The following is a 56,030-nucleotide window of genomic DNA, read 5'->3' on the forward strand; positions in this document are numbered from 1 at the left end:
AGTGTGTCACAAGCGCCTCAGCAGCGCCGGTGAAGGGGGTTCTAAGCATTACAAACATACACCGCAAGCAGAAAATCCCCGAAACTCGCGAAAATCTTCAGAACTATTATTTAATGAAATAAAACAAATACTTACAAATAGTACCAGGCCCAAATACGGCGACCAACCGCCAAGATGCGTACGGAAAATTGTGTTTCGCACAGGCTTACCGGCAGACTCAGGCCGAGTCGGGCGGAATCGCACCCCGGAATCGGCTCATCAGGGTCGAGATCGGTAGGCGCAAAGCAAGCAAAGCCAAAATCACGGACAAATAGATCAAGGGTTCGATCTGAAATCCTTTGGCCTGCATTACATAATGCACGCCCCCCAGAACTGCTGCCGGATAGACCAAACGCTGAAGCGCGCGCCAGCCCGGGCCAAGCTGCCGTACTGAAAAGTTGTTCGACGTCACGGCCAGTGGCAGCGTCAGAACAAATGCCGCCATACCTACAGTTATATAGGGGCGCTTCAGGATGTCCGCCCAGATCTGCCCGGGGGCCTGCACATCCAATACCAGCCAAACCAAAAGATGCAGACTGATATATATAAATGTCAAAACGCCCAGCGCCCGCCTGAACTTGATCAGGTTCACGCCGACAAACCTGCGCAGGGGCGATATAGCCAGAACAACAATCAAAAACTGCAATGCCAGTTTGCCGTACTTATGCTCAAGAGCCTCAATCGGGTCGGCACCCAAACCTCCGGTCAGCCCTTGATAGAACAGCCAGGGTGCCGGCAGGATCCCCAGCAAATAGACGGCCCAAACAGGGATCCGACGGAATATCTGGTTCAGCGCGCTCATACTCTCAATAATGCTTGGACAGATCCATGCCTTCGTAAAGCCCGGCGACCTCGTCCTCGTAGCCATTGAACATGAGCGTCGGGATGCGCTTGGCAAACAGCCCACCGCCGATTTGGCGCTCCGAGGCCTGCGACCAGCGCGGGTGATCCACATTGGGGTTCACGTTACTATAGAAACCATATTCGCGCGGACCGGCCATGTTCCAGCTTGTCGGTGGCTCAACATCTGACACCGTAATGCGAACGATCGACTTGATGGATTTGAACCCGTATTTCCACGGAACCACCAGACGCAACGGTGCGCCGTTCTGGTTCGGGATCGGCCGGCCATAAATACCAGTGGCCATCAGGGTCAGTGGGTGCATTGCTTCGTCCAGCCGCAGACCTTCACGGTACGGCCAGTCCAGAACCGGATACTGAACACCCGGCATTTCATCTGGACGATAAGCGGTTTCAAAGGCAACGTATTTGGCGCCTTCCTGAACACCGGCCATGTTCAGCAGGTCGGCCAGTTCAAACCCGTTCCAAGGGATCACCATCGACCATGCCTCGACACAGCGAAACCGGTATATCCGTTCTTCGACGGTCATTTCGGACAGGATGTCCTTGAAATTGTAATCGCCGGGCTTGTCCACCAGACCGTCAATCTTGATGCTCCACGGCTCAGTAACAAGAGTATAGGCGTATTTTGCAGGATCTTCTTTCCGCGTTCCAAACTCGTAATAATTGTTATAGCCGGTGATCTCTTCCCAGGTATTCGGCTCCAGCACCTCTTGCGCGGCTGCCCCCTGCGCCAGCCCTGCCAATCCGACACCCGCCATCCCGGCCATCATCTGGCGCCGGTTCAGAAACGCCGCCCGGGGGGTGACGTCGGCATGTGTCAATGTGTTGGTCCAGCGATGCGCCATCTAAGTCTCCGTCTTCATGCAACCTCAGAAGTGAGGTAGTCTGCTGATAGCACAGGGCCAAGGAAACAAGCGTCACGATTGAGCGACCGGATTGTAACGTATCCGCGTGCAGCGGCGCTTGCTTGGGTCACCACCTTTACAACGTAGGCCTCAAAAATGCAGGCTGGGCCGCAGGTATTACCAACAAGGGAAAAGATGGACGACCCATCCAACGATTGAAATCCACCAGTGGGAGAAGAAGAATGTGTGACATCTGCGTTATGAATGCCGTCAAAGACAGAATGCTGTCGCGGCGGAGTTTCTTCAAAGCTGCTGCCGCCACGAGCGTTGCGGCTGCGACCACCGGAGCGATTGCACCAGCAGCGCTGGCCGCAGGTCATGGCGGGGTCGAGGACATGACCCATACGCTCAGCCCCGACTTTCCGACCTGGGGAGGCGAACCCGGCATTTCCGCCGAACAGGCGTTCAACTTCGCGGATCACGGCTTTAACCTGTTCAATCTGTCGATCAACGAACATACCGGCACGCATATAGATGCGCCTCTGCATTTTTCCGCGGATGGTATGTCGGTCGATGAGATACCGGTGACTGATCTGGTTGCACCGCTTTGTGTCGTCAATATCGCCGCCCGCGCGGCCGAAGACGCCGACACCCGCGTTACCCCGGACGATCTGAAGGCGTGGATTGCGGCCAACGGAGACATCCCCGACGGCGCTTGCGTAGCGATGCATTCCGGTTGGTCCGGCAAGACCGCCACGGACGGGTTCCGCAATTTCGACGGTGAGGCGCAGCACTATCCCGGATTTCACGTCGAAGCGGCGCAGATGTTGATGGAAGACACCGGCGCGCGGTCGATTGCGGTGGATACACTGTCACTTGATCACGGTATGTCCGCCGACTTCGCGACGCATTACGCCTGGCTGCCCTCGGGCCGGTTTGGCATCGAATGCCTTGCGGGTCTGGATCGGGTTCCGGCGGCGGGTGCCACGCTGGTCATCGGCGCACCCAAACATGCGGGCGGCACCGGCGGTCCGGCACGTATTTTCGCGTTGGTCTAAAGCCACGATGCACTAGTGATACAGCATACCTTCAAAGCACGGACCGATGACCAAACCCATTGCCGAAATCACGCATCGTTATGATACAGCCGCGCCCCGGTGGCGGGACAAGATGCGCGCGCTTGGGTACTATGATGGCTACCTAGAATTCCTGACCTCGGGATTGCCTGTCGCTGACGACGTGACACATGTGGTCGATATTGGGGCTGGCACTGCGTCCTTCGCCGAGGCCTGGGTAGCGGTCCACGGAAAACCGGCCAGGATAACCTTACTTGAACCCAGCGCGGGGATGATCAGGCAAGGCCAAAAGGCTCTGAGGGCGCGGGGGGTCGAACCAGAACTAGCCCAAGGGGGGCTAGGCAATGTCAATCTAGACCCCGTAGGCGTAGCTCTTGCGGCCCATGTGATTGAACATTGTGCAGATCCGTCCCAAGCATTGCAAGACATTCACAGACTGCTACGCCCGGGTGGTCGCCTGTTTTTGGTAGTATCAAAGCCACATTGGTGTAACGCCATCATCTGGTTGCAATGGCGACATAGAACGTTTCAGCGCGCGGAAATCCTAAAGCTGCTGGATGAAGCAGGTTTTGATTGCGAAACGGTCTATTCTTTCCCATCTGGTCCACCCTCTCGGACAAGCCGGGGGTTAGTCGCGAAAAAACGCGGGTAAAATTCAAGAATGGACCCACCAGTCTAGCGGGTCCATTCAACAATCAGTTTAGGTTCAATGCACCACAGCGTCATCTGGGCGCGGGCGCTGGGATGTGCCCAGCCGGTCGCCTATGATCAGGCCTTCAGGTCCGGCGGTGACCGGTACAGTCTCGCCGTCCTTGATCTCACCGGCCAGCAGCGCCTCGGCCAACGGGTTCTGCAAGGCGCGTTGGATCACGCGTTTCAGCGGGCGGGCGCCAAAGACCGGGTCGTAGCCTTCGTTGGCCAACCATTCCTTGGCACCGTCGTCCAACACCAGCTCGATCTTCCGCGCGGCCAGACGTTTCTGCAGACGCGCCATCTGGATATCGACGATGCCATCCATATCGGCCCGCTTGAGCCGGTCAAAGATGATGGTCTCGTCCAGACGGTTAAGGAACTCGGGCCGGAAATGCGCCCGGACCGCATCCATCACATCCCGCCGCGCCTGCGCACCATCGGCGCCGTCGGGCAGTTGGCTGAGCGCTTGGGAGCCAAGGTTCGAGGTCAGGATGATCAGCGTCTGCTTGAAGTCCACGGTGCGACCCTGACCATCGGTCAGCACACCGTCATCCAGAACCTGCAGCAGCACGTTGAACACATCCGGATGCGCCTTTTCGACCTCGTCAAACAGCACGACCTGATAGGGCCTGCGCCGCACGGCCTCGGTCAGCACACCGCCTTCGTCATAGCCGACATAGCCCGGAGGGGCACCGATCAGACGGGCGACCGCGTGTTTCTCCATGAACTCGGACATGTCGATGCGCACCATCGCGTTGTCGTCGTCGAACAGGAAGTTCGCCACCGCCTTGGTCAGCTCGGTTTTCCCCACGCCGGTCGGCCCGAGGAACAGGAACGAGCCCAGCGGGCGGCCTTCGTCATTCAGACCGGCGCGCGCCCGGCGCACGGCGTTGGACACGGCGGTCACCGCAGCATCCTGACCGATCACGCGGGAATGCAGATCGTCTTCCATCCGCAGCAGCTTTTCACGCTCACCTTCCAGCATTTTCGAGGTCGGGATACCCGTCCAACGTTCGACCACCGAAGCGATCTGTTCCGGGCGCACCGTTTCCTCGGCCATCATCTGGCTGCTTTCGGCGTTTTCGGCTTCGGTCAGCTTCTTCTCAAGCTCGGGGATGACGCCATAGGACAGCTCACCCGCCTTGGCGAGGTTGCCTTCGCGCTTGGCGATTTCCAGATCGGCCCGTGCCTTGTCGAGCTGTTCCTTCAGATCGCGCGCACCAGCCAGCTTGTCACGTTCGGCTTGCCACTGTGCAGTCATCTCGGCGGATTGCTCCTGCAGATCGGCCAGATCCTTTTGCAAGGTTTCCAGACGATCCTTCGATGCCGCATCATCTTCGAGCTTCAGCGCCTGCTCCTCGATCTGCATCTGCAGAATCTGACGATCCAGCTGATCGAGTTCTTCGGGCTTGCTATCCACTTCCATCCGCAAGCGAGCCGACGCTTCATCGACAAGGTCGATAGCTTTATCGGGCAGGAAGCGATCAGTGATGTAGCGATGCGACAGGGTCGCTGCCGACACCAAAGCCGAGTCCGAGATACGCACACCATGGTGCAACTCGTACTTTTCCTTGATACCGCGCAGGATGCTGATCGTGTCCTCGACAGTCGGTTCCTGAACCACAACCGGCTGGAACCGGCGCGCCAAAGCCGCGTCTTTTTCCACGTATTTGCGATACTCATCCAGCGTGGTTGCACCGATACAATGCAGCTCACCCCGAGCAAGCGCAGGCTTGATCAGGTTGGCAGCATCCATCGCGCCGTCGGATTTGCCCGCGCCCACCAGCGTGTGCATCTCATCAATGAACAAGATGATTTCACCGGCGGCTTCGGTCACTTCGGTCAAAACCGCCTTGAGGCGTTCTTCGAACTCACCACGGTATTTCGCACCTGCGATCAGCGCACCCATGTCGAGCGCGAGCAACTTTTTATCCTTTAGCGATTCCGGCACATCCCCATTGATGATGCGCAGGGCCATACCTTCGGCAATCGCGGTTTTACCGACGCCGGGTTCCCCGATCAGAACCGGGTTGTTCTTGGTGCGGCGCGACAGAACCTGCATCGAGCGGCGGATTTCCTCATCCCGTCCGATGATCGGGTCGATCTTGCCCTCAGCAGCCGCTTCGGTCAGGTCACGCGCGTATTTCTTGAGCGCGTCATAACCATCTTCCGCCGATGCGGTGTCAGCAGTGCGGCCCTTGCGGATGTCATTGATGGCTTCGTTCAGTTTCTGCGCCGTCACCGCGCCATCTTCCAAAGCATCCTTGGCTTTGGATTTCACCATGCACAGCGCCATCAGAATACGTTCAACCGGCACGAAACTATCGCCTGCCTTGGTGGCGATCTTTTCAGCTTCATCCAGAACTTTGGCGGTCTGACCATCCAGATAAACCTGGCCCGCATCGCCGCTGACCTTGGGAATTTTGGCCATGGACGCATCCAGTGCGTTAACGACACGGCTGGGCGCTCCGCCTGCGCGGGTGATCAGATTGCTGGCCAGCCCCTGATCATCGTCCATCAAGGCTTTGAGTATATGTTCAGGGGTCAACCTCTGGTGCCCCTCGCGCATCGCAATCGTTTGCGCTGCCTGCACGAAACCTCGTGCCCGCTCGGTGAACTTGTTCAAGTCCATATTTTGCTCCTTCTCTAAGCGCCCGGTTTTGACGCGCCCGCCTGGCAGCGCGCGTCGGTCTGGGCCTCACATTCAATCTGGGAAATATCTTGCGCGGTTCAAGGGGTCTGCCAACAGAATCCAACCTACCGACGCGGCACAGAATAAACTGTATATCCCCCAGTTTTCGCCACAGAACGCGCACCGTACATATCGACAAGCGATTGCGCCGCATCGCTGCCTGTCGGGCAGGAAACCAGATCGGCGGCGTCATCCAGAAAATCCACGGTAAAGGCGGATTCCCCCGTAACCTGACAGTCATCATCCATCGAACGATAACCGCCAATCAGCCGGAGGTTGTCGTTTGTCGGAGACCTCAGAACTGTATCAGCAGCCTCTTTTTCCAGCGCCATGTCCTGACACCCGGCCAGCATCAGCCCCGCGCAGATTGCGATAGTGGGTTTCGTAAACTGTCTCATTCCGAATTCCGTCCCAGTTGCACAACGCGATAATAGCACAGTCGGAAACCTCTGCCGTGATCTGAATCACGCAAGGCGCGCATGGACAGAAGCGCACGAAACCGTTAGGACGCAGACGTTTGCCAAAAAGGAGCCCCCAATGTCCGATGACCGCCTGATTGTAGCCCTTGATGTCCCCAACGCCCTAGACGGTCTGGCCTTGGCCGAGCGGCTGGGGGACAGTGTCTCATTCTACAAGATCGGTCTGGGAATGCTGACAGGGGGCGGGCTGGCCCTGGCGAACGAGTTAAAGCAGGATCAGGGCAAGCGCATCTTTCTGGACATGAAACTGTTCGACATCGGTAATACGGTGGAAAATGCGGTGCGCGGTCTGGCACAGTTCGATTTGGATTTCCTGACCGTACATGGTGACCCGCACGTGGTGCGGGCCGCCAAAGAGGGTGCGTCTGGCAAAGACCTCAAGATCCTGGCCGTAACCATCCTGACCTCGTTGAACCGGGATGATCTGGATGCCAGCCTGCTGAAGTCGGGCGATGTCCAGGACCTGGTTGTCGAACGCGCGGCCAAAGCGTTGGAGGCGGGTGCCGATGGCGTCATCGCCAGCCCGCAAGAGGCCGCGCTGATCCGTGCCCTGCCCCAAGCCGAAAATCGCTTGATCGTGACACCCGGCGTTCGGCCCACCGGTGCCGCGTTGGGTGATCAGAAACGGGTCGCAACCCCGGCAACTGCCATCGGTGACGGCGCCGATCACATCGTAGTGGGACGCCCAATCTATCAGGCGCAAGACCCTAAAGCCGCCGCAGAGGCGGTGCTTGCAGAGTTAAATTCCTTATCCCGACACTAGGGCAATCCGGCTAAATCAGGCTAAATTTTCGCAAGAACAACCCGCAAACAGTTGACCTTAGGTCACTTTTCACCCGATCCGCGCCAAATCGTCCCTGTGCCCCAAAACACACATGCAAAACACGAGTTTCCACTGTGTGAACTGGGTTCTATCGAAAAATTCGATTTTGAGAGAATCTAAGTAGGTGATACTCCCCGCGGACCATCTCTTCCTGAGGTCCGTCACCTCCCCCCGCCACTTTGCGGGGGGCCTTCTTTTGGCAGATCTGGTTCCTACCCTCACTGTGCGGGTTTTGCCCGTGGCATGCGAATGATATAGTCACCTAACCTTACGGACTGCATGGAAGACGGGAAAAGAAAATGCCCGGCCTCTGCCGAGATTGCCTGACAGAACTGACGAAGGAACGCCGCTGCCCGGACTGCGGCAGCCCGCGCGTCAAAACGCATCCTGAATTGTTTGACCTGTCCATCGCACATATGGATTGCGATGCCTTCTACGCCTCTGTCGAAAAACGGGACAATCCGGAGCTGGCCGACAAACCCGTCATTATCGGGGGCGGCAAGCGCGGTGTTGTGTCTACGGCTTGTTATGTAGCCCGGATTCGCGGCGTCCGTTCGGCAATGCCGATGTTCAAGGCGTTGCAACTATGCCCCGACGCTGTCGTGATCAAACCGCGCATGTCGGTCTATGCCGAGGCTTCGCGCCAAATCAGGTCGATGATGGACGAGCTGACGCCGATTGTTGAACCGCTTTCGCTGGACGAAGCGTTCATGGACCTATCCGGCACGCAACGTCTGCACGGTGCGCCTCCCGCCGTCATGCTTGCACGATTGGTCAAACGGATGAAGGACGAGTTGGGGCTGACCGGGTCAATCGGGCTGTCACATAACAAGTTTCTGGCCAAGGTTGCATCCGATCTGGACAAGCCGCGCGGATTTTCGGTGATCGGCAAGGAAGAGACATCCGCGTTTCTGAACGACAAGCCAGTGCGCCTGATCTGGGGCATAGGCCCTGCGGCGCAGGAATCGCTGGACCGCGCAGGCATACGCTTGTTCTCGGACCTACTGCGCTGGGACCAAGAGGATCTGACCGCGCGGTTTGGCTCCATGGGCTACCGGCTGTGGCATCTGGCCCGCGGTCAGGACAAGCGCCGGGTTTCGGCACATGAACCGATGAAGTCCGTCAGCAACGAAACGACCTTTTTTGAAGATACGGCCAATGCCGACATTCTGGATGGGCACCTTTGGCGCATGGCGGAAAAAGTCTCGGATCGGGCCAAGGCCAAGGGGCTGGCCGGGCGGGTTGTGACGCTCAAACTGAAACGGGCCAATCACAAGATCATTACGCGCCGCGTTTCTCTGCGCGATGCCACGCAGATTGCCGATCGGATCTATCGCACAGCACGGGCGCTGTTTGATCAGGTTGGTGATCAGGGCCCCTATCGGCTGTTGGGGTGTGGCCTGTCGGATCTGTGCCCCGAGGATCAGGCGGATATTTCAGGGGATCTGCTGGATCCGGATGCCTCGCGCAGGTCGCAGGCCGAACGCGCCACGGATGAGATTCGCCGCCGCTTTGGGACGGATGCCATCGTCAAAGGACGTGCCCTTCGCTGAGGTTATTCGGCTGCAAGCTGCAGCGGCTCAGGCCCGATCCGCACAATATCCATGATGATTTCGCCCAAGGTCTCTTTGAAGGCAGCGAAATTGTCATTCGGCTCGATCCTGCTTTCATCCATATACAGGGATCTGTCGATCTCGATCTGTACAGCATGCTGGTGGCGGCTGGGGCGTCCATAGGTCTGGGTCACATAGGCCCCGGCAAACGGCGTATTTCGGGCCACGCTCAGACCCGCCGAGACGAAAGCGGCCTCTATCTGTTCGACGACCTCTGGCGCTGCAGAGGCACCGAACCGATCCCCCAGCACGATCTCGGGACGTCTGGAATTGACTGTGGACGCAAGGGCCACGGCTTCGTGCGGCATCGAATGACAGTCGATCAGAATCGCCTGCCCGAATTCCTGATGCGATTCTGCCAGCAACGATTTGATCCGGGCATGATAGGGACGCCAACAGGTATCGATTCGCAGACGCGCCTCATCCATGGTCAGCTTACCGCGATAGATTTCTCGACCATTGGCGACCACACGCGGAATCACCCCCAGCCCGGACGCTACCCGCGGGTTATGGCCTTGGCGGCGCGCGCCCTGAATAAGGGCTGGATCCAGCTCTTCTGCGCTGCGGTTCAGATCGACATAGGCGCGTGGCATCATCGCCGAAATCAGTGGCGCACCATGGTCCGCCGCTGATGAAAATAACTGATCCACAAAAGCATCCTCGGAAGAACGAATCACATCTTGGCTGAGAACCGACCGCTTCATCAACCCATTTGGATAGTTTCGACCGCTATGCGGAGAGGAAAAAACCACACAGGACGTGCGCTTGGCAGGCATATCCAGTAGGTAAGCAGCGTTTTGCATGGCGACTCCTTGTTCGCACCAAACATAGACCGGAAAATAGTTCTACCAAACCCCTTGAACCCTTTTGCGACTCCTTTTATAGACCCCGCTACCGGCGCGGGGTTCCGCGCCCCATTTCGTTATGGGGTTGGCCACGCGACGGTTTCATGGGCGGTTAGCTCAGCGGTAGAGCACTTCGTTGACATCGAAGGGGTCACAAGTTCGATCCTTGTACCGCCCACCATGAACTCACTGCTTCGGATTTCCGGGGCACCCGCAAACCCAGGCGCTGGCCACGTCCTTGATGAAGGCGCCGCAGATTGGAGACAGACCCATGAAGGTCAAGAACTCGCTCCGCTCGCTCAAGAACCGGCACCGTGATTGCCGGGTTGTGCGTCGCAAAGGCCGCGTCTACGTGATCAACAAGACGCAGCGTCGGTTCAAAGCTCGTCAGGGCTAAGAACTGCACATACTGAATTCAAAGAACCGCGCCTTCGGGTGCGGTTTTTTTTGTCCGGCATTTCAACCAGATGTAATGCGGACGGAACTGCAGGAATTCGCTCAGAAAGTTCGGTTCTAAGATTCAACGTTGTGATAGGGCGATCTCGTGCTACGCTTTCCGTGATTTTATGACGGGAGGTCGGATTGGCCAACGATGATCTGGACAAGATATTCGGAACAACTCTGACCGACATGGTAGCCGATATAGGCCGCAGTGTGGCCCAGGCGGCCGAACAGCTTAGCATTGATCAGCTGAAAGCGCTGAAGAACTATCCCCAGGAACTGCGCGATCTTGGCATCCCGCCGGTCTTTTATCACATGCAGGATGTCGATGTGGAACTGAAGGTCGTCATGGAGATGAGCAGTTCCACCGAAGAAGGCCAACGCAGCAGGATTGGCACCTTTATTTTTGGCCCGAAATTGACTCAGACAGACACGCTCGATTCCAAAAGCGCGTCCACGATGCGAATGCGTTTCGCGCCCGGTCCCGTAGATGAGAGCAGATCTTTGGATGGCAATGATGGCAACTAAGAAAGTCAAAGCCCCCAAAAGAGCGCCCATAGATGTCCGCGTCACCGAGATGCCCGAGGCATTCACCACTCTGCTTCAGTCACTTGAAAACCGCATGACGGCAATGGAGGCGCGCGAAGTCGCGCTGCTCGAGACGATCAACGACCTCCAAGAACGGATCGACGATCTGGAAGAAGGCAGCGGCGGCATGTTGATGGGCGCGGGTAACCCGGTGATGAACCCGATGGCCGAGGGCCGCGCGGCAATGGGAGCGGACGATCCTGACACACAGGTCGTCAACGCTCAGGAATTCTCGCAAGCCCTGGGTGAACAGATCCTCGCCGGGTCTGATGGCAGCAGTGATTTCACCATCGACAACGTCAAAGTCGAAGCGGTTGTTGGGTTGGGTCAGGACGGCACCAAAGCCCAAATCGCGACGAATGCCCGAAAACAGGCGATCAGCCAGAACGCATCCAAGGTCACTTTTTCCGTCAGGAGGCGGACCGCCACGCAAATTATTGAGAAAGACTGAATTAACAGAGGAGATTGGAAATGAGTATCGGGCAGGAACTGCTAAACGTCCCGTTTGCGGAAATGGTTCAAAAGCTTGCGCTTTCCGTTGCCGAGTCGCAGACCGAGTTGGATCGACATTCTACAGATGTCGCCAAATATATGGCCGATCAGAAGATCCAGCTTCCGGACCTGTCCAATCCCAATGGCCCCCCCAAAGAATTCAGTTTGGTTTCCATGGGCTTTCTACCCGCATTCTACGCGGTGCAAGAAGCCGAAATTGAGGTCAAAATGGCGATCTCAATGACTAAGCAAACCGAAAAAGCGGGCAGCGCTTCGGTCAAAGGTGGTTGGGGCCCTGTCGCAGCGCAGGTCAATGCCAGCTATTCCTCGCGCTATGCTTACAGCCAAGAAGGTGCAAGCAGGCTGACCATCAAACTGGCCCCGGCCGATCCTCCGGTCTTGCTGCAGAAATATATGGAAGCTGTCACACAGGTCATGCTGAAAAAAGAACCGGTGTTGACCGACGACCCAGACCCTGAGCCGGCCCCCGCACCTGTCCCGGACCCGTCTCCACCTGAACCTGAAAAAAGACAGAGAAAGCGCTAAGCAGCATCTCTCGATTTTTCAGTTCTTAAATCAACACGACTAGGTCAGCCATGACGGCGTAGCCAGGATCGGCTTTGCCGACCCTCAGGCCCCGCTGTGCAGTACCACTTGGTCGGGGCCAGCGACATGTTGGCGGTGATTTGACCAACTAATTTTGTCGGAATTTCTTGCATCCCCCTGAGAATCGTTTAATTGACCATTTCAGTCGGGTTATTACCCGCGCCGATTTTCAATGTTGGGACACATGATGCTGAAATCCTCTACCTGCGTTGCCGCCGCCCTGACGGCCCTGATCGCGACCTCTGCCGCTGCCGAGGGCGAACTGAACCTTTATTCTTCGCGCCACTACGACACCGACGAACGCCTCTATTCCGATTTCGAAGAGGCCACCGGTATAACCATCAACCGCATCGAAGGCAAAGCGGACGAGCTGATTGCCCGGATGGAAGCCGAGGGCGCGAACTCACCCGCAGATATCTTGCTGACCGTTGATACCTCGCGTCTGGCGCGTGCCAAGAACGCGGGTATCCTGCAGCCGGTCCAAAGCGCGGTTCTGGAAGAACGTATTCCCGCCAACCTGCAGGACGAAGACAACCAGTGGTATGGCTTTTCGCAGCGCGCGCGGATCATCTTCTTTGACAAGGCCGATGTGACCAACCCGCCCGCGTCTTATCTGGATCTGGCCAAGCCCGAATACAAAGGTTTGGTCTGCATCCGGTCGTCCAGTAACACCTATAACCAGACCCTGCTGGCCTCGATCATCACAAACCACGGTGCGGAAACCGCCAAGACCTGGGCCGAAGGCATGGTCGCGAACATGGCGCGCGAACCGCAAGGCGGCGACACTGACCAGCTGCGCGGCATTGTTTCGGGTGAATGCGAGATCGCCGTTTCGAACTCTTACTACTTTGCCCGTGCAATGCGTAAAGACGTCAAAGGCCTGAGCACTGAGATTGACATGATCGGCGTCCAGTTCCCGGCGCAAGAAGCCGAAGGCGCGCACATGAACCTGTCCGGTGCCGGCGTGGCGGCAAATGCCCCGAACAAGGACAACGCGATCAAGTTCCTAGAATACCTCGCCAGCGATCAGGCGCAGGTCTATTTCTCGAACGGCAATGACGAATTCCCGGCGGTCGAAGGCGTCGCCCTTGCGGATAACGTGGCAGCGCTGGGTGAGTTCAAAGCCGACGAGATCAACCTGTCCCAGGTCGCCAAAAACATCCCCGAGGCACAGAAGATCTTTAACGAGGCCGGCTGGAAGTAATCTTTCATTCTATCGAGCAGAAGGGTGCAGTTTTCTGCGCCCTTTTTCTATTGTGAAGTTATGTTTTCTGGTCAATAATCTCATATACGGAAATGATTCCCATATACGAGCCATGCCTGATACCCTAGCCGACCGCCTTGCAAACCACCTGAATCAACTTCGCCAAACGCGGGGATGGTCGCTGGATCAGTTGGCGGAACACAGCGGTGTCAGCCGGGCCACCCTGTCGCGCTTGGAAAAGGGGGATGTCAGCCCCACCGCGGAAACTCTGGGCCGGTTATGTGCGGCCTATGGGCTGCCGATGTCGCGTCTATTGATGATGGTCGAGGACAGTTTCGCCCCCCGCGTTCCCTTCGAAAATCAACCCGAATGGCGCGACCCCGAAACCGGCTTTACCCGCCGATCCGTCTCCCCTCCGGCCGCGGGTCTTGGCGGAGAGGTCATGGAAGGCCATCTGCCCCCAGGCGTTGTGATCACCTATGACACGCCGCCAAAACACGGGCAGGAGCATCACCTGATCATGCTGGACGGTGGCCTGACCCTGACCGTGGATGGAACCGCGCATCATCTGACGAGCGGGGATTGCCTGCGCTATCACCTGTCTGGCCCGACACGGTTCGAAACCCAAGCCGACCGAGGTGCTCGGTACCTGATGGTGCTGATATGATCTTACGACTGGCGGCCAATGATCTGAACCAAGCCCTAAACGATCTGACAGAGATACTGCACGCCTGCGTGCATGACGGGGCGAGTATCGGGTTCATTCAGCCATTTCCGCCGGGCGACGCGCTGCGCTATTGGCAGTCCCATGTCTGGCCAAACATCCAGACCGGCGCGGCCGAGATATTCGTCTATCGTGATGGCGAACGGATTGTCGGCACCGCACAGCTGGTGCCTGCCGCGATGCCCAACCAAGCGCATCGCGCCGACGTGTCCAAGCTGCTTGTTCATCCCCGCGCGCGACGGCGGGGCATTGGGCGGGCGCTTATGGCGACGGTTGAGGCGCGGGCACGCGAACTGGGGCGGTCCCTTTTGGTGCTGGACACGCGCAGCACGGACCCGTCGCTCCTCCTCTATCAAAGCCTTGGGTTTGAAATTGCCGGAGAAATTCCGAACTACTGCCGCAACCCGGAAAATGATCAGCTGGAACCAACTACTTTTATGTTCAAAACCCTGACCTGAGGGGCGCTCAGTCCACGGCGCTTACGGCTGTGTAAAGCCGCCGAAACCGTCCCAGCCGTTCAGATAACGCATGCATTTCTGCAGGCTCGAACCTGTCGGTGGTCGCCGGTTGCTCGGCCAGATCGGCAATGGTCAGAGCGCCGTCAGCACAGGCTGCCAGCCGGGCGGCACCATAGGCCGGGCCGGATTCCGCCCCCGCTGAACGCACGATGGGCTTTTCGGTCACAGCGGCGATCAGACCCAGCAGCAGGTCGGATTGGCTGCCCCCGCCTATGGCGGCAAGCTCGGGCAAATTGTCTATCGTGTCGCCGAAGCTCTGCGCCGCATCAGCGAAACAAAAGGCGATTGCCTCGACCACCGAACGGCAGATCTCGGCACGTGTGGTGGCATCCTCGAGGCCAAAGAATCCGGCACGGATATGCGGGTCCCCAAGGGGGCTGCGCTCACCTGTCAGATAGGGCAGGAAAATGGGCACGCGATCACCGCTGACGATTTCAGCAAGCCCGACAACCTCGGCAGCCGAAAGCCCCAGCTGATCACCAATCCACGAAATGGGCCTTGCCCCGTTCAGCATCGCCGCCATTTGATACCAGCGGTCGGGCAATGTATGCGCAAACGCATGGACATAGCGTTCGGGGTTGGGCTTGTATTTACGATCCGCAACAAACAACTGACCGGATGTCCCCAACGAGATAAACCCACGTCCAGGTTCAGTTGCGCCCAATGACACCGCACCGGTTGCCGCATCCCCTCCCCCGGCCACGACAGGCACGCCGGAATTCAATCCGGTCTCAGCTGCAGCCCGAACTGTTACCGTGCCAACGACATTGTGGCCGTCGAACATCTGCGGCAGCCAGTCAACAGCGACATCCGTGGCTTCCGCCATTCCGGTATGCCAGCGGCGTGAAGCCTGATCGAGCCACATTGTTCCTGCGGCATCGGAAGTATCGGTTGCCAGCTCTCCATGCAGACGCAGGCCGACATAATCCTTGGGCAGCAGGATATGGGAGAGTCGGGCATAATTGTGCGGTTCATGCCGTTTCAGCCAGGCAATCTTGGGCGCCGTAAAGCCGGGCAAGGGCAGGACGCCTACGATGTGACCAACCTGCGGCTGTGCCGCGCGAATGTCGTCGCATTCGCGGACCGCGCGGCTGTCATTCCACAGAATCGCCGGACGGATGGGGCATTGGTCGCGGTCCAACAGCACGGCCCCGTGCATCTGCCCCGACAATCCGACTGCTTTCACATCCGACAGGGAGATTTCGCCAGCAAGCAGGCCCAACGCATCGCGCGTCGCCTGCCACCAAATCTCCGGGTTCTGCTCGGACCAGCCGGGCTGTGGCGACGACGTCCCGATGCCGACTGACGAGGTCGCAAGAATTCGGCCGGCATCCGCGCAGAGGAGTTTGACCGCTGACGTTCCGATGTCGATCCCAAGATACATTCACACCCCTTGCCTTGCATAATTCCGATATCACCGGCCAGGCTATTGATTTTTTTTGCGCGCGCAAAGAATATGTAAAATTATGATAAGATCAAGGTGGACGAACAGACTGGCATGACGAAGATCAGGAACATGGAAGAGTTTGCGGCCCTCAGCGGCATCTCTCGGCCCACCGTATCGAAGTATTTTCAGGATCCGGACAGCGTTCGACCCACAACACGGCTCCGCATCGAAGAGGCGCTTGAGCGCTTCGACTATCGCCCCAACATCTATGCGGTGAACCAGAACCGAAAGCTGACCAAGAATATCGGCATCGTGGTTCCCTATCTTGCCGATCCGTTCTTTGCCGAAATCGCGCGCTATCTGGAACAAAGCTGTATTGCTGCGGGGTATCGCCCGTCGCTGTTCAGCTCGCATGGTGATCCCAAGCTGGAAATCGAAATTCTCGACGGGTTGAAATCCATGAAGCCTGCTGGAGTGCTGCTGGCGCCCTTGGGGCGCACCTCGGATCGGTCAGCGATCGAGAAGTTTTGCGCCAATGTGCCGACCGTCCTGTTTGACAGTAATCTCGAAGGCCTGGGCGCGGCCTTTATCGGGTCGGACAATTTCAGTTTCGTCTCACAAACCGTCGAATACATGACCCGCACCGGCGAACCGCCGTCATTTTTTGAGATGCGAACGCCAGCGAACCCCAATGCTAATAAGCGGCGCCACGCCTATATTGAAGTGATGGAACAGCTCGGCTTTGAACCACATGTCATTAGTATCGACGGCCAGGGTTGGGCATTTGAAGAGATTGGCAAACATGGAGCCGCCGGAGTTCTGGAGCGGCAAGAGCTGAAAACGGATTCGGTTTTATGCAGCAACGACCGCCTGGCAATCGGGTTTCTTTCGGCATGTTACGAACAAGGGATTCGGGTCGGTCGCAAGAAAGACTGCGCGTTGCGGGTCGCTTCAAACGATGACCATCCCTTCTCAAGGTTTACCTGCCCGTCTTTGACAACGGCCGCCCATGACTACGACAATGTAGCGGGGCGCAGCGTCGAAACTCTCTTTGAACTCATTGAAAATGGAGGGAAATTTAACGAGAGGACGGAAACACTGTTTCCTGCACGACTTGTTTTGAGAGACTCCGCATGATCAAAAATTAACGCGCGTAAAGTTTTTATTGACGCCGCGACAATTTTCCCCTTACCCTGTCCAAACAACATCCAAGCTCAGGGAGGACAAGGATGTATCTCAAGAACGCACTTCGTGCGGCGACAGCAATGACTTTCGTCGCCACGGCAGCAGCCCAAGCGGATACCTTAACAATAGCGACCGTGAACAACGGCGACATGATCCGGATGCAGGGCTATACCGATAAATTCACCGAAGCGACCGGCATCGATGTCGAGTGGGTTACGTTGGAAGAAAACGTGCTGCGCCAGCGCGTGACAACGGATATCACGACCAAAGGTGGCCAATTCGACATCATGACCATCGGCATGTACGAGACGCCGATCTGGGGCGCGAACGGCTGGCTGGTACCCCTGGACGGGCTGTCGGATGAATACGACGTAGGTGACATCCTGCCCGCCATGTCAGGCGGCCTTAGCCATGATGGAACGCTCTACGCGGCTCCGTTCTACGGCGAAAGCTCGATGATCATGTATCGCACTGACCTGATGGAAAAAGCGGGTATGGAAATGCCGGACGCTCCGACTTGGGAGTTCATCCGCGAAGCGGCTGCTGCGATGACCGATCGCGACGCTGATATCAACGGTATTTGCCTGCGCGGCAAGGCCGGTTGGGGCGAAGGCGGTGCTTTCATCACAGCGATGTCCAATTCCTTTGGTGCGCGCTGGTTTGATGAAGATTGGAAGCCGCAGTTCGATCAGCCTGAATGGGCTGACACGTTGAACTTCTACGTGGGTATGATGAACGAGTCCGGCCCCGCAGGTTACGCCACTAACGGATTTAACGAAAACCTGTCGTTGTTCCAGCAGGGCAAATGCGGCATGTGGATCGACGCAACGGTTGCGGCCTCTTTCGTGACCAACCCGACCGACTCGACAGTCGCGGATAGCGTCGGCTTTGCACTTGCACCCGACACGGGGCTTGGCAAGCGCTCGAATTGGTTGTGGGCGTGGGCTCTGGCAATTCCGGCTGGTACGGAACAAGCAGACTCGGCCAAACAGTTCATCGAGTGGGCAACATCCAAAGACTACATCGAACTCGTAGCCGAAAACGAAGGCTGGGCCAACGTGCCTCCGGGCGCACGTACGTCGCTGTACGAAAATCCGGACTATCAGGCGGTTCCGTTCGCCAAGATGACGTTGGACTCGATCCTGTCGGCTGATCCGAACAATCCGACTGTAAAGCCAGTGCCTTACGTTGGTATTCAGTTTGCAGCGATCCCGGAATTCGCAGGTATCGCCACGCAGGTGAGCCAGGAGTTCTCGGCAGTTTATGCCGGGCAGCAAACGGTAGAAGAAGCTCTTGCCAAAGCGCAAGCCTTCACCGCCGAAGAAATGGAAGCCGCAGGCTACTAAGGCCTCCTTCCCAGCGGGTGGACAGACGTCTGTCCCCCGCTTCACCCTTCCACAACTCGCGTTTTTCTCGCAGGCTGAGCTATGCCTGAACAGAGAGGTTTTGCGTCATGGCTACTCAACATTCCCGATCAGTTGCACGCCTGATGATGGCACCTGCAGTGATCCTGCTTCTTGGCTGGATGCTCGTGCCTCTGACGATGACGCTGTATTTTTCCTTCAAGAAATACCTGCCCCTGCGCGGCGGTGATCTGGGATGGGTCGGCTTGGACAACTACGTCCGGTTCGTCTCCTCCAGTTCCTTCTGGCCCGCGGTTCAGGCCACGCTGATGATCGTCGGCGGCGTGCTTGCCATCACGGTTGTTCTGGGCATCCTTCTGGCAATGCTGCTGGATCAGCCGATGTGGGGCCAAGGCGTTGTCCGCATCCTAGTGATCGCACCGTTCTTTGTGATGCCGACCGTTTCCGCATTGGTCTGGAAGAACATGTTCATGGACCCGGTCAATGGCCTGCTGGCCCATCTCTGGCGCTTTTTCGGGGCTGAGCCAGTTTCCTGGCTATCCGAGGCGTCGATGACGTCAATCATCATGATCGTATCGTGGCAATGGCTGCCGTTTGCGACGCTGATCCTGCTGACTGCGATCCAGTCGCTGGACAGTGAACAGTTGGAGGCCGCAGAAATGGACGGCGCGCCACCGCTCAAGCGCTTTTACCATATCATCCTGCCGCATCTAAGCCGCGCGATCACCATCGTGATCCTGATCCAGACCATTTTCCTGCTGTCGATCTTCGCCGAAATCTTCGTGACCACCGGCGGCGCCTTCGGCACCCGTACACTCACCTACCTGATCTTCCAGCGCGTGCTAGAGGGCCAGAACGTCGGCCTTGGATCAGCCGGAGGTGTCTATGCAATCATCCTTGCCAATATCGTTGCGATCTTCCTGATGCGCATCGTCGGCAAGAACCTGGACGCGTGAGGAGGTAACGATATGAGCCGCTCAGTTACACCCCGTCGCAAGTCGCTTAACACCGCCCTGGCATGGGCCGTTGGTCTGCTGATCTTTTTCCCGATCCTCTGGACCATCCTGACCAGCTTCAAAACCGAAGCACAGGCCATCGCCAGCCCGCCGCTGTTTCTGAACTTTGACTGGACGCTGGAAAACTATGCCATCGTTCAGGAACGCTCGGACTATATGCGGTTCCTGTGGAATTCGGTCATCATCGCGGGTGGTTCGACCATATTGGGCGTGATCATCGCGGTGCCCGCCGCCTGGGCGATGGCCTTTGTGCCATCAAAACGCACCAAGGACATCCTGCTGTGGATGCTGTCCACCAAGATGCTGCCTGCGGTCGGTGTTCTATACCCGATCTACCTGCTGTTCATCCGGCTTGGGCTTTTGGACAGCCGCGCGGGTCTGGTGGTGGTTCTGATGCTGATCAACCTGCCGATCATTGTCTGGATGCTGTACACCTATTTCCGCGAAATCCCCGGCGAGATCCTGGAAGCCGCCCGCATGGACGGGGCAACGCTGAAGGAAGAAATCCTTTACGTGCTGACGCCGATGGCGGTGCCCGGTATCGCCTCGACCATCCTGTTGAACTTTATCCTCGCCTGGAACGAGGCGTTCTGGACCCTCAACCTGACCGCAGTCGACGCGGCACCGCTGACGGCCTTCATCGCCAGCTACTCCAGCCCCGAGGGCCTGTTCTTTGCCAAACTCAGCGCGGCATCGACCATGGCAATCGCACCAATCCTGATCCTTGGCTGGTTCAGCCAGAAACAACTTGTCCGCGGCCTGACCTTCGGCGCCGTGAAATAAGGAAAACTCCGCATGGGACGCATTCAACTCAAATCCGTGACCAAGAAATTTGGCGACGTTGAAGTCATTCCGCCGCTGGACCTGACCATTCAAGATGGCGAGTTCACTGTCTTCGTCGGCCCCTCGGGCTGTGGTAAATCCACCTTGTTGCGGCTGATTGCCGGGCTGGAGGATATCACCTCGGGCAATATCGACATTGACGGGGCGGATGCCACCGATGTGCCGCCCGCAAAGCGCGGTCTGGCAATGGTGTTCCAATCCTACGCGCTGTACCCGCATATGACGGTGCGCAAGAACATCGCATTCCCGCTACGCATGGCCAAGCTGGATCAGGCCGAGATTGACCGCCGCGTAGAAGGCGCTGCTGATGTCCTGAACCTGACCGATTACCTGGATCGCCGACCGGGCCAACTGTCCGGGGGTCAACGCCAGCGCGTTGCCATTGGCCGCGCCATCGTACGTGAGCCTGCGGCGTTTCTGTTTGACGAGCCACTCTCGAACCTCGACGCCGCCTTGCGCGTTGGAATGCGGCTTGAAATCAGCGAGCTGCACAAGCGCCTTGCAACCACGATGATCTATGTGACCCACGACCAGGTCGAGGCGATGACGATGGCCGACAAGATCGTCGTGCTGCAGGCCGGTGTGATCGAACAGGTCGGCAGCCCGCTCGAGCTGTATAAAACTCCCCGAAACCTATTCGTCGCGGGCTTTATCGGATCACCCAAAATGAACTTCATTGCGGGCGAAGAGGCCGCGAAACATGACGCCCACACGATCGGGGTCCGCCCCGAGCATCTGGAGGTATCCGACAGTTCCGGCACCTGGTCCGGGGTGGTTGGGGTTTCCGAACATCTGGGCTCGGACACGTTCTTCCACATTCACGAAACCGGCCTTGCGGACACGATCACCGTACGAGCGGGGGGTGAAGTTGGCTTCAACCACGGCGACCGCATCTATCTGACGCCACGCGCGGATGTGATCCATCGGTTTGACGCAAAGGGCCTGCGGATCGAATGACACGTCTGGTCGGTAAAACCGCCCTGATTACCGGGGCCGCGCGTGGCATCGGACTGGCCTTTGCCAAAGCCTATGTTGCCGAAGGGGCCCGTGTCGCGCTGGCCGACATTGACGGCGCGCGCGTGCAAGCCGCGGCCGCCGAAATCGGTGAGGCCGCTTTGGCTATCGAGACGGATGTGACCAACCAGCAGAGCATCGATGCCGCGGTGGCAAAGACGGCTTCACATTTCGGTCCCATCGACATTCTGATCAATAACGCTGCCATCTTTACCGCAGCACCCATCATCGAAATCGAGCGTGCCGACTACAACCGCGTCTTTGACATCAATGTCTCGGGCGCCTTGTTCACGATGCAGGCCGTCGCGCGCCACATGATCGAACACGGGACCAAAGGCCGGATCATCAACATGGCATCGCAAGCCGGACGACGGGGCGAGCCTCTGGTCGCCGTCTATTGCGCAAGCAAAGCCGCTATCATTTCGCTTACCCAATCTGCAGGGCTGAACCTGATCCAACACGGCATCAACGTAAATGCCATTGCTCCGGGGGTTGTCGATGGCGAACACTGGGATGGTGTGGACGCCTTTTTTGCAAAGCATGAGGGCAAAGAGCCCGGGCAGAAGAAACGCGAAGTAGCCGCAGCGGTGCCGCACGGACGGATGGGCCGTGCCGAAGACCTGACCGGAATGGCCGTGTTTCTGGCCTCGGACGAGGCGCAGTATATCGTCGCGCAAACCTACAATGTCGACGGCGGGAACTGGATGAGCTGATGAACCCTCTGGCAAACGCAAATCCCCCGGTGCGGCTGCGGCGCGACAGCTTTGCAGATATGCCTGCGACTGTCAGGACACCGAATTACCTGCCCACAGACCTGAAACCCGGCATCGTCCATATCGGGCTGGGCAATTTTCACCGCGCGCATCAGGCCTGGTATATCCACCAGTTGATGCAACAGGGCCAAGCACTGGACTGGGCGATCATCGGGGCCGGTGTCCGCAGCTATGATGCCGAAATGCGAGAGAGGTTGCTGGCGCAGGACTTTCTGACAACACTGATCGAGCTGGACCCAAAGGGAATATCCGCCGAAATTGTCGGAGCCATGATCGACTACCTGCCAATCGAAGAGGGCAATGCGACGCTGATCCGGCAGATGGCCGATCCGTCCATCCGGATTGTGTCGCTTACAGTGACCGAGGGCGGCTATTTTCTGGACGCCAATACCGGCGCGTTCAACGCCGATCACGAAGACATTCGATACGATGCCGCCCATCCAGACCAGCCGCGAACCGCGTTTGGCGCCATTGTTGCAGCTCTTCGACAGCGCAAGAAGGAGGGTTTGAAACCCTTTACCACACTCAGCTGCGACAACCTTCAGGGCAACGGGGTGATCCTGCGAAACTGCATTGTTGGTTTGGCGCGTATGTCTGACCCGAATCTAGCCACATGGATCGACCAATATGGCGCATTTCCCAATTCGATGGTGGATTGCATTGTACCCGCTACGACAGAGCAGGTTGTTTCGCAATGCCACGGACTTGGAATCGATGACCGCGTCCCTGTCTCACATGAAAACTTTCGCCAATGGGTGATCGAGGACAATTTTTGCGCAGGGCGTCCGCCGCTCGAACAAGTCGGTGTCACACTGACCCACGATGTTCATAGCTATGAGACGATGAAACTGCGTATTTTGAACGGCGGTCATCAGCTGCTTGCGAATGTCGGAGAAATCCTGAACGTCCCGACGATTTCACGATGCATGCAGGACTCTGATATCCTGGCGTTTTTCGCTAAAGTTCAGGCAGAAGAAATCCTCCCACATGTCGCTGCTGTCCCCGGCGCTAAACCAAGTGAATATCTTGATCTGGTCGAAAAGCGATTTGCAAACACCGCCATCCATGACACCACGCGCCGCGTCGCGTTTGACGGATCCTCACGGCATCCCGGTTTCTTGCTGCCTTCGCTGCGTGACGCAGTTGCCTCGGGCCCTGCCCCCAGCGGGCTGGCCCTGGCCGAGGCATTCTGGTGCCGGATGTGTGCAGGCAGGCGCGAGGATGGGTCTGAAATTGCGCCAAACGACCCCCATTGGGACGCTCTTCAGCACATCGCGCTGGCGTCCAGAGATGATCCGAAACTGTGGATCGAGCAGGATCAGTATTACGGCGAGATTGGCCGTGAAACCCGCTTTGGTCAGGCCTTTTCTTTTTGGCTGACCAAGATCTGGAGACATGGCAGCCGCGCTGCGATAGCAGACTACGTCGCGCAGACCTCCGCGTCAGAATAACCGGTCAAAACACATGGAGATCAGTCGCGGGCCAAGACCGCGCAGTTCCGTGACGTATCACGTGCAAACGCGGCGCAGGGGTTCTGACACTGCAAATTGGCGCGCACCCATAAAAATTGTAGGTGTTCTCATAACGCTGCATCGCCGCCATCGATTTTACTCACAAAAATTGAAGACTTTTGCGCACAAGTTTGCACGATTTGCCCATAACATTGCGCGGTTCGAGAAACGCGCTCAATTGATCGTAGTCACCACACATCTTCTTCAACTAGAACCGGGCGTTTCTCAATCAAGAGTAAATTCTTATTGGAAATATTCGACCCTGATCATAGGGAAGCAGTTCTTTCGAGGGCTTGTGATAGATCCTCGCTTCAAGAATGGATATTCCCGTAATTGCCAAGTGAGCGCGTCCAAACCGACGCGCTCACTTTGCTTGGTATTGCTTGTCACTACAGAGTTAAGAGCGATGTATCACTCTGCGGCAACAGCTTTCTCTTCCAGTACCGGGTAGTCGGTGTACCCTTTTTCATTGCCGCCGTAGAGCGTGGTTGGATCGAGCTCATTCAGAGCGGCGCCTTTCTCCAACCGGTTGACAAGATCAGGGTTGGAAATAAACGGCCGGCCAAAGGCCACCAGATCGACGGCTCCGGTTTCAACCGCTTCAATCGCCATGTCTCGGTCATAAGCGTTGTTGCCCATTTTCGCGCCATCAAACAGATCATAGAGCATCTTCAGATCGCCACCTTCCGGAATATCGCGCGGGCCGCCGGTCTGTCCTTCCACGAGATGGAGATAGGCCAGCCCATACCCATTCAGCAATTTGACCGCATGAGTGAATGTCGCCTGCGGGTCGCTGTCGGAGATGTTGTTGGCGTCCGAGAACGGGCTTAGGCGGACACCAACACGGTCGGCGCCCCACACGTCAACAACTGCGTCCATGACCTCTTTCAGAAACCGTGCTCTGTTCTCGACAGGACCGCCGTATTCGTCTTCACGCTTGTTGGACTCGTCCCGCAGGAACTGATCGATGAGGTATCCGTTGGCTGCATGGACCTCGACACCGTCGAAACCGGCCTCCTTGGCGTTTTCCGCGGCCCTCCGGTAGTCGGCAACAATGCCAGCAATTTCTTCGACGGCCAGAGCCCGCGGCTCAGATGTTTCGACGAACTGCTCACCATCAAAGGTCTTGGCCTTAGCGCCGATCGCAGATGGCGCAACAGGGGCACCGCCATCCGGCTGTAAGCTTGTATGCGAAATCCGGCCCACATGCCAAAGCTGGATCACAATCTTGCCACCCTCAGCATGGACGGCCTCAGTCACTTTTCTCCAGCCGTCGATCTGCGTTTCGGAATAAATGCCAGGCGTCCAGGCATAGCCTTTGCCTTGGGGCGAGATTTGCGAAGCTTCCGTGATGATCAATCCAGCACCCGCCCGTTGCACGTAGTACTTGGTCTGCAATTCATGGACGCTGTCATCTTCGGCTCTTGCCCGGTTGCGGGTCAGTGGCGCCATGACAACGCGGTTTTTCAGCTCGATTGCACCAGCTTTGATGCCGGAGAACAGTTTTTCATCAGCCATTGCTGCTTCCTTCTTTGGTAAACTTCGTTCAGATATTATTGGACCAATTAGTCCAATATTAGGGTCACTGTCTCTTGTTTGAGTTTGTGTTACGTTTCATACCCTTATTTTTAGGGGAGGCCTTATGGCGAAATCACCAACCGGGCTTGTTTCAGGGTTTGTGATATCTGATCCGCGGGAACACCCGCTTTGCGCAAGGCTAGTGTGCCGATTGCAAGGGAGGCAAAGGCGCGTGCCTTGTCGAGTACCTGTCCCGGATCCGAAGGCTCAAGCGCTCTTGCAATAATCTCGTCAATACTCTCCAAATGCTGTCGCCCGAGAGCCGCCACTTCATTGTCATGCGGGGCAAGTTCCGTTAGGCAATTGATCAGCATGCAGCCGTCACGACCGCCTTGCGGGTTCGCCAAAGCTTCCATTATCGCACCAACGGGATCATTTCCGCCCGCATCTGCAACGTCACGCAGATTTTTCAAACCACGCCTTGAATAGTGCCTGAGGGCTTTGTGAAACAAAGTCTGCTTGTTGACGAACGTTCCATAGAAGCTGGACCGGCTCAAACCCATGGCCTTGGTCAGATCATCCACAGATGCGGTCTCGTAGCCCTTGTGCCAAAAAACGCACAAGGCTTTTTCCAAAGCCTCAGCTTCGTCAAAGGCGCGAGGCCTACCCGGGCCTGCGGGTGATTTGATGTCGCCAACTGCGAGAGTTTCTTTGCTCATGAGCAAGATGTGGAATGGTCGGTCCAGAAATTCAAGGTGGCGGTAGAGAATTTTTGGAATGATCAGTCCGTATTGTGACCTGAGAAAGGAATTTAGATCGGTAGAAATGCAAAACCTCCCCATCGCGCTTGGTGTCACGCCAATCTTAGGATCGGGACCTTTTGTCTTTTTGCGGGACTGTCAGACGAAGAGGATCGTGATCGTAGAAAAGAAAGTTCACCCTCGGCACTAGTTTCCAACACTGGACAGATTGACTGGCGGCTTTGTCCAATACGTAGATGTTGATCACTCACAAACCAGAGATTGGTTCGGTAGATCCATGGCCAATGCCCTCAGCTTGTGAGGATTACCACCCCAATGAGTAACAAAGCCTCGAATTCAGAACTGGTTTTATTAGCATCAGTACGGCGGGCCGTTGTAAGCAAACCAACAATAATTTCAGCGCGCTAGGTTAAAAAAAACGAGGTTAGCTGAAGTTTAATTCGCCCAATGTGAACTTCTTAACTTTGGCTAGAACGATTTCTTGTCAGTATCGTTTCATGAGTTGTTAGTGAGTTCGGTGAGTAAGTAGATGTATTTGCATAGTTTCGAGGGACATTGGAGCGCAGTCAATGACATCCGGATGGATGATTTTGCGCTTGAGTATTCGTTGTTGGACGATGCCGGCGTGCACGCACAATGGCAAAATGGCTCCTGGCAGATCACGCGGATAGCCGATATCTGGACAAGAACCGGGAAGGTACTTTCTTTGCCTTACAAAGGGGCCAACGCCTATCCATCTTTCCAGTTTGCTGAGGATGGAACCCCGCTTCCTTTGATGGAAAAAGTGTTGAAAGCCCTGCCACGTGAAATGACGCCGTGGCAATGCGCATTCTGGTTAACCTCACCCAATTCAGAACTCCGAGGGGAAAGTCCGGCAAATCGCATTCAGACCGGCGATGACTGCATAGTCGATATCGCAGGCGAAGCTGGTGGTCTGATGGCAGCTTAGTGTTAGCTTCTGGTCACTCATACGTCGTACAGCATCTGGCAAATTCGTGTCTCCCTTGCTGTTTCCGCCTCCGGCAAGAATAGCGAGATCAGGGCACTCAACGCAGCACTCTTTAGCGTACTTAGCTGTGGAGCAGAACTTCACGGAACATACCGTTCCGGCTTCGGAGACTGAATACTCTCCAAATACTCAGCAATTTCGATAAGTCTGGAAGGAATACGCGCAACCAAACCGTTGCCCGTATCGAATTCGACAGCAGGGCCGTCATTCAATTCGGTGATTATCGGCATGTCATCGCGTGGTTCTTGTAATTTCAAATAACCGTCCAAGATCGACATGACCTCCAACATGGGCCACACGCCCCCCCGGCGTTCGGAAATCTTTGTTAAATCAGCAGGCTGTGTTTTCAAATCAGTGGCGTCAGGCCCATCTCCTGTCGCATCGACTCCGTGACACCTGGCGCAATGCTCGACAAAAAGGTCTTTCCCAAGGTCCGAAAACTCGTCGGCCGCAGATATCGTTGCAACCGAAGAAATGCCCATGCTTGCAGCGATCATAAAGTACCTCATAAGCTGGAGGTCCTTTGCTAAACGAGAGTTTCTACAACAAAAATGAACCGACATCTTCCTCCGGTCAACGTCGGTCCTTTACCATATAACGTTCGCTATCCTGTGGCCCAAAACCGATTGATGGGGACAGGCAGCAGCGAGCTCAGAACAGCTTCACCATTTAACATTCGGTATTTAGCATGTGACGGTGCTCGGCTCTTTGACATAAATCATATGTCAACTCGCAGTTTGCCAGAATTGGGCTCGGCACGCCAATTCGGCCAGATTATTTTGAGTGACTGCTTACGCATAGCAGACCACGGCGCTTCACAATGCTGGGTCTGCAATAGTCACCTGGTCAAAAAAGGTGCAAATCCAGAACACCGACAAACTGTCAATTTCTGATCTAACGCCAAGATCACTAATCTACTGTTGGATACTTTCTAAGAAGAACAATAAACCCGCTAATTCCCGCGGAGTGGGCGTCAAGACACCCTCGATTTCAACCGGAACCAGGTCTTCCGCCATTTCCCCGCCAAACTCCGGCATAACCCGAGCAAGATGGCTGTTTTCCGGGTCGCCGTAGATGTAGCTAAGTGCGCGTGCTTGAGGGAAAGTGCCTCCGTTCTTCGCGCTCAATGTTGTCAAATCTGTTGGCGCAACAGAAAGACCGCTGCTTGCCGGGCCACCGCCTCTACCATCCACACCATGACAAGAAGTACAGTTTTCTGAGAAAAAGGCCGCTCCATCAGCGCGAGTGGGCATGACATCGGCGTCAGGATACAGGTCTGAACACGACGCCATGGCCAGAGCAATAAATCCAGCCGATAATATAACCCACCTTTTAGCGTGCATGCTCTACCCCGGTTTTTAATCAAGCCTACGGTCTATTGTAGCGCATGGCAATGACCGCAACTGCGGTTTGAAAATCGATGAGGGCCAACTTTACGAAACTCTTACAAGGACTTGGGCATCGCCGCTCACCATGGGCGGTGAAAGCTATTTGTCGACCTTCTATGTCCTGTGGGCATTTCACTTTTGAGAATCTAAGCAAAGTATACGACAATCTGGATTGGGGGATCCAAACATGCTGGAAACCTCATCCCGAATAGTTTGGCTCGAAGCGATTGGGGCGATCCTGATGATCCTACTCAGATCCGGGCTGTACTTTGTATATGTTTTGCTGGGAAGTTGGGCACCAGTGGCGCTTGTGGCAGCTGTCAACGAGTCAATTTGGGAACACTTAAAGCTGGCTTTTTGGCCAGGATTTTTTTGGCCTGCCTGATGCCGCTTCCACCCCAACTTACAAGAAGGGACGTATTTAGTGCTAAGGGATTTAGCCTCGCAACTACTGCTATTTCGATTGTGACAGTATTCACGGCATACACAGCGATACTTGAGCGCAACTTTTTGGTTTTTGATATTGGACTATTTGTTGCAGCAATTTGCATCGGCCAGATCGTGTCAATTCTGATGCTTGATTATGAAGGTCGAATTCGTGAACTCATCCATGTATTCGGCCTGGTTCTCCTTGGGGTTCAAGTCGTCGCCTATAGTACCTTAGGTCGTGTTGACAAAAGGGATTCACAGCGCCCGCTGATCGTGATTCAAGCCGGTATCTGCGATGGAGGCCAGCTTGGCACGAAATCTAATGCCGGACGAAGAGTGGGCGTTCTTTGTACGGTTTATCCTTTCGGTCCGTTCCCCGAATGGGCGCAGACCGACCAATCACCGCCTTGTTCTTGATGGCGTTTTCTGGATTGCACGTACAGGTGCCCCATGGCGAGACCTGCCTGAGGAGTTTGGGAAGTGGTCGAGTGTCTACCGACAGTTCCGCCGATGGACTCTCGCGGGGCTCTGGGAACAGATCCTGGAAGCCTTGACCGGGAGCAGGATCGTTCCTGACGCTCTTCAGATGGTCGACAGTGCAGTGGTTCGTGCCCATCATCCATTGCCCGGCAGGGCATTGCGCCAGCAATGTCCCGAGAGGGAGGCAGCGGGCGCAAAAGGGGGACTCCGCAACAGGGTTTGGCCGCTCAAAAGGCGGCTTCACGACCAAGATCCACCTCCGGGTAAATGCCGCTGGGCTGCCGATGAGAACTGACATCACAACCCGGCCAGACATCGGACTATCTTGGTTTGATCGGGTTATGGACGACAACCTGCCGGAGCCAGTCGAGCTCCTGGCCGACAAATAGTACGATGCCGACCGTATTCGCACCGAACTGCACAGCCGAAGCATTCGACCGGTGATCCCAATGCGAAAGTCCCGAAAGAGGCGCATTGGGTTGGATTGGCCCCTCTACCGGCTGAGAAACCTGGTCGAGAGATGTTTCAACAAACTGAAGAATGCTCGGCGGGTGGCTACCCGCTATGATAAGACAGCCGAAAGCTTCCTCGGCTTCGTGGATATCACTTCAATCCGCCTCTAGATCCGCCATTTGTCAACATGACCTAGAGCCTCACACATTAAGCCGTGGAAAGACTGCGAAACTGATGCTGAGCGGTTGGACGTCCACAACGGAATTTTGCTGTCAGCATTATGGGACGCAGCATTCGACAAGGGTCTGGTGACTTTCAAGGACGATGGGACGCCTAGGTTTTCGAGTAAACTGTCCGCGCCGGCATTGAGCTCGTTGTCCGGACATTCCAAGCGGATCTCTAGTCTAACTGCTGGGCACAAGGAGAACCTGATCTAGCATCGCGATCAGGTGTTCAATCCTGGAGAAGCTGAAATCTATCCTTCGGCACTCGCGTAAGGCGATTTGCTCACTTTTCTCTGCACCATTATCGCGAAACAATGCAGGCTTATGAGCAAATCGTGCAAACTTATGGGGTGCGTGAAGGTTTGTGCGCGCCCCTACAAAATTCAGAAGTCCAGGTTTTCGACGCTCAGAGCATTTTTCTGTATGAATTCACGGCGCGGTTCCACGACATCGCCCATCAATTTAGTAAACAGGTCATCTGCTTCGAGCATATCATTCACCCGCACCTGCAACAGCGTCCGTGCATCCGGGTCCAACGTGGTTTCCCACAGCTGATCTGGGTTCATCTCGCCCAGTCCCTTATAGCGCTGCAGGGACAAGCCCTTTTCACCCTCTTCTAGAATGGCACGCAACAGGTCCAGCGGACCGTGGATGGCCTGCGACCGGTCGCGGCGGATCAGGGTTGCGGATGTGTTATAGATCTCCTGCAGGCTTTGGGTAAAGCTGCCGGTCTTGCGCGCTTCGCCCGAGCGCAGCATCGGGCCGTCCAGCGTACGCACCTCTTCAACGCCGCGCAAGATACGAGCCAGGCGGATGCCGTGATCCTGCGTGATCCGACCCTGCCAGCCACGTTCGTATTCCAATGCGATCAGGTCAAGACGGGCTGCGACCTTGTCGGCCACACCTTGCAGATCGGCATCAACCGCACCGGGGACAAAGGCACCGGCCACGGCGGCCTGTTCCAAAATGTGGCGCGGATAGTGCGTCGGGAATGCATCCAGTACGCGTTTCAGCTGGCGCGCTTCGTCAACCACGCGCGCCAAGTCCTGGCCGGTCAATTCCTCGCCCGAACCCAGTTTCAGCACCGCACCCTCGACGCCCTGATTGATCAGGTAGTCATCCAGTGCCGCCTGATCTTTCAGATACACCTCGGACTTACCGCGCGCGACCTTATAAAGCGGCGGCTGCGCGATATACAGGTATCCGCCCTCGATCAGCTCTGGCATCTGCCGGAAGAAGAAGGTCAACAACAGCGTCCGGATATGTGCGCCATCCACATCCGCATCCGTCATGATAACGATCTTGTGGTAGCGCAGCTTTTCGATATTGAACTCATCGCGGCCAATGCCCGTGCCCAGCGCCATTACCAAATTACCGATTTCCTGGCTCGACAGCATCCGGTCGAACCGTGCACGCTCCACGTTCAGGATTTTCCCACGCAGCGGCAACACGGCCTGTGTCAAACGATCCCGACCTGTCTGAGCCGAGCCGCCAGCCGAGTCCCCCTCGACCAGGAAAACTTCGGTCTTTGACGGGTCCTTCTCGGAACAATCCTTCAGCTTGCCGGCCAGATAGTTCACATCCATCGCCGTTTTGCGGCGGGTCAGTTCACGGGCTTTTCGTGCGGCTTCACGGGCCAGAGCAGCCTCGATGATTTTGCCGACGATGATTTTGGCTTCATTTGGGTTTTCTTCAAACCATTCAGCCAGCTTCTCGTTCACCATTCCTTCGACCGCCGGGCGGACCTCGGAACTGACCAGCTTGTCTTTGGTCTGTGAGGAAAACTTTGGATCCGGTACTTTGACCGACAACACGCAGGTCAGGCCCTCGCGCGCGTCATCGCCGGTAAAGCTGACCTTTTCCCTTTTCGCAATGCCGCTAGATTGGGCATAGTTGTTGATCGTGCGGGTCAGCGCACCCCGGAAACCCGCAATATGAGTACCGCCATCGCGCTGAGGTATGTTGTTGGTAAAGGGAAGAACCGACTCGTGATAGCTGTCATTCCACCACATCGCGATTTCGACACCGATATCGTCCCGCTCACCCTTGATATAGATCGGCTCGGGCATGGCAGACGACTTTGACCGGTCGAGGTATTTGACGAATTCCTTCACGCCGCCCTCATAAAACAGCTCGGTTTCCAGCCGTTCTGCGGGGCGTTCGTCGACCAGGATGATCCGCACACCCGAATTCAGGAAGGCAAGCTCGCGCAGGCGCTTTTCCAGCGTCTCGAACGAGTATTCGAGGTTCGAGAACGTATCAGTCGAGGCCAGAAAGCGCACCTCGGTCCCCGTACGGTCACCACATTCACCGACCACTTTCAGATGCTCGACGGTTTCGCCCCCTTCGAACCGGGCAACATGTTCTTTGCCCTTGCGCCAGACGCGCAGTTCCAACCAGTTGGACAGCGCATTCACAACCGAAACGCCCACGCCGTGCAGACCACCAGACACTTTGTACGAGTTGCTGTCGAACTTACCGCCCGCATGCAGCTGGGTCATGATGACCTCGGCGGCGGACACGCCTTCTTCGGGATGGATATCCACCGGAATCCCGCGACCGTTGTCGCTGACTGAGACGCTGGAATCGGCGTGAATTTTCACTGTCACATGGTCGGCATGACCGGCCAGAGCTTCGTCAATTCCGTTGTCGACAACCTCATACACCATATGGTGCAGACCCGAGCCGTCATCGGTGTCACCGATATACATGCCGGGGCGCTTTCGAACTGCCTCTAAGCCTTTGAGAACCTTGATTGAATCCGCGCCGTATTCCTGCGGTGCCTGTGCGTCTTCGGACATGCCGTTAGTACCTATATTATTTTGGTAACTTATACGTTCTCTGGTGGGGAATGTCACGCGATCCCCCAATATTTTGTGCCAGAGTTTGGATTTTCAGCCGATCAAAGCTGATCGAGGTCTGCGGCGATATCTGCGGCGATTTCCTTGGCGTTGACGTCGCTGCGTTCAGCGGACAATCGCAGGCCCAACAGGTCGGATTGATAGCGCGCCGCAAGCCGCTCTGGATCGTGGTCAGGACCGATCTCTCGGGCCTGTTGCGCCTGCCTAAACAGCGTTGCAAAACATTGCTTCATCTCAGCCATATGCCGGCTGGCTTTATGCGCTAGCTGGTGATCCCTTGCCTGCAATTCGGCAAAGGTCTTGGCGAGCATACAGGCCTGCACCGGCGTTTGGCTGGAATCGATCACAATCTGCGGCTGCGTCTTTAACGCGGCCAGCGGCCCGATGTCTTCTGCCAGCGCTGTCAGCCGCGCTACACCGTCCTGCGTGTAACGTTCCAGCGCCAGCGCATAAAGCGCGTCTTTTGACCCAAAGGCCGCATAGAAACTGCCCGGTTTCAACTTCAGCTCGCGCTCCAGATCTTTCAACGACGTCCCAGCCCAGCCGTAGCGCCAGAATATGTCGCGGGCCCGGGCGACCAGCGCGTCTCGGTCATAGGTAGGTTTGCGGGGCATCGACATCACCAATTCTTGAACGATCACTCAAATATATACTTGAGTGACCGCTCAAGAAAGACTATTTCCGACTCAGACATCAAAAAATGGAGCATCCACATGGCCGATTTCCCATCCCACGACCTGACCACTGCGCCTGAGGGGTCCAAACCTCTGCTGGAAAAATCTCAGGCCGCCTTTGGCCGCCTGCCCGGCCTGCACAAAGTGATGGCCGAAAGCCCGCAACATCTGGAAGGCTATCAGGTTCTGCACGGCCTCTTCATGCAGACCGATTTCGACAATGACGAAAAAACCGTTGTCTGGCAGACCATCAATGTGGAAAACGAGTGCCACTATTGCGTGCCCGCCCACACCGGCATCGCCAAGATGATGAAGGTATCGGATGACATCACCGAGGCACTGCGCAACGAAACCGCGCTGCCCAATGCCAAGCTCGAGGCGCTGCGGACATTTACGCTGCAGATGATGCAGACCCGTGGCAATCCCACCGAGGCGCAGCTGCAAGCCTTCTTTGACGCTGGTTTTTCGCACCGCGCCGTGTTGGACGTGGTGCTGGGCCTAGCGCAGAAAACCATGTCGAACTACGTCAACCACATGGCACAAACCCCAGTTGACGAAGTAATGCGCGGCTTCTTGTGGGAACGTAAGGTCAGCGAACCGGCCTAATCGACGACCGAGCCCTCATCGCCTTCGGTGACAACCAGGGTCTGGGCCCGGTCCCCTAATTCCGAAAACAGCTCAGGCCCTGTGCCCGTCATCCAGGCCTGAGCGCCCAGCGCGCAAATCTCATCATAGAGCGCGGCGCGGCGCCCGGCATCCAGATGGGCCGCGACCTCATCCAGCAACACAATCGGCGGTGCCCCGATCATCCCGGCCAAAGCGCGCGCGTTGGACAGGATCAGCGAGACCAGCAGCGCCTTTTGCTCACCGGTCGAGCAATCCTTGGCCGGAACGCCCTTGGCGGCAAAGACGCCGTACAGGTCAGACCGGTGTGGCCCGACCAGTGTGCGCCCCGCCGCCAGATCGCGAAAGCGGCTTTCATTCAGCGCCTCACGCAGATCATCCGCCGTTTCCGGCATCGCACCTTCGGTTTGAACCAGCTCAAGATCAGCCGATGGAAAACCCGTTTCGGCCTGATCCTGTGCTGTGCGCAGATGATCCAGAGCGGCCATGCGCGCCACATGGATGCGATGCCCGGTTTCGGCCATCTGCCCCTCGAGCGCGGCGTACCAATGGGCATCGCGCACCTGTTCTTTCAGCAGCCGGTTGCGTTCGCGCATGGATTTTTCATAAATCAGTGAGGCTTCGGCGTGGGCAGGATCAAAGCTGAGCGCGATGCGATCCAGAAACCGCCGCCGCCCCTCGGCGCCTTCAATCCACAGCCGGTCCATCGACGGGATCAGCCAGACGACCCGCGCCAGCTTGCCCAGATCGATCTGACTGGCGGATTTGCCATCTATCCGAACCTGCCGCGCTGCGCCAGCTTCGGACCAAGTCTCGATCTCATAGCTCTGGCCCTGCGCTTGCAGCAGACCGGACAGCTTCCAGCCCAGCGCCTCGGGCCGACGCGTCATCTCGGCTGCACTGGCCCGCCGCATGCCGCGGCCGGGTGAAAACATCGAAACAGCTTCAAGGATATTGGTCTTACCCGCGCCGTTAGGTCCGTGAATGGCAACCGGACGGCCATCCAGCGACAAACGCGCCAGTTTGTGAGAGCGAAAATGCGAGACCGTCAGTTCGGTCAGGGCCAAGGTCATGACCCCTCTCTTTCCTCAGCGATCAGCCCCCAAAGCCGATCAGACACGCATCGGCATGACCACATAGACCGCGCTCAGGTCATTGCCTTCGCGCATCAGGGTCGGATCACCAGCGGAGTTGAACAGGAACACCGCGTTTTCGCGATCTACCTGAGAAGCAATTTCCAGCAGGTATTTTGCGTTGAAACCGATCTCGAGCCGTTCATCTGAATATGCGACGGCCAATTCTTCCTCGGCTGCACCGCTGTCCGGTGCATTGACCGAAAGAACCAACTTATCCGTGTCCAGCTGTAGCTTGACCGCGCGCGAACGTTCCGACGAGACCGTCGCAACCCGGTCGACGGCCTGCGCAAACTCAGCCGCATCCACTTCCAGTTGCCGCGTGTTGCCCTGCGGGATGACCCGTGTGTAGTCGGGGAATGTGCCGTCGATCACCTTCGAGGTCAGCGTGATATCCGGCGTTGCAAAGCGCACCTTGGTTTCGCTGACGGAAACGGCGATATCCATCTCGTCATCGTCCAACAGCTTGCGCAACTCACCCACTGTTTTGCGCGGCACGATCACGCCGGGCATGTCCGCAGCCCCATCCGGAAGGTCTGCGTCAATGCGCGCCAGACGGTGACCATCTGTGGCCACACAGCGCAGCACCTTGCCGCCTTCGGAGCCATCTGAAACATGCATATAGACGCCATTCAGATAGTACCGCGTCTCTTCGGTTGAGATGGCGAATTTCGATTTGTCGAACAAACGGCGCAGCAATGCTGCCGAAGCCGTAAAGTTCGACTGGTATTCCGATGAGGCCATAACTGGGAAATCTTCTTTCGGCAGAGTCGCCAGAGAGAAGTTCGATCGCCCGGCTTCAACCGTCAGACGACCTGCCGCACTGTCGGCGGTCAGGGTGACCAGCGCGCCATCGGGCAGTTTGCGCACAATCTCGTGCAGGGTTGTGGCGGCAACCGTGGTGGCGCCGGCCTTTTCCACCTGCGCAGGGGCCTTGTCGACCACTTCGATATCCAGATCGGTGGCGCGGAACATGGCCTGATCGCCTTCGGCCTCGATCAGAACATTAGCAAGTATAGGGATCGTGTTGCGTCGTTCGACGACGGATTGGGCCTGGGAAACGGCCTTGAGAAGGGTGCCGCGTTCGATGCTGATCTTCATACCCTTAATTCCTCTGACTTGCGTGCCGAAAATGGGCGGGACTGGCACGTTAGCGCCTCCGCCCTGAGGCACAAGGATTTTTTATGGATTTCTGAGTCGGTTTGCCCGCAGGGTCAAGAGGCGCGTGACCCTGCGGTCACAGTTCATAGCCAACCGTGGACTATTGCGCACAAAAAAACGCCCCGGCTATCAGGATCCGGGGCGCCTGTTTAATGCCTAGAAGATACTCAGGCTTCCAGCGCGCGACGCAGCATTTCCACGTCTTCGGCGATTTGGCCATCGGTTGTCTTCAGTTCTTCGATGCGTTTGACGCCATGCATGACCGTGGTGTGATCGCGTCCGCCAAACCGACGGCCAATCTCGGGCAAAGAGCGGCTGGTCAGCTGTTTGCACAGATACATCGCCACCTGACGCGGGCGCGCATAGGAGCGCAAACGCTTGGGGCCTATAATGTCGCTAAGGCGGATATTGTAATATTCTGACACTTTGCGCTGAATCTCTTCGACGGTAATCTTGCGTTCTGACGCGCGCAGCACGTCCGCCAGGCAATCCTGCGTCAGCTCCATGTCGATCTCGCGCCCGACAAGCGAGGCAAAGGCAAATAGCCGGGTCAAGGCCCCTTCCAAAACACGCACATTGGTCGAGATGCGATGGGCCAGGAATTCCAGCACACCATCTACGATAGTCACGTCAGGATAGGTGCGGCTGTATTGCTGAACCTTGGTTTGCAGGATGCCCAGACGCAGTTCGTAATCAGTGGGATGCAGATCAACGACCAGACCACATTGCAGGCGTGATTTCACACGGTCCTCCAGGTCCTTGATCTCGCCCGGAGCGCGGTCGGCCGAGATTATGATCTGTTTGTTCTGGTCTACCAGCGCGTTGAAGGTGTGAAAGAACTCTTCCTGAGTCGAATCCTTTCCAGCGATAAACTGGACGTCATCAACCATCAGCACATCGACCGAACGGAACAGGTGTTTGAAGTCCATCATCCGGCGTTCCCGCAGCGCCTGCACAAAGCGGTACATGAACTGTTCCGCCGACAGGTACAGAACATTCAATTCGGGATGTTTGGTCTTTAGTTCCCAAGCGATGGCATGCATCAGGTGGGTTTTACCCAGGCCGACACCGCCATACAGAACCAGCGGGTTAAAAGTCACGGGGCCACCTTCGGACACACGACGCGCGGCGGCATGGGCCAGCTCGTTGGGTTTGCCGACCACAAAGCTGTCAAACGTGAAACGAGAATCCAACGGCGCCGCCTGCAGGGATTCCAACGCATCATTCGCGGTCGCGGATAAAGTCTGCGTTTGCGCTTCCTGAACGCGGGCAGGCGCAGTTGCCACGTCGTTCGAAGGACGTACCGGCGAGTTCGCTGCCACTCGGAACGCGAGGCGCTGTACAGATTCTCCAGCGGTGTTCATCTCATACAGGATAAGATCCGCAAAATTCTGGCTCACATAATTGCCCATAAAGTTCGTCGGAACCGAGAACACCGCTACACCGTCCTGCAGCTCTTGGAATTCAAGAGGCTCGATCCAGGTGGTATAGTTGTTCTTTCCGATCGCCTTGAGCAGTTTGTTACGCAGTAGTCCCCATTTCTCTTGTGTCATTAAGCGCCTCACGCATCCCATTCTTTATTGGCCTGTCGGCCTTATTACTAAGCCCCGGTCGCCCGGATCACGATGTCACTCGCAAAAGGATACCATGCGCCAAACCGCAGAAGTTTGGCGGGTTTGTCCCTGAAAGTCAGCACAATCCAAACTCGTGACATCCAGCACCTGAATATCCCGAAAAGCGGCCTGCGCTTCGCAATCTTATCTTTAGACAGGGCTCGGATCCTCGGTTACCCCAAGACCCTCAGCAGATCAGCAAACCGGTTTATCCGGATGCCAACATTCGTTCCTCGACCGCTCTGATGCCCGTCAGTACAATCGCAGGAACAGCCTGTCCCCCCAAGCGAGTGAATCGCTGTATCAGTGGTAACAAGAGGCCGACGTCTGCGGCAACGAAACTCTGATATTGACTCGGGTCTTTGTGCGAAAGAATCTCTCGGCAACGTGAAGACGCGGTATTCTGGCAACAGCAAAAGGGCGCCGCGATATGCGACGCCCTTCGGAATAGTTCAGCCATGCTTACGTGACCCTAGGTCACATAAAGACTCAGCCCAGCGCTTTGACGCGGGCCGACAGACGGGACATTTTGCGGGAGGCTGTGTTCTTGTGGAAGACGCCTTTGGTGACGCCGCGCATCAGTTCGGGCTGAGCTGCGCGCAGAGCGGCAGTTGCTGCGTCCTTGTCACCGGATGCGATTGCTTCTTCTACTTTGCGCAGATAGGTGCGGATACGCGAACGACGCGCTTTGTTAACGGCGAAACGCTTTTCGTTTTGACGAGCGCGTTTTTTTGCCTGGGGCGAATTTGCCATGTGTCTCTGACCTTTGTTCGGTACGGTTATGTAGAATGCGCGCCGCGGATATCCGCACCGGATCAGAAATCACGAGTGTGAGTCGGGCCAAGCGGGCCGCACGCGCATGTATAGCGGCGGTGCATAGCCAAGTTTTCAGGCTTTGCCAAGCCGATTCTTCACTGCTGAACCGCTGGCAAGAAAAAGGCGGGCTCAGCCCGCCTGTTCGATACATATTTCGTGGCCGGTTTACTTGTCCCGGAACTGAGCCGAGCGTTTTTCCAGAAAGGCTGCCATGCCTTCTTTCTGGTCCTCGGTGGCGAACATCGAATGGAACACCCGGCGCTCGAACAACATACCTTCGCTCAACGGCACTTCATAGCTGCGGTTGACCGCCTCTTTTGCCGCCATGGTCGACAGTTGCGATTTCTCGGCAATTTTCTGGGCCACGCCAATGGCTTCTTCGATCAACTTCTTGGCCGGTACAATCCGGCTGACAAGACCAGAACGTTCAGCCTCTTCCGCGTCCATGAAGCGACCGGTCAGATTCATGTCCATCGATTTTGACTTGCCGACGAACCGGGTCAGACGTTGGCTGCCGCCCAGCCCTGCAATAACGCCCAGATTGATTTCAGGCTGACCAAACTTGGCAGTATCGGCGGCAATGATGAAATCGCACAGCATCGCCAATTCACAGCCACCGCCCAGCGCATAACCCGCAACTGCTGCAATGATAGGTTTGCGGATGGCCGAGATACGATCGTTGGCCTCGGCAAACAGGTTGACAGTGAAGACGTCAACAAAGCTCATCTCGGACATTTCCTTGATGTCCGCACCTGCGGCAAAGGCCTTGTCCGAGCCTGTGATGACGACGCAGCGTACCTTGTCGTTTCCATCCGCCTCTTCCAACGCGGTGCACAATTCACCCAGCAACTGAGTGTTCAGCGCATTCATCGCATCGGGGCGGTTGAGTTTGATGAGGGCGACGTGGTCTTCGATTTCGACGATGATCGTCTCAAAAGCCATGAGTTAGAGCTTCCGGTTGTTCCGTTCAGGTACGATTCCTTACCACGCGAAAAACTTGGATCAAGCTATCTTTGGCATTGCACACAATAGAAGGATGAGCGACCGGACTGGGTGATTCTCTTGATTTCTGCCCCGCAACCCCCTGTCCGGCAGGGCGCACCCTCGCGCCCGTAGACATCAAAGCTGTGCTGAAAATATCCAAGTTCTCCATCGGCTTGCCGGAAATCCCGCAGCGACGATCCACCTGCCTCGATCGCTTCCTGCAGCACTTGACGGATGATCGGAACCAACGCGGCAACGCGGGTAGAAGAAATCTGTCCCGCTTTGCGACGTGGCGACACTCGACCCCGATACAGCGCTTCGCAGACGTAGATATTGCCCAGTCCTGCGACGATTCCCTGATCCAACAGCGCTGATTTGACCGGTGTGTTCTTGCCTTTGAACGCTTCGATCAGATGCTGTTCATGAAAATCATTGCCCAAAGGCTCCGGTCCCAGGACCGATAACAGCTTATGATGCTCGGCGGTTGCCGTAGGTAGCAGGTCCATCGCACCAAACCGACGTGGGTCATTGAAGGTGATCCGGGCACCATTGGCCATGTGAAACACCACATGGTCATGTTTCTCGGGCATGGGATGGGTATGCGCAAATTGGCCCAGTGGATCACCCGAGACCGTCATCCGCCCGGACATGCCCAGATGAATCAGTAACGTTTCGCCACTGCTAAGATCAGCTAGAATGTACTTGGACCGCCGCCGCAACCGATCGACCCGCTGGCCGGTCAGCCGTTCGGCCATCCGGTCAGGAAACGGCCAGCGCAAATCGGGGCGATTCACATCCGCCTGTTCGATCACGATACCTTCCATCGCCGGGGACAGGCCGCGTTTTACTGTCTCGACCTCGGGCAATTCGGGCATTTCCTGGCTCCTATTCCAAAGGGCCGCATTGTGCCCGGTTCTTATCGCCCTATAACAGAGGCGAAATTCGACAAACGGCAAGGCAAATGTCCGACAACAGCGACAAGACTACTCATTTCGGGTTCGAAACCGTGCGCGAGGCCGACAAGGCCGGGCGCGTGCAGGGCGTGTTCAACTCGGTCGCCTCAAAATACGATGTGATGAACGATGTCATGTCGATGGGCATTCACCGGATCTGGAAAGACGCAATGATGGACTGGCTGGCCCCACGCCCCGGTCAGCGCCTGCTGGATGTGGCGGGCGGTACCGGCGATATCTCGTTCCGGTTCCTGAAACGCGCAGGCCGTGGCCATGCCACCGTTCTGGACCTGACCGAGCCGATGCTGATCGAAGGCCGACAGCGGGCCGAGGCGGATCAGATGTCAGACAGTCTGAATTGGGTGGTGGGCGATGCGATGGCCCTGCCGTTCGAGGATAACACCTTTGACGTCTACACGATCTCCTTCGGCATCCGAAACGTGACTCGCCCGCAAGAGGCATTGAACGAGGCCTACCGCGTATTGAAACCCGGCGGCCGCCTGATGGTTTTGGAATTCAGCCAGTTGCCCAATGACGGGCTGCAGAAACTCTATGACCTCTATAGTTTCAATGTCATCCCGCGCATGGGGAAACTGATCGCCAATGATTTTGACAGCTATCAGTATCTGGTCGAATCGATCCGTAATTTCCCGGATCAGGATACTTTCCTGAACATGGTCCGCACCGCCGGGTTCGACAACGCGAAATACCGTAACCTGACCATGGGCATTGCCGCACTGCATTCCGGCTGGAAAATCTGATGCGCGGCCCTCACAATATCATCCGCTTGATCCGGACCGGCGCGACGCTGGAGCGGACAGGTGCCATGAATGTCGTTCTGGACGCGTTCGAAGCACCACGTGCCCTGCGAGTTCTGGCCCACACCCTGGGCAAACCCTTTCAATGGCTGGGTTACAAAGGCGATCCGTCGATGCCCCCAGCCACCCGTGCCCTCACCGCCCTGGGACCTGCCTACATAAAATTCGGTCAGGTTCTGTCCACGCGGCCCGACGTGGTTGGAGACGAACTGGCAGAACAGCTACGCGTGCTGCAGGACAAACTGCCCCCGTTCTCCAAGGCCGAGGCCATGGCCGAGGTCGAGAAAGAGCTTGGTCAACCCGTCGTCGAGATATTCGATGAGTTTAGCGAACCGATTGCGGCCGCCTCAATCGCCCAGGTCCATAAGGCCAAGTTGGTCAGCACAGGCGAGGATGTCGCCGTCAAGGTTTTGCGGCCGGGGATCGAACGTGCCTTCCGCAAGGATGTTGATGCGTTCTATTTTGCTGCCCGAATCGTGCAACTCTTCGCCCCCGGCGCGCGCCGCCTGCGCCCGATGGAAGTGATCGAACATTTCGACGGCGTCGTGCGTGGCGAGCTGGACTTGCGTCTGGAAAGCTCGGCTGCCTCGGAATATGCCGCTAACACCAAGGACGATGCCGGATTCTGGTTGCCCCCCGTGGTCTGGTCCCTGTCGGCGCGTCGGGTAATGACTCTCAGCTGGGCAGATGGTATCCCGCTGGGCGACAATGGCGCACTGGATGCAGCCGGTCATGACCGCCGCGATCTGGCCGAACGCGTGCTGCGCCTGTTCCTGCTGCATGCTCTGCGCGACGGCTATTTCCATGCCGACATGCACCAGGGTAACCTGAAGGTCGCGGCAAATAGCGATATCATTGCCTATGACTATGGCATCATGGGCCATATCGACGAATACACGCGCCGGGTCTATGCCGAGATTCTCTTTGGCTTTATCCGCCGCGACTACAAGCGCGTGGCCGAGGTGCATTTCGAGGCCGGATATGTCCCTGCCAATCAGGATGTCGATGAATTCGCCCGTGCCCTGCGCGCGGTTGGAGAGCCGATCTTTGGTATGAACGCCACCCATATCTCAATGGGACGGTTGCTCAGCTATCTGTTCGAAGTCACTGAACGCTTCGGCATGGAAACCCGTACCGAGCTGATCCTGCTTCAGCGTACAATGGTTGTGGTCGAAGGCGTCGCGCGTTCACTCGACCCGCAAATGAACATCTGGGAAGTCGCCCGGCCCGTGGTCGAAGACTACATCAAACAATCCATCGGCCCCCGCGCCGCACTTCGCGATCTTGGCAAAACAGCAATGGTTCTGGCCCGGTTTGGTCCGCGGCTTCCAGCACTGGTGGAAAACGCATTGATTTCCCAAACCCAAAAGGATGAGCCGACCCGGTCGCGCCTATGGTCCGTTGCCTTGCCCGCCACCATTGGTGCCGCTACCGGCGCGGCGCTCGTCCTATTGCTGACAAGCTTCAGCTAAACCCAATCCCGCCCGCCTCATCCGGCCAAAAATACCTTCGGGGGAATTGCGCCACAGGCGCGATGAGGGCCAGACAGCCCCCCTGCTTGGTTCGGTTTCAGAGCAGCTCAAAGGCAATGGCAATCCCCTGACCGCCACCGATGCACATGGTGACCAAACCCTTGGACCCGCCCGTGCGCTCCAGCTCATACAGGGCTTTCAGCGTTATAATCGCACCGGTTGCACCCACCGGATGGCCCAGCGCAATCGCCCCGCCATTCGGGTTTACCTTGGCGGCATCCAAGCCCAGCTCTTTGTTCACGGCCAACGCTTGCGCGGCAAAAGCTTCGTTGCTTTCGATCACATCGAAATCATCCAGCGTCAGACCAGTCCGTGCCATCAGGTTCTGCACCGCAGGAACCGGACCAATGCCCATCACCTCGGGGCGTACGCCCGCGTGGCCATATCCCAAAATCCGCGCTTTCGGCTTCAGACCCGCCTTCTCGGCCGCCTCCGCCGTGGCCAGTACCATCGCGGCCGCACCATCGTTGATGCCCGACGCGTTGCCTGCCGTCACCCGACCTTCCTTGCGGAAGGCAGGACGCAGCCCGGCCAGCGCCTCGGCGGATGTCTGTTTGGGATGCTCGTCGACCACAAAATCGACCATGTCGCGCTTGACCTTGACCTGAACCGGCGTGATCTGGCTTTGGAAATACCCCGCCTCCAGCGCAGCCGCCGCACGGGTTTGGCTGGCCATCGCGAATTCATCCATCTGCTCACGTGTGATCTGGTGCTCATCAGCAACGTTTTCCGCCGTAATGCCCATGTGGCCAGTGCCAAACGGGCAGTTCAACGCACCCAGCATCATATCCATCGAGGCGACATCGCCCATCTTCGCTCCCCAGCGTGCCTGTGGCACGATATACGGACTCCGCGACATGCTTTCGGCGCCACCAGCTACAGCGAATTCAGCATCGCCCAGCATCAGGGACTGTACCGCCGACACAATCGCCTGCGCACCGGACCCGCACAGACGGTTTACGTTCATCGCGGGCGTTTCAACGGGGATACCGGCCTGCTTGGCCGCAGCGCGTGACAGGTACATGTCGCGTGGTTCGGTATTAATGACATGACCAAACACCACATTGCCGATTTGCTCGGGCGCAACTCCAGATCGCTCCATCGCCGCTTCAGTCACAACGGTCGCCAGATCAATCGGCGCAGTTGAAGCCAAGGCGCCACCAAATGTGCCAATCGCGGTGCGCGCACCATCAAGAATGACGATATCTTTCATGTCTCTTCTCCTCGTGGATTTGCGGGCACTATGCATCCAGCCATTGGAACTGTCCCATAGGACGTACCGTCACAAGCGGAATTGACATGAGGCCACCAAACGCGCATGAGATTCCGTCATGACGGAAAATTCAGACGATATCCTGACGCGCCTGCCCGCCCGCCTGAAAGAGGCCCGCCGCGCCAAAGGCCTGTCGCTGGAAGCTGTGGCCAATCTCAGCGGCGTGTCCCGATCCATGGTCAGCCAGATCGAACGCGGTGAAAGCAGCCCGACGATCTCGACCCTGTGGAACCTGACCCGCGCCCTGCAGGTGGACTTCGCTGGCCTGCTGGAAGAGGCCAATAACGCCGATCAGATCGAAACCCTGCGCAGCGACGAAGTGCCCAGCATCGACAATATGGGCCAGAATTGCCGCATCCGTATCCTCTCCCCGCCCGAAGAGGCCGGTGGCCACGAGGTCTACGATATCCGCTTTGACAGTGATGGCGCGCTGAACAGCCAACCACACGCCCGCGGCGCGCATGAACAGTTGACGGTACTTGAAGGTGCGGTGCGCGTCACCTCGGGCAGTGCCGTCAGCGAACTGAACCAGGGCGACACCGCGCGATACGCGGCCGACGTTCTGCACTCAATTACTGCCAAGAAGCCAGCAAGGGTGTTCCTGATCGTCAAAAACGCCTGACACCGGCGCATTTCCGCCTTTACGGAAATTTTTCCTTCATACTGTAATTCCCCTATTTGGGAATTTCATCCGTTATGTTAGACATGCGACTCAGTTGAACGGAGATCGCCATGTCAGATGCATTCCTGTCCCATGTCACCGACACCCTCGTGCAGATCGAAGCGGAGGGTCTGTACAAGCGTGAACGAATGATCACCTCGCCCCAGGGCGGCGAAATTACTGTGGGCGACAGGCAGGTCATCAATCTGTGCGCCAACAATTATCTGGGTCTGGCCGATCATCCGGCACTGATCGCCGCCGCCAAAGATGCGATGGAGCCCAAAGGGTTCGGCATGGCCTCGGTCCGGTTTATTTGTGGCACACAGGACATTCACCGTGAGCTGGAACAGAAGCTGGCACAATTCCTGAATAAGGACGATGCGATCCTGTTTGCCGCCTGTTTTGATGCCAATGGAGGGCTGTTTGAGCCTTTGTTAGGGCCTGAAGACGCCATCATCTCGGACAGTCTGAACCATGCCTCAATCATCGACGGGGTACGGTTGTGCAAGGCCAAACGTTATCGTTATCTGAACAACGACATGAACGATCTGGAGGCCTGGCTGAAGCAGGCACGCGAGGACGGCGCGCGTCACATCATGATCGCGACAGACGGTGTGTTTTCGATGGATGGCTATCTGGCTAACTTGCCGAAAATCCGCGAACTGGCGGACAAATATGACGCCATTGTCATGGTCGATGACTGCCATGCCACCGGATTCATGGGTCCGAACGGGGCTGGTACACCGGATCATTTCGGTGTCGCTGTGGATATTCTGACGGGAACCTTGGGCAAGGCACTTGGGGGGGCAATCGGCGGTTATATCGCCGGGCCGCAGCCGGTGATCGACCTGCTGCGGCAGCGGGCGCGGCCCTATCTGTTCTCAAATTCGCTGCCGCCTTCAATCGTTGCTGCCGGGATCGAAGCCATCCGTCTGGTCGAAGAGGGCGACATGCTGCGCGCGCAACTGTTCGGCAACGCCAAGTATTGGCGCGCGGGATTGGAAAAGTTGGGTTTTGACCTTCTACCGGGCGAACACCCGATCATCCCGGTAATGCTGGGCGAAGCACAACTGGCGCAGGACATGGCCGCAAAGCTGTTTGACGAAGGCGTTTATGTTTCGGGTTTTTTCTTCCCCGTCGTCCCGCGCGGTAAGGCACGGATCAGAACGCAGATGAATGCGACGCTGACAAAGGATGAGCTGGACCGTGCGCTGGCCGCCTTTGGCAAGGTCGGCAAAGAGCTGGGGATTATCTGATGCGACCCAATACGATGAAAGCGCTGGAAAAATCCAAGCCCGAGGAGGGGCTGTGGATGGTGCAGGCCCCGGTGCCCGAGATCGGCCCTGATGAAGTGCTGATCCGCATCAACAAGACCGGCATCTGCGGCACCGATATCCACATCTGGAACTGGGACGACTGGGCCGCCGCCACGGTGCCCACCCCGATGATCACCGGCCATGAATTTGCCGGTGAAATCGTTGAGATCGGGCGCAACGTGACCGGGCTTGAGATCGGCCAGCGCTGCTCCGGCGAGGGGCACCTGATCACAACCGACAGCCGCCAAAGCCGCGCTGGCAAGTTCCATCTGGATCCCGGCACGCGCGGAATCGGCGTCAACGAACAGGGTGCCTTTGCGCAATACCTGAAACTACCTGCCTTCAACGTGGTGCCCCTGCCCGATGACGTTCCCGACGAAATCGGAGCCATTCTCGACCCGTTGGGGAATGCTGTGCACACTGCACTCAGCTTTGATCTGCTGGGTGAGGATGTGCTGATCACCGGTGCAGGCCCCATCGGCATCATGGCCGCCGCCGTGGCCCGCCATGCAGGCGCGCGGCATGTGGTGATCACCGATATCAATCCGGACCGCTTGACGCTGGCTGCGCATGTTGTGCCAACCTTGCGCCCTGTCGATGTGACCAAGGAAGATTTGCAGGACGTGATCGCCGAACTGGGCATGCAGCAAGGTTTTGACGTCGGGCTAGAGATGTCAGGTTCACAAATTGCACTGGACCAGATGGTCGAGGCACTGGTGATGGGCGGCAAGATCGCTCTGCTGGGCATCCCACCTGGAAAATCCCCCGTGGACTGGTCCCGCATCGTATTCAAGGCCATCACCATCAAAGGTGTCTATGGGCGCGAGATGTTCGAGACCTGGTATAAGATGATTGCCATGTTACAAAACGGCTTGGATGTCAGCCGAGTGATCACGCACCGTTTCAAGGTTGATGAATTCACCAAGGGCTTTGGCGAGATGAAATCAGGTCGATCCGGCAAGGTTGTTCTGGATTGGACCTAACCCTCTGGCGTTAAACGGCTTCACCCCCTAAACAGGAGGGAACTCAGGTGTTTGGAGGCGCAGATGAGCGACAAGGACAACCGGTATCTTGAACGCGGGATCGAGGACACTCTGGTCACGGATTTCGCCGAAACCCACCGCAAGAGCTATGGCGATTTCCTGCAGCTCAAAACCCTACTGAATCTGCAAAAGACGTTTCAGGATCCCGCGCAACCAGATGAGATGCTGTTCATCATCATCCATCAGGTCAGCGAGCTGTGGCTGAAGCTGATGCATCACCAGCTGGTCGAAGTGCGCCGCTTTCTGCAAGAGGACGAATTTGGCCCGGCAATGAAGAATCTCGACCGGGTCAAAGCAATCCAGCGGCAGTTGATTTCCGCGTGGGAAACGCTTCTGACCATGACCCCCGCCGATTACATGACCTTTAGGCAAGCACTTGGCAGCTCCTCGGGATTTCAAAGCTATGGCTATCGTCAGATTGAATTCATTCTGGGCAACAAGGATGCCTCGACCCTGAAGGTTCATCAGCATGATCCCGAAGTCATGGAATTATTGGAAGCCGCATTGACCAAGCCTTCGCTTTACGACGAAGTGCTGCACATGCTGGCCCGGCAAGGGTTTGACGTGCCTGATGACCTGCTGAACCGTGACTTTGCACAACCCTATTCCGGCGACCCGCGCGTGGTGAAAATCTGGGCGCAGGTGTTTCACAATACCGATCAGTATTGGGACCTCTATGCGCTGGCCGAAAAGCTGATGGACGTTGAATCTCTGTTTCAGCGCTGGCGGTTTGACCATGTCACTGCGGTCGAGAGAGTTATTGGCAACCAGCCAGGTACAGGCGGGTCCAGCGGTGTGTCGTTCCTGCGCAAAGCGCTGGACTTGCGGTTCTTTCACGATCTCTACGATGTGCGCACCGAATTGATGTATAGCGGGCAGGGGTAGGCGATGCTGTATCGTGGTTTCACTCAGACAGAGCTGGAGCAGGAGTATTCTCCCAGTTCGATGGTTGGCGGCGATCTGACACCCTATCTTGAAAGCTACGCCGCGCTGAGTGCGCAGAACCGCGCCCGGATGGAATGCCGGGAAAACCTGCCCTTCAGCGAAACATCTGAACAGGTGCTCGACTTCTTTCCTGCGTCGACGGCCAACGCTCCGCTGCATGTCTTTATTCACGGAGGTTACTGGCAGGCGCTCAGTCAGCGTGAGTCGGCGATGATGGCCCCTACACTGGTGGAAAACGGGCAAGCCTTTGCAACGCTGAACTATACGCTCGCACCTGAGGCCCGACTGGATCAGATGATCAAAGAGTGCCGCGATGCCCTGCTTTGGCTGGGATCACAGGCGACGGCCCTTGGGTTCGATCCGGCGCAGATCACCTTGTCGGGGCACAGCGCCGGGGCACATCTGGCGGCCATGATGATGGCGACTTCAGCCGATGCGCTAGCCCGCGCCGGCTTGCGAGTACGAGAGGTGATTCTGATCAGCGGCGTCTATGATCTTGAACCGATCAGCCTGACGCCGGTGAATGACCCGCTGCAACTGACCCCGGTCGAAATACACGATCTCTCACCCATTCTGCACCTGCCCGCCCCCGGTCCGCGTTACCATGTAACCGTCGCCGAGCGCGACACACCCGAATTCATTCGTCAAAGCCGGGACTATGCGGAATTGCTGCGTAAAGGCGGGCATTCTGTCAGTTTTGATCTGCAGAAAGGGATGCAGCATTTCGACATCATCATGCACGCAAGCACGTTCCTGCCGACTCCTCGGTAATCATAGGTGCTGGGCGATAGAATATTCTGACCTTTGCGTCATGCACTGAGCAAGTCGCCATATCCCTGCATTTGTGGCGGTACCGCAAGTGTCCGATTTGAGCCCCAATCTGTGAATTTGATTTTCTTGCTGCGCGGGCATCATCTTGAACACGGCAGTGCGGCGTAAAGAGCGGCTATTGGTGCCGGGCGCAGCGAGGTTTTGTCAGGCAATTCGCGAGACGCGGACTTTGCTACCGTTAGCCATGGCGCAGAGTTGTGCGAGTTTGATGGTCGCGATGCGCAGAAACCAGACTTTGCAAACTTTGGCCGACGAGCCAATGCGGACAATCAAAACCTTTCTTTGATGTTGCGGTTGCGGCCCGCTTATCCACAACAGCAGTCACCTGACTGAATTGGCGGGCACGGGACAGTTGCGTAGGAACAAAAAACACAGCAATCGCCTTCTAACGGTTTCAAGACTGCCTTGCATGATTTGCATTCATAAAACCACTGGCACGAGTCAGTTGGCATTTTCTCGGTTTCAACGTGCCCACACCGAGGGCAGGTCAAAGTGCTATCCAGCACCACAGTTTGTTTTGTCATTGTCTCACATCTGCATGATTAGATAATCGTTGATTTGAGCCTCATTGAACACGATGACCCATGCCAACGCGGTAGTCGCCGTGTTTCCGACAAGCCACCATTTCAGATTTGCCAACGTCCCGTTTCGATGCGCTACGAACCACGAAACTGCGACCAGCACTGTTGAGATGGCGAGAACATAGTAGCTTGCTGCCGCTATTTTTCCGAATATCGCCAACCAACTGCCACCCAAGCCGAGCAACATCATGGCCATTGGAAGAACACAGCATGTCGCGACCCCCAGAGCGGAAACCGATCCCAGGTAGCTGAGGGTCAAATATTTTTTCATCTTTCGCTCCCTGGGTAGGCGATTTGATTGTGTTGAGGCACTAGCATTCAATGCGTATAACTCCTGTAGTAACTACAGGATCAAGTGGAGGCACTTCACATGATTGCGATAGGCGAGGCTTCCCGGCAATGCGGGATCGGCATAGAAACTATCCGCTATTACGAACGCGAAGGTATCGTACCAAGACCCGCACGAGCTCTGAACAATCGTCGCCTCTATTCGGCAAGCGATGTTGGAAGACTTCGATTTTTGAAGAAGTGCCGTGACCTGGGGTTTCCTCTATCTGACGCAAAGGCGCTTTTGGAGCTGTCAGAAGGAAGTGCCGAAGACTGCCGATCAGTGAAAGAACTGGCCGAGGCACACATTGCCAGCGTTCAAAGCAAGATTAGTGAGCTCAGACGCCTAGAGTACGCCTTGAGTGAGCTTACGGCCAATTGTGATAGCGGAAACGTTCAATGCCCGATGCTGCAAAGACTGAGAACGATGGACGATATCTGACTCTGGCCACTGGACGGAAGCGCAGGATCTGAGATTTAGCCAGATCACGTCAGACCAAGGTCTGTGGTGCGATAACAGATTGTAGTTCATAGTCGATTTCACGATGAGAGCGAAAGTAACTGACCTGACGATTGGCAATTGGTCGCTGTCGCGAGTCTTTCTTGCGGCCAGCATTTTCGTGATGGGTACTGCTACCGCAATCGTCGGGGTCTGGGTGTCAAATCGAATCCAGAACGCAGTCGTGCAAAACTCCGCCAATTCCGCTGCGCTATATATGGAAAGCGTAGTATCCCCGCTCAGCCAGGAATTGGCACATGGCAACCATCTTTCTGAGCAGGCGAGCCTGGCGCTGGACGAGATTTTCATGACCCAGCCAATGCGTGACCGCATTGTCTCCTACAAATTCTGGAAGCAAGGCGGTGTGATTGTACATGCCTCTGATACAGACATCATTGGAAACCGTTTCAATCCAACGGATGACTTAAGGCGGGCGTGGAGCGGTGACATCTCCGGCTCTTTCAAAGAGCTTGATCATGCCGAGAGCGCCGCCGAGGCGGCTTTGGGGATACCACTACTTGAAGTTTACAGCCCCATCCGCGAACTTTGGTCCGGCGAAATCATCGCAGTTGCGGAGTTCTACGAAAGAGCTGATCAGCTTGAGTTAGACTTAGCCAAGGCCAGGCGAACAAGTTGGTTGGTCGTCGGTTCCGCATTTCTGGCAAGTACTATTGTTCTGTATTCCATTGTCGCAATTGGCGACAAAACTATTCGACGACAGGGGGCTCTTCTTAAACAGCGCCTGACAGAAAGTGAGAGGATGGCCGAGCAGAATGCCCGGCTGCGGTCGCGTGTAGTAGATGCGTCAGAAAGATACGCCACGCAAACAGATCGGTTCCTCAAAAATCTCGGTGCCGAGCTACATGATGGTCCTGCGCAATATCTGTCGCTCGCCGCCCTTAGACTGGAGGCGGCGTTTTCCAAAGAGTCCGAAAGTTCTAAAGAGGCAGAGGAAATTCAGCAGTCTTTGCAAAAATCTCTGGCTGAAATTCGTGCAATATCGCGAGGGCTTTCTGCGCCAGATATCGACAGCTTGTCACTCGTCGATGTTGTGAAGAGAGCCGTAGAGGATCACGTCGAACACAGCCCGTTGCGACCGGATATTTCACTTTTGGGTAGCCAGGCCCCAGAGTTGTCATTGTCCGACAAGCTGTGCGTTTTTCGGTTCCTTCAGGAGACGCTTTCCAATGCCGCGAGATATGCTCCAGCTTCCAAGTGCACCGTTATCTCTGAGGCGCAGAACGACCGCATAGTTATAAAGGTCAAAGACGACGGGCCTGGTTTTGACAGGTCAGAAGAAACCGCGTTGCGAGACGATGGTGGCCAAGGGCTTATGGGCTTGCGGGATCGGGTCGAGAGTATTGGCGGCAGGTTCGAAGTCGCATCGAGACCGGGTGAGGGCACCACCGTTTCTATGACACTCTTTCCCAGAAAGTTAGGCACATCATGACTACATCTGTCGTAATAGCTGATGATCACCCGATATTCAGGGATGGTTTGCAACGCACGCTGGATGAAGCTGATGGTTTTGAAGTTTTGGCTGCCGGGTCCAGCGCTGAAGATGCAGTATCGCTGGTCGTCACGCATCAGCCGAACATAGCCATTCTTGACCTCTCGATGCCCGGTGGCGGGATAAGCGCAACACGTAAAATTGCGACAATGGCAAATCCGCCTTTCATTGCAATCTTGACGGTCTCAGAGAACAGCAGCGACGTCGCGGACGCGTTGGAGGCGGGCGCGATAGGGTACATCGTGAAGGGAGTAACCGCGAGCGAATTGACCGCTTCCTTAAGCAGCATCGCCGCAGGTGAAGGGTTCGTTTCTCCGGGCTTGGCCTCGCGGGTACTGCTTCAAATCAACGCTGACACCGGCACCTCTAAGAACAGCAGCATTCTCAATGACCTTACGCATCGTGAGGAAGAAATACTTCGACGTGTAGCCAAAGGACTGAGTAATCGTGAAATCGCTGACGAGTTAGACCTTCAGGAAAAGACCGTGAAGCACTACATGACGGCAATACTGTCCAAGCTTCACGCGCGAAACCGGGTAGAGGCCGCGCTCATTGCCCATGATGTTTGGAACAAGGGAGACTAACAGCGGTCTCTAGTACGAAGATGGCGGCCCCCTCTACAAGAAGCCACCAACGGGTTATCTACTGGAGTTGCAGCTCAGTTGGCAACCGACTGCAACCTTCGGCGATCGGAAGCCGTTGCGTTTCTCTCAACAACAGTCCGGTTGTACGGATCTTTCAGCTCGTAGCGCCCAAACTCGATCTCCTCTTTCCAACCATTGGCATAGTTCACTTCGATATTGTTGCCCTGGCGTTCAATTTTCGTAGGTCGACTTCCAGCAGTGCCGCCTTGCCCAGAAGAGAGCACGTTGTCGATTGAGATACCATTCGCCAAAGACCGAAGCCTTGAGACGTCAGCACCGGTCGCAGGGCGCTCCTCAACAGTTCGGTTCTGAGCATTCTTTCTCTCATACCGCCCGTTTTCGATCTCCTCCTTGGTTCCGTCGGCGTAACGCACTTCAATGCCGTTAGCGTTTGTTTCGACCTTTGTTACACCGGCCGAACCCAAGGGTTTACCACCTGCTTGAGACCGATCCTTCTTTCCGCTGCCCTTATTGGAGCGTTTGGAGTCGTCATCGTCATCATCATCGTCGCGACCACCTTTGCCTGATCCCGAATTGTCGTCACGATCATCGTCCCGGTCGTCGTCGCGGTCATCATCTCTGTCGTCATCCCGATCATCATCGCGACCATCCCCGTCGCTTCCCCTGCCGCTCTTGGCAAAGGCATATGATGGTTCAAAATGTAGGCGACCATCGGCATCAAACGCTGGCACATAAGGTGTTGCCGCGATCAACGAAGCCAACGCCGCGGTACTAAGAAGTTGACCCAGCTTTCTTTGAATTTTCATTTTCGCCTCCAATTTTGAGCATCACGCTTCGTGACGTTGGAGGCAGGTTACTTCTGGTTCGGCTTCCCCACATCGGGCTTAGGTCTGACGAATTTCAAGCCGAACGTCTTAGTCAGATCAGTCAAACCAATGGAGTTTTTGCTGAGCCATGTGACCAGTTTAGCGGGAACTAACCCGGTCACCCTTCAGCTCGTCATCAGGTTCGAGGTGAATGACAAAGACAGAACCCGGATACAAACGATCCAATTCTTCCTTGATGTCATTGCATATATCATGCGCCGCGCTGACTGGCATTGTGCCGTCCACAACAAGATGAAACTCCACAAAGATGACGTTTGCGGATCTACGCCCTTTGAGGTCGTGGTACTCCAAGGCTGCGCCGAGATTTGCTTCGATTGCATTAGTAACAGTCTGCAAGTCATGATCCGAAAGGGTCACATCAATCAGTCCATCGACAGACGCCCGAATAACTTTCCAGCCCTCCCACAAGATGTTCAGTGCAACAAGAATTGCCAGGATCGGATCGAGGATCAGCCAGCCGGTGACAAGTGCAAGTATCAGACCTGCGATGACACCAACTGAGGTCATGACATCTGTGAAAATGTGCCGGGAGCTCGCCTCCAATGCAGGCGACCCCTCGCGACTGCCGATTTTGAGCAATAGGTAAGCCCATGCGCCATTCACGCCCGTTGCAATGACACTGACGGCGATTCCAAAAAGAGGCGCATCCTCAAGATGCGGGTTTGGGAGTGCCAGTACAGCTTCTCTGATGATCAAGAACGCCGCCAGAACAATCAATACGCCCTCGACGACAGCGGAAAGATACTCAGCTTTTTTGTGACTAAAGGGGTGGTTTTCATCAGGGGGTTTATTGGCAACCCGAACCGCAAAGTATGCCAGCAACGCCGCAACGACATTCACGGTAGATTCCATTGCGTCCGACAACAACGCCACCGAGCCTGTCAGCCACCTAGCCAACAGTTTCAGAGCCAGTACCGCAATGGATATTGGAATAGATTAAAGAGCGATTATTTGTGTCATTTGGCCACAACGCTCAATCAATCATGAACAGAATCTCGGGATATTGCTGAGCTCCGACGTTCAAAACGTAAAACAGGTGGTTGGTGAAAAGGGAATAGGCCCTGCGGCTTCCTACCGGCGATCGACGACAGCATCTGGTCCCCCTGCATGGCGCCAAACGACTGTTACTCTGATGGAAGCACCGCCGACGAAACAGGAACCGCCTTGAGATAAGCGGCAATCGCCAAACGGTCCTCATCGGTGAGGCGAGATGTGTTCTCGATGACCTCCACCATCTCACCACCAGCGCTGTCATAGTCCGGTGTAAAGCCAGATTTGAGGTACTCGGAAATGTCGGCCTCGGACCAATCAAGCTGGTCTGAGGTAAGGCCCGGGACGCGACCCTTCCCGTTTGGATTTGGTGCACCTGTCAGCCAAAGGTCTCGTTTCAGACCACCTAAGCCATTTCGCGGGGTATGGCATTCAGCGCAATGACCCAACGCCTCCACTAAATACCTGCCATGTCTTTGTTGGTCGGTCAAATCACCTTCGACTACCCAGCCTGGTGTCATGAACAACAGTTTCCATCCCCCCAATCCACGACGAACATTGAAAGGAAAACCGACTTCATGAGAAACGCTTTCGGCTTTGGACGCTGGCAGGGTTCTGAGGAATGCAAGGAGCGAAATAACGTCTTCGGCCGTAATGTTGGCGTAAGATGTATAGGGAAACGCTGGAAAATAGTGCTGCCCTTCGGGTCCGGTCCCATGGATCAAGGCATTGGCCAGATCCAGGGCAGACCAGGACCCAATACCAACTTCTGGGTCACTGGAAATGTTGGGGGCAATGAACGTGCCGAATTCCGTCTCAAACCGGCGACCACCGGAGAGCATGAGCTTGTCCTCACCAACCGCATCCGGCGCTGAATGACAAGATGCGCATCCTGAGGCGTGGAACACGATTTCGCCTCTGGTGAGATCCGGATGCAAACCGTCGAGTTTAGATTGATCCGTTCTTTGTGGTCGGGTCAGCACCAAACCTGCCAACCCAACCAAGAGTGCAACGAAAGCGGTGAAAAGGAAAAACCGCTTCACAGCTATCTACCAATTAATCTTTTGGCGCTCTGTACGCTTTGTGACATGCCGAACAGCTTCCACCCAGATCGCCCATAGCCGCTTTCAGGGCATCAACATCTTGCCCTGCCGCAGCCTGCATCGCAACAGCGGCATCTGCCATAGCCTGCCCTTTCGCACCAACGTCAGCGAAGTTTTCCCAGATCGCAGGCAGCGCTCGGGTGGACGGATCGGATACATTGTCGGATCCTGCGGGCCACATCGCGGATTGGTCGATCTGCGTTAGTACAACAAGGTTGTTTGCAGCCCGTGTTGCGGCCTCGGCATCATAGCCCACCTCGCCTTTGGCCATGCCGCCAAGTGTACCAAGATTGAAGGAATAGAGCTGCATGATTGAGGTCCGAGCTTTCACAGCCGGATTTTCGCTTTCATGGGCGATGGCTGCGCCAATGGCCGCTACAGACAAAATGCCTG

At 56.4% G+C, this 56,030-nt stretch carries 58 protein-coding genes, 1 tRNA gene and 1 pseudogene (1 of these 60 running past the window's edge); 35 read left to right on the forward strand and 25 right to left on the reverse strand.

Annotation, left to right across the window (positions count from 1 at the left end; all coding sequences use genetic code 11):
- Positions 1 to 217: 217 nt before the first annotated feature.
- A complete protein-coding gene (msrQ, locus tag AC2FHX_RS17230; protein ID WP_496703156.1) occupies positions 218 to 841 on the reverse strand; it encodes a protein-methionine-sulfoxide reductase heme-binding subunit MsrQ in 624 nt (207 codons plus the stop codon).
- 4 nt (positions 842 to 845) lie between these two features.
- A complete protein-coding gene (gene msrP / locus AC2FHX_RS17235) occupies positions 846 to 1,748 on the reverse strand; it encodes a protein-methionine-sulfoxide reductase catalytic subunit MsrP (RefSeq protein ID WP_282022431.1) in 903 nt (300 codons plus the stop codon).
- Between the two features lie 242 nt (positions 1,749 to 1,990).
- On the opposite strand from msrP, the gene AC2FHX_RS17240 reads away from it, so the two are divergent.
- The gene (locus AC2FHX_RS17240; RefSeq protein WP_271951861.1) at positions 1,991 to 2,806 is read left to right on the forward strand and encodes a cyclase family protein; all 816 of its coding nucleotides are present in this window, start codon (positions 1,991 to 1,993) and stop codon (positions 2,804 to 2,806) included.
- 46 nt (positions 2,807 to 2,852) lie between these two features.
- On the forward strand, positions 2,853 to 3,476 hold the full coding sequence (locus tag AC2FHX_RS17245) for a class I SAM-dependent methyltransferase (protein ID WP_496703154.1): 624 nt from the start codon (positions 2,853 to 2,855) through the stop codon (positions 3,474 to 3,476).
- A 54-nt stretch (positions 3,477 to 3,530) separates the two neighbouring features.
- Here AC2FHX_RS17245 and clpB read toward each other — a convergent pair whose 3' ends face one another.
- Complete coding sequence (gene clpB / locus AC2FHX_RS17250) at positions 3,531 to 6,149, reverse strand: ATP-dependent chaperone ClpB (RefSeq protein ID WP_496703152.1); 2,619 nt, start codon at positions 6,147 to 6,149, stop codon at positions 3,531 to 3,533.
- Between the two features lie 125 nt (positions 6,150 to 6,274).
- Positions 6,275 to 6,607 carry a hypothetical protein gene (locus tag AC2FHX_RS17255; RefSeq protein WP_142639515.1) on the reverse strand — a complete coding sequence of 111 codons (333 nt, stop codon included), beginning with the start codon at positions 6,605 to 6,607 and terminating at the stop codon, positions 6,275 to 6,277.
- Between the two features lie 139 nt (positions 6,608 to 6,746).
- Between AC2FHX_RS17255 and pyrF the strand changes: the two genes are divergently transcribed.
- On the forward strand, positions 6,747 to 7,451 hold the full coding sequence (gene pyrF, locus AC2FHX_RS17260) for an orotidine-5'-phosphate decarboxylase (protein WP_496703150.1): 705 nt from the start codon (positions 6,747 to 6,749) through the stop codon (positions 7,449 to 7,451).
- 359 nt (positions 7,452 to 7,810) lie between these two features.
- Positions 7,811 to 9,064 carry a DNA polymerase IV gene (locus tag AC2FHX_RS17265; RefSeq protein ID WP_496703148.1) on the forward strand — a complete coding sequence of 418 codons (1,254 nt, stop codon included), beginning with the start codon at positions 7,811 to 7,813 and terminating at the stop codon, positions 9,062 to 9,064.
- 2 nt (positions 9,065 to 9,066) lie between these two features.
- On the opposite strand, the gene AC2FHX_RS17270 is transcribed toward AC2FHX_RS17265, so the two are convergent.
- Positions 9,067 to 9,927, reverse strand: coding sequence for an N-formylglutamate amidohydrolase (locus AC2FHX_RS17270; protein ID WP_496703146.1), 861 nt, complete (start codon positions 9,925 to 9,927; stop codon positions 9,067 to 9,069).
- A gap of 148 nt (positions 9,928 to 10,075) precedes the next feature.
- Between AC2FHX_RS17270 and AC2FHX_RS17275 the strand changes: the two genes are divergently transcribed.
- The 8 genes from AC2FHX_RS17275 (at position 10,076) to AC2FHX_RS17310 (ending at position 14,482) form a co-directional block, all read left to right on the forward strand.
- Positions 10,076 to 10,150 (forward strand) — tRNA-Val (locus AC2FHX_RS17275).
- 90 nt (positions 10,151 to 10,240) lie between these two features.
- Positions 10,241 to 10,366 carry a type B 50S ribosomal protein L36 gene (gene ykgO / locus AC2FHX_RS17280; RefSeq protein ID WP_008562923.1) on the forward strand — a complete coding sequence of 42 codons (126 nt, stop codon included), beginning with the start codon at positions 10,241 to 10,243 and terminating at the stop codon, positions 10,364 to 10,366.
- A 185-nt stretch (positions 10,367 to 10,551) separates the two neighbouring features.
- Positions 10,552 to 10,938 carry a hypothetical protein gene (locus tag AC2FHX_RS17285; RefSeq protein ID WP_271951870.1) on the forward strand — a complete coding sequence of 129 codons (387 nt, stop codon included), beginning with the start codon at positions 10,552 to 10,554 and terminating at the stop codon, positions 10,936 to 10,938.
- A complete protein-coding gene (locus AC2FHX_RS17290; protein WP_142639525.1) occupies positions 10,928 to 11,449 on the forward strand; it encodes a hypothetical protein in 522 nt (173 codons plus the stop codon). Before AC2FHX_RS17285 ends, AC2FHX_RS17290 begins: the two co-directional genes overlap by 11 nt.
- A 20-nt stretch (positions 11,450 to 11,469) precedes the next feature.
- Positions 11,470 to 12,036, forward strand: a complete 567-nt coding sequence (locus AC2FHX_RS17295) for a hypothetical protein (protein ID WP_271951874.1) — start codon at positions 11,470 to 11,472, stop codon at positions 12,034 to 12,036.
- Between the two features lie 247 nt (positions 12,037 to 12,283).
- Positions 12,284 to 13,300 carry a Fe(3+) ABC transporter substrate-binding protein gene (locus AC2FHX_RS17300; RefSeq protein WP_496703144.1) on the forward strand — a complete coding sequence of 339 codons (1,017 nt, stop codon included), beginning with the start codon at positions 12,284 to 12,286 and terminating at the stop codon, positions 13,298 to 13,300.
- 112 nt (positions 13,301 to 13,412) lie between these two features.
- Positions 13,413 to 13,967 (forward strand): helix-turn-helix domain-containing protein, encoded by a 555-nt coding sequence (locus AC2FHX_RS17305; RefSeq protein ID WP_496703142.1) that lies wholly within the window; start codon positions 13,413 to 13,415, stop codon positions 13,965 to 13,967.
- Entirely contained in the window at positions 13,964 to 14,482 is a 519-nt protein-coding gene (locus AC2FHX_RS17310) for a GNAT family N-acetyltransferase (protein WP_496703140.1), read from the forward strand. Before AC2FHX_RS17305 ends, AC2FHX_RS17310 begins: the two co-directional genes overlap by 4 nt.
- Positions 14,483 to 14,489: 7 nt before the next feature.
- On the opposite strand, the gene xylB is transcribed toward AC2FHX_RS17310, so the two are convergent.
- The gene (gene xylB / locus AC2FHX_RS17315) at positions 14,490 to 15,926 is read right to left on the reverse strand and encodes a xylulokinase (RefSeq protein ID WP_496703138.1); all 1,437 of its coding nucleotides are present in this window, start codon (positions 15,924 to 15,926) and stop codon (positions 14,490 to 14,492) included.
- A 114-nt stretch (positions 15,927 to 16,040) separates the two neighbouring features.
- Here xylB and AC2FHX_RS17320 point away from each other — a divergent pair, with 114 nt between their 5' ends.
- The 7 genes from AC2FHX_RS17320 to AC2FHX_RS17350 all read left to right on the forward strand — a co-directional run bounded on the left by AC2FHX_RS17320 (position 16,041) and on the right by AC2FHX_RS17350 (position 23,575).
- Positions 16,041 to 17,066, forward strand: a complete 1,026-nt coding sequence (locus tag AC2FHX_RS17320; RefSeq protein WP_271951883.1) for a LacI family DNA-binding transcriptional regulator — start codon at positions 16,041 to 16,043, stop codon at positions 17,064 to 17,066.
- 92 nt (positions 17,067 to 17,158) lie between these two features.
- Positions 17,159 to 18,460, forward strand: a complete 1,302-nt coding sequence (locus tag AC2FHX_RS17325; RefSeq protein WP_271951885.1) for an ABC transporter substrate-binding protein — start codon at positions 17,159 to 17,161, stop codon at positions 18,458 to 18,460.
- 107 nt (positions 18,461 to 18,567) lie between these two features.
- Complete coding sequence (locus AC2FHX_RS17330) at positions 18,568 to 19,434, forward strand: carbohydrate ABC transporter permease (RefSeq protein ID WP_142639539.1); 867 nt, start codon at positions 18,568 to 18,570, stop codon at positions 19,432 to 19,434.
- 12 nt (positions 19,435 to 19,446) lie between these two features.
- A complete protein-coding gene (locus AC2FHX_RS17335) occupies positions 19,447 to 20,277 on the forward strand; it encodes a carbohydrate ABC transporter permease (RefSeq protein ID WP_142639541.1) in 831 nt (276 codons plus the stop codon).
- A 12-nt stretch (positions 20,278 to 20,289) separates the two neighbouring features.
- Entirely contained in the window at positions 20,290 to 21,294 is a 1,005-nt protein-coding gene (locus AC2FHX_RS17340) for an ABC transporter ATP-binding protein (protein WP_142639543.1), read from the forward strand.
- Positions 21,291 to 22,064, forward strand: coding sequence for an L-iditol 2-dehydrogenase (locus AC2FHX_RS17345; protein ID WP_271951890.1), 774 nt, complete (start codon positions 21,291 to 21,293; stop codon positions 22,062 to 22,064). The genes AC2FHX_RS17340 and AC2FHX_RS17345 overlap by 4 nt, the downstream gene beginning before the upstream one ends.
- The gene (locus AC2FHX_RS17350) at positions 22,064 to 23,575 is read left to right on the forward strand and encodes a mannitol dehydrogenase family protein (RefSeq protein ID WP_496703135.1); all 1,512 of its coding nucleotides are present in this window, start codon (positions 22,064 to 22,066) and stop codon (positions 23,573 to 23,575) included. The genes AC2FHX_RS17345 and AC2FHX_RS17350 overlap by 1 nt, the downstream gene beginning before the upstream one ends.
- Before the next feature lie 471 nt (positions 23,576 to 24,046).
- Here AC2FHX_RS17350 and AC2FHX_RS17355 read toward each other — a convergent pair whose 3' ends face one another.
- Positions 24,047 to 25,153 (reverse strand): alkene reductase, encoded by a 1,107-nt coding sequence (locus tag AC2FHX_RS17355; protein WP_142639550.1) that lies wholly within the window; start codon positions 25,151 to 25,153, stop codon positions 24,047 to 24,049.
- Between the two features lie 122 nt (positions 25,154 to 25,275).
- Positions 25,276 to 25,872 (reverse strand): TetR/AcrR family transcriptional regulator, encoded by a 597-nt coding sequence (locus AC2FHX_RS17360; protein WP_496703133.1) that lies wholly within the window; start codon positions 25,870 to 25,872, stop codon positions 25,276 to 25,278.
- A 622-nt stretch (positions 25,873 to 26,494) separates the two neighbouring features.
- Here AC2FHX_RS17360 and AC2FHX_RS17365 point away from each other — a divergent pair.
- Entirely contained in the window at positions 26,495 to 26,863 is a 369-nt protein-coding gene (locus AC2FHX_RS17365) for a hypothetical protein (protein WP_282022420.1), read from the forward strand.
- A gap of 140 nt (positions 26,864 to 27,003) precedes the next feature.
- On the opposite strand, the gene AC2FHX_RS17370 is transcribed toward AC2FHX_RS17365, so the two are convergent.
- Both AC2FHX_RS17370 and AC2FHX_RS17375 read right to left on the reverse strand, forming a co-directional pair.
- Positions 27,004 to 27,486: a c-type cytochrome gene (locus AC2FHX_RS17370; RefSeq protein WP_496703743.1), complete on the reverse strand. Its 483-nt coding sequence runs from the start codon at positions 27,484 to 27,486 to the stop codon at positions 27,004 to 27,006.
- 351 nt (positions 27,487 to 27,837) lie between these two features.
- Complete coding sequence (locus AC2FHX_RS17375) at positions 27,838 to 28,266, reverse strand: c-type cytochrome (RefSeq protein ID WP_496703130.1); 429 nt, start codon at positions 28,264 to 28,266, stop codon at positions 27,838 to 27,840.
- Positions 28,267 to 28,552: 286 nt separating this feature from the next.
- On the opposite strand from AC2FHX_RS17375, the gene AC2FHX_RS17380 reads away from it, so the two are divergent.
- From AC2FHX_RS17380 to AC2FHX_RS17395, 4 genes and pseudogenes are all read left to right on the forward strand, one after another.
- Positions 28,553 to 28,696: a DUF6512 family protein gene (locus AC2FHX_RS17380; protein ID WP_496731007.1), complete on the forward strand. Its 144-nt coding sequence runs from the start codon at positions 28,553 to 28,555 to the stop codon at positions 28,694 to 28,696.
- A complete protein-coding gene (locus AC2FHX_RS17385) occupies positions 28,645 to 29,157 on the forward strand; it encodes a DUF6512 family protein (RefSeq protein ID WP_496703126.1) in 513 nt (170 codons plus the stop codon). Before AC2FHX_RS17380 ends, AC2FHX_RS17385 begins: the two co-directional genes overlap by 52 nt.
- Positions 29,063 to 29,843 (forward strand): annotated as a pseudogene (locus AC2FHX_RS17390) (IS5 family transposase). The gene AC2FHX_RS17385 and the pseudogene AC2FHX_RS17390 overlap by 95 nt, the downstream one beginning before the upstream one ends.
- 36 nt (positions 29,844 to 29,879) lie before the next feature.
- Positions 29,880 to 30,110 carry an HNH endonuclease gene (locus AC2FHX_RS17395; protein ID WP_496703166.1) on the forward strand — a complete coding sequence of 77 codons (231 nt, stop codon included), beginning with the start codon at positions 29,880 to 29,882 and terminating at the stop codon, positions 30,108 to 30,110.
- Between the two features lie 170 nt (positions 30,111 to 30,280).
- Here AC2FHX_RS17395 and gyrB read toward each other — a convergent pair whose 3' ends face one another.
- Positions 30,281 to 32,698, reverse strand: coding sequence for a DNA topoisomerase (ATP-hydrolyzing) subunit B (gyrB, locus tag AC2FHX_RS17400; protein ID WP_271950736.1), 2,418 nt, complete (start codon positions 32,696 to 32,698; stop codon positions 30,281 to 30,283).
- A 101-nt stretch (positions 32,699 to 32,799) separates the two neighbouring features.
- Entirely contained in the window at positions 32,800 to 33,372 is a 573-nt protein-coding gene (locus AC2FHX_RS17405; RefSeq protein ID WP_496703124.1) for a TetR/AcrR family transcriptional regulator, read from the reverse strand.
- Positions 33,373 to 33,471: 99 nt separating this feature from the next.
- Between AC2FHX_RS17405 and AC2FHX_RS17410 the strand changes: the two genes are divergently transcribed.
- Positions 33,472 to 34,038, forward strand: coding sequence for a carboxymuconolactone decarboxylase family protein (locus AC2FHX_RS17410; protein ID WP_496703122.1), 567 nt, complete (start codon positions 33,472 to 33,474; stop codon positions 34,036 to 34,038).
- On the opposite strand, the gene recF is transcribed toward AC2FHX_RS17410, so the two are convergent.
- The 6 genes from recF to mutM all read right to left on the reverse strand — a co-directional run bounded on the left by recF (position 34,035) and on the right by mutM (position 40,638).
- Positions 34,035 to 35,129, reverse strand: coding sequence for a DNA replication/repair protein RecF (gene recF / locus AC2FHX_RS17415; protein ID WP_142638220.1), 1,095 nt, complete (start codon positions 35,127 to 35,129; stop codon positions 34,035 to 34,037). The two genes, AC2FHX_RS17410 and recF, sit on opposite strands and share 4 nt — an antisense overlap.
- Positions 35,130 to 35,168: 39 nt before the next feature.
- Positions 35,169 to 36,290, reverse strand: coding sequence for a DNA polymerase III subunit beta (gene dnaN, locus AC2FHX_RS17420; protein WP_142638222.1), 1,122 nt, complete (start codon positions 36,288 to 36,290; stop codon positions 35,169 to 35,171).
- A 227-nt stretch (positions 36,291 to 36,517) separates the two neighbouring features.
- Entirely contained in the window at positions 36,518 to 37,903 is a 1,386-nt protein-coding gene (gene dnaA / locus AC2FHX_RS17425; protein ID WP_142638224.1) for a chromosomal replication initiator protein DnaA, read from the reverse strand.
- 549 nt (positions 37,904 to 38,452) lie between these two features.
- Positions 38,453 to 38,716 (reverse strand): 30S ribosomal protein S20, encoded by a 264-nt coding sequence (gene rpsT / locus AC2FHX_RS17430; RefSeq protein WP_142638226.1) that lies wholly within the window; start codon positions 38,714 to 38,716, stop codon positions 38,453 to 38,455.
- Positions 38,717 to 38,944: 228 nt separating this feature from the next.
- Complete coding sequence (gene acuK / locus AC2FHX_RS17435; RefSeq protein WP_142638228.1) at positions 38,945 to 39,721, reverse strand: acryloyl-CoA hydratase; 777 nt, start codon at positions 39,719 to 39,721, stop codon at positions 38,945 to 38,947.
- Positions 39,722 to 39,786: 65 nt separating this feature from the next.
- A complete protein-coding gene (mutM, locus tag AC2FHX_RS17440; RefSeq protein WP_496703119.1) occupies positions 39,787 to 40,638 on the reverse strand; it encodes a bifunctional DNA-formamidopyrimidine glycosylase/DNA-(apurinic or apyrimidinic site) lyase in 852 nt (283 codons plus the stop codon).
- An 86-nt stretch (positions 40,639 to 40,724) separates the two neighbouring features.
- On the opposite strand from mutM, the gene ubiE reads away from it, so the two are divergent.
- Positions 40,725 to 41,477: a bifunctional demethylmenaquinone methyltransferase/2-methoxy-6-polyprenyl-1,4-benzoquinol methylase UbiE gene (ubiE, locus tag AC2FHX_RS17445; protein ID WP_496689847.1), complete on the forward strand. Its 753-nt coding sequence runs from the start codon at positions 40,725 to 40,727 to the stop codon at positions 41,475 to 41,477.
- Positions 41,477 to 43,006: a 2-polyprenylphenol 6-hydroxylase gene (ubiB, locus tag AC2FHX_RS17450; protein WP_282022492.1), complete on the forward strand. Its 1,530-nt coding sequence runs from the start codon at positions 41,477 to 41,479 to the stop codon at positions 43,004 to 43,006. Before ubiE ends, ubiB begins: the two co-directional genes overlap by 1 nt.
- A gap of 97 nt (positions 43,007 to 43,103) precedes the next feature.
- On the opposite strand, the gene AC2FHX_RS17455 is transcribed toward ubiB, so the two are convergent.
- Entirely contained in the window at positions 43,104 to 44,279 is a 1,176-nt protein-coding gene (locus tag AC2FHX_RS17455) for an acetyl-CoA C-acyltransferase family protein (RefSeq protein WP_496703117.1), read from the reverse strand.
- Positions 44,280 to 44,397: 118 nt separating this feature from the next.
- Between AC2FHX_RS17455 and AC2FHX_RS17460 the strand changes: the two genes are divergently transcribed.
- The 5 genes from AC2FHX_RS17460 (at position 44,398) to AC2FHX_RS17480 (ending at position 49,075) form a co-directional block, all read left to right on the forward strand.
- Positions 44,398 to 44,961 carry a helix-turn-helix domain-containing protein gene (locus tag AC2FHX_RS17460; RefSeq protein ID WP_271950762.1) on the forward strand — a complete coding sequence of 188 codons (564 nt, stop codon included), beginning with the start codon at positions 44,398 to 44,400 and terminating at the stop codon, positions 44,959 to 44,961.
- A gap of 110 nt (positions 44,962 to 45,071) precedes the next feature.
- A complete protein-coding gene (locus AC2FHX_RS17465) occupies positions 45,072 to 46,256 on the forward strand; it encodes a glycine C-acetyltransferase (RefSeq protein WP_496692735.1) in 1,185 nt (394 codons plus the stop codon).
- A gap of 14 nt (positions 46,257 to 46,270) precedes the next feature.
- The gene (gene tdh, locus AC2FHX_RS17470) at positions 46,271 to 47,299 is read left to right on the forward strand and encodes an L-threonine 3-dehydrogenase (RefSeq protein ID WP_496703164.1); all 1,029 of its coding nucleotides are present in this window, start codon (positions 46,271 to 46,273) and stop codon (positions 47,297 to 47,299) included.
- A 63-nt stretch (positions 47,300 to 47,362) separates the two neighbouring features.
- The gene (locus tag AC2FHX_RS17475; RefSeq protein ID WP_496703115.1) at positions 47,363 to 48,244 is read left to right on the forward strand and encodes a tryptophan 2,3-dioxygenase; all 882 of its coding nucleotides are present in this window, start codon (positions 47,363 to 47,365) and stop codon (positions 48,242 to 48,244) included.
- 3 nt (positions 48,245 to 48,247) lie between these two features.
- Positions 48,248 to 49,075: an alpha/beta hydrolase gene (locus AC2FHX_RS17480; RefSeq protein ID WP_496703114.1), complete on the forward strand. Its 828-nt coding sequence runs from the start codon at positions 48,248 to 48,250 to the stop codon at positions 49,073 to 49,075.
- A 365-nt stretch (positions 49,076 to 49,440) separates the two neighbouring features.
- Here the strand turns inward: AC2FHX_RS17480 and AC2FHX_RS17485 are convergent, their stop codons facing one another.
- Both AC2FHX_RS17485 and AC2FHX_RS17490 read right to left on the reverse strand, forming a co-directional pair.
- Positions 49,441 to 49,659, reverse strand: coding sequence for a GDCCVxC domain-containing (seleno)protein (locus AC2FHX_RS17485; RefSeq protein ID WP_496690570.1), 219 nt, complete (start codon positions 49,657 to 49,659; stop codon positions 49,441 to 49,443).
- Positions 49,660 to 49,663: 4 nt separating this feature from the next.
- On the reverse strand, positions 49,664 to 49,987 hold the full coding sequence (locus AC2FHX_RS17490; RefSeq protein ID WP_496692734.1) for a hypothetical protein: 324 nt from the start codon (positions 49,985 to 49,987) through the stop codon (positions 49,664 to 49,666).
- A gap of 99 nt (positions 49,988 to 50,086) precedes the next feature.
- Between AC2FHX_RS17490 and AC2FHX_RS17495 the strand changes: the two genes are divergently transcribed.
- The 3 genes from AC2FHX_RS17495 (at position 50,087) to AC2FHX_RS17505 (ending at position 52,636) form a co-directional block, all read left to right on the forward strand.
- Entirely contained in the window at positions 50,087 to 50,485 is a 399-nt protein-coding gene (locus AC2FHX_RS17495; RefSeq protein WP_496703112.1) for a MerR family transcriptional regulator, read from the forward strand.
- Between the two features lie 103 nt (positions 50,486 to 50,588).
- The gene (locus AC2FHX_RS17500; protein WP_142635991.1) at positions 50,589 to 51,992 is read left to right on the forward strand and encodes a sensor histidine kinase; all 1,404 of its coding nucleotides are present in this window, start codon (positions 50,589 to 50,591) and stop codon (positions 51,990 to 51,992) included.
- On the forward strand, positions 51,989 to 52,636 hold the full coding sequence (locus AC2FHX_RS17505) for a response regulator (protein ID WP_496703110.1): 648 nt from the start codon (positions 51,989 to 51,991) through the stop codon (positions 52,634 to 52,636). Before AC2FHX_RS17500 ends, AC2FHX_RS17505 begins: the two co-directional genes overlap by 4 nt.
- Positions 52,637 to 52,710: 74 nt before the next feature.
- Here AC2FHX_RS17505 and AC2FHX_RS17510 read toward each other — a convergent pair whose 3' ends face one another.
- The 4 genes from AC2FHX_RS17510 to AC2FHX_RS17525 form a co-directional block, all read right to left on the reverse strand.
- Entirely contained in the window at positions 52,711 to 53,463 is a 753-nt protein-coding gene (locus AC2FHX_RS17510) for a hypothetical protein (protein ID WP_246097202.1), read from the reverse strand.
- Positions 53,464 to 53,622: 159 nt separating this feature from the next.
- Complete coding sequence (locus tag AC2FHX_RS17515; RefSeq protein ID WP_496731009.1) at positions 53,623 to 54,477, reverse strand: cation diffusion facilitator family transporter; 855 nt, start codon at positions 54,475 to 54,477, stop codon at positions 53,623 to 53,625.
- Between the two features lie 191 nt (positions 54,478 to 54,668).
- A complete protein-coding gene (locus AC2FHX_RS17520; RefSeq protein WP_496692730.1) occupies positions 54,669 to 55,577 on the reverse strand; it encodes a c-type cytochrome in 909 nt (302 codons plus the stop codon).
- 13 nt (positions 55,578 to 55,590) lie between these two features.
- Positions 55,591 to 56,030, reverse strand: partial view of a c-type cytochrome gene (locus AC2FHX_RS17525; protein WP_281973609.1) — the 3' portion only. 28 nt of this gene lie beyond the right edge of the window; the window shows 440 of its 468 coding nt (coding positions 29-468); its start codon lies beyond the right edge, outside the window; the stop codon is at positions 55,591 to 55,593.

This window comes from Ruegeria sp. CDSC042 (assembly GCF_059610745.1).

Coding starts and splice junctions, on each gene's coding strand:
- msrQ (WP_496703156.1), bottom strand. CDS start 841: ATGAGCGCGCTGAACCAGATATTCCGTCGGATCCCTGTTTGGGCCGTC.
- msrP (WP_282022431.1), bottom strand. CDS start 1,748: ATGGCGCATCGCTGGACCAACACATTGACACATGCCGACGTCACCCCC.
- AC2FHX_RS17240 (WP_271951861.1), top strand. CDS start 1,991: ATGTGTGACATCTGCGTTATGAATGCCGTCAAAGACAGAATGCTGTCG.
- AC2FHX_RS17245 (WP_496703154.1), top strand. CDS start 2,853: ATGACCAAACCCATTGCCGAAATCACGCATCGTTATGATACAGCCGCG.
- clpB (WP_496703152.1), bottom strand. CDS start 6,149: ATGGACTTGAACAAGTTCACCGAGCGGGCACGAGGTTTCGTGCAGGCA.
- AC2FHX_RS17255 (WP_142639515.1), bottom strand. CDS start 6,607: ATGAGACAGTTTACGAAACCCACTATCGCAATCTGCGCGGGGCTGATG.
- pyrF (WP_496703150.1), top strand. CDS start 6,747: ATGTCCGATGACCGCCTGATTGTAGCCCTTGATGTCCCCAACGCCCTA.
- AC2FHX_RS17265 (WP_496703148.1), top strand. CDS start 7,811: ATGCCCGGCCTCTGCCGAGATTGCCTGACAGAACTGACGAAGGAACGC.
- AC2FHX_RS17270 (WP_496703146.1), bottom strand. CDS start 9,927: ATGCAAAACGCTGCTTACCTACTGGATATGCCTGCCAAGCGCACGTCC.
- ykgO (WP_008562923.1), top strand. CDS start 10,241: ATGAAGGTCAAGAACTCGCTCCGCTCGCTCAAGAACCGGCACCGTGAT.
- AC2FHX_RS17290 (WP_142639525.1), top strand. CDS start 10,928: ATGGCAACTAAGAAAGTCAAAGCCCCCAAAAGAGCGCCCATAGATGTC.
- AC2FHX_RS17295 (WP_271951874.1), top strand. CDS start 11,470: ATGAGTATCGGGCAGGAACTGCTAAACGTCCCGTTTGCGGAAATGGTT.
- AC2FHX_RS17300 (WP_496703144.1), top strand. CDS start 12,284: ATGCTGAAATCCTCTACCTGCGTTGCCGCCGCCCTGACGGCCCTGATC.
- AC2FHX_RS17305 (WP_496703142.1), top strand. CDS start 13,413: ATGCCTGATACCCTAGCCGACCGCCTTGCAAACCACCTGAATCAACTT.
- AC2FHX_RS17310 (WP_496703140.1), top strand. CDS start 13,964: ATGATCTTACGACTGGCGGCCAATGATCTGAACCAAGCCCTAAACGAT.
- xylB (WP_496703138.1), bottom strand. CDS start 15,926: ATGTATCTTGGGATCGACATCGGAACGTCAGCGGTCAAACTCCTCTGC.
- AC2FHX_RS17320 (WP_271951883.1), top strand. CDS start 16,041: ATGACGAAGATCAGGAACATGGAAGAGTTTGCGGCCCTCAGCGGCATC.
- AC2FHX_RS17325 (WP_271951885.1), top strand. CDS start 17,159: ATGTATCTCAAGAACGCACTTCGTGCGGCGACAGCAATGACTTTCGTC.
- AC2FHX_RS17330 (WP_142639539.1), top strand. CDS start 18,568: ATGGCTACTCAACATTCCCGATCAGTTGCACGCCTGATGATGGCACCT.
- AC2FHX_RS17335 (WP_142639541.1), top strand. CDS start 19,447: ATGAGCCGCTCAGTTACACCCCGTCGCAAGTCGCTTAACACCGCCCTG.
- AC2FHX_RS17340 (WP_142639543.1), top strand. CDS start 20,290: ATGGGACGCATTCAACTCAAATCCGTGACCAAGAAATTTGGCGACGTT.
- AC2FHX_RS17345 (WP_271951890.1), top strand. CDS start 21,291: ATGACACGTCTGGTCGGTAAAACCGCCCTGATTACCGGGGCCGCGCGT.
- AC2FHX_RS17350 (WP_496703135.1), top strand. CDS start 22,064: ATGAACCCTCTGGCAAACGCAAATCCCCCGGTGCGGCTGCGGCGCGAC.
- AC2FHX_RS17355 (WP_142639550.1), bottom strand. CDS start 25,153: ATGGCTGATGAAAAACTGTTCTCCGGCATCAAAGCTGGTGCAATCGAG.
- AC2FHX_RS17360 (WP_496703133.1), bottom strand. CDS start 25,872: ATGAGCAAAGAAACTCTCGCAGTTGGCGACATCAAATCACCCGCAGGC.
- AC2FHX_RS17365 (WP_282022420.1), top strand. CDS start 26,495: ATGGATGATTTTGCGCTTGAGTATTCGTTGTTGGACGATGCCGGCGTG.
- AC2FHX_RS17370 (WP_496703743.1), bottom strand. CDS start 27,486: ATGTCGGTTCATTTTTGTTGTAGAAACTCTCGTTTAGCAAAGGACCTC.
- AC2FHX_RS17375 (WP_496703130.1), bottom strand. CDS start 28,266: ATGCACGCTAAAAGGTGGGTTATATTATCGGCTGGATTTATTGCTCTG.
- AC2FHX_RS17380 (WP_496731007.1), top strand. CDS start 28,553: ATGATCCTACTCAGATCCGGGCTGTACTTTGTATATGTTTTGCTGGGA.
- gyrB (WP_271950736.1), bottom strand. CDS start 32,698: ATGTCCGAAGACGCACAGGCACCGCAGGAATACGGCGCGGATTCAATC.
- AC2FHX_RS17405 (WP_496703124.1), bottom strand. CDS start 33,372: ATGCCCCGCAAACCTACCTATGACCGAGACGCGCTGGTCGCCCGGGCC.
- AC2FHX_RS17410 (WP_496703122.1), top strand. CDS start 33,472: ATGGCCGATTTCCCATCCCACGACCTGACCACTGCGCCTGAGGGGTCC.
- recF (WP_142638220.1), bottom strand. CDS start 35,129: ATGACCTTGGCCCTGACCGAACTGACGGTCTCGCATTTTCGCTCTCAC.
- dnaN (WP_142638222.1), bottom strand. CDS start 36,290: ATGAAGATCAGCATCGAACGCGGCACCCTTCTCAAGGCCGTTTCCCAG.
- dnaA (WP_142638224.1), bottom strand. CDS start 37,903: ATGACACAAGAGAAATGGGGACTACTGCGTAACAAACTGCTCAAGGCG.
- rpsT (WP_142638226.1), bottom strand. CDS start 38,716: ATGGCAAATTCGCCCCAGGCAAAAAAACGCGCTCGTCAAAACGAAAAG.
- acuK (WP_142638228.1), bottom strand. CDS start 39,721: ATGGCTTTTGAGACGATCATCGTCGAAATCGAAGACCACGTCGCCCTC.
- mutM (WP_496703119.1), bottom strand. CDS start 40,638: ATGCCCGAATTGCCCGAGGTCGAGACAGTAAAACGCGGCCTGTCCCCG.
- ubiE (WP_496689847.1), top strand. CDS start 40,725: ATGTCCGACAACAGCGACAAGACTACTCATTTCGGGTTCGAAACCGTG.
- ubiB (WP_282022492.1), top strand. CDS start 41,477: ATGCGCGGCCCTCACAATATCATCCGCTTGATCCGGACCGGCGCGACG.
- AC2FHX_RS17455 (WP_496703117.1), bottom strand. CDS start 44,279: ATGAAAGATATCGTCATTCTTGATGGTGCGCGCACCGCGATTGGCACA.
- AC2FHX_RS17460 (WP_271950762.1), top strand. CDS start 44,398: ATGACGGAAAATTCAGACGATATCCTGACGCGCCTGCCCGCCCGCCTG.
- AC2FHX_RS17465 (WP_496692735.1), top strand. CDS start 45,072: ATGTCAGATGCATTCCTGTCCCATGTCACCGACACCCTCGTGCAGATC.
- tdh (WP_496703164.1), top strand. CDS start 46,271: ATGAAAGCGCTGGAAAAATCCAAGCCCGAGGAGGGGCTGTGGATGGTG.
- AC2FHX_RS17475 (WP_496703115.1), top strand. CDS start 47,363: ATGAGCGACAAGGACAACCGGTATCTTGAACGCGGGATCGAGGACACT.
- AC2FHX_RS17480 (WP_496703114.1), top strand. CDS start 48,248: ATGCTGTATCGTGGTTTCACTCAGACAGAGCTGGAGCAGGAGTATTCT.
- AC2FHX_RS17485 (WP_496690570.1), bottom strand. CDS start 49,659: ATGACAAAACAAACTGTGGTGCTGGATAGCACTTTGACCTGCCCTCGG.
- AC2FHX_RS17490 (WP_496692734.1), bottom strand. CDS start 49,987: ATGAAAAAATATTTGACCCTCAGCTACCTGGGATCGGTTTCCGCTCTG.
- AC2FHX_RS17495 (WP_496703112.1), top strand. CDS start 50,087: ATGATTGCGATAGGCGAGGCTTCCCGGCAATGCGGGATCGGCATAGAA.
- AC2FHX_RS17500 (WP_142635991.1), top strand. CDS start 50,589: ATGAGAGCGAAAGTAACTGACCTGACGATTGGCAATTGGTCGCTGTCG.
- AC2FHX_RS17505 (WP_496703110.1), top strand. CDS start 51,989: ATGACTACATCTGTCGTAATAGCTGATGATCACCCGATATTCAGGGAT.
- AC2FHX_RS17510 (WP_246097202.1), bottom strand. CDS start 53,463: ATGAAAATTCAAAGAAAGCTGGGTCAACTTCTTAGTACCGCGGCGTTG.